This window comes from Holdemania filiformis, from assembly GCF_003459085.1.
In the GTDB taxonomy this organism is placed as follows: Bacteria; Bacillota_I; Bacilli_A; order Erysipelotrichales; family Erysipelotrichaceae; genus Holdemania; species Holdemania filiformis.
On the sequence record NZ_QRUP01000020.1, the window covers coordinates 1 to 57,671 of the forward strand.

44 protein-coding genes (1 of these 44 running past the window's edge) are annotated in these 57,671 nt (G+C 47.3%); 11 read left to right on the forward strand and 33 right to left on the reverse strand.

The annotated features are described in order from the left end of the window. Positions 1-25: 25 nt before the first annotated feature. Together DWY25_RS13735 and DWY25_RS13740 are read right to left on the reverse strand one after the other, a co-directional pair. Positions 26-649, reverse strand: a complete 624-nt coding sequence (locus tag DWY25_RS13735) for a hypothetical protein (RefSeq protein ID WP_117895712.1) — start codon at positions 647-649, stop codon at positions 26-28. Continuing rightward, complete coding sequence (locus DWY25_RS13740; RefSeq protein WP_117895713.1) at positions 646-1,170, reverse strand: hypothetical protein; 525 nt, start codon at positions 1,168-1,170, stop codon at positions 646-648. Before DWY25_RS13740 ends, DWY25_RS13735 begins: the two co-directional genes overlap by 4 nt. Before the next feature lie 220 nt (positions 1,171-1,390). Between DWY25_RS13740 and DWY25_RS13745 the strand changes: the two genes are divergently transcribed. The 3 genes from DWY25_RS13745 (at position 1,391) to DWY25_RS13755 (ending at position 3,697) form a co-directional block, all read left to right on the forward strand. Continuing rightward, a complete protein-coding gene (locus DWY25_RS13745; protein WP_117895714.1) occupies positions 1,391-1,738 on the forward strand; it encodes a hypothetical protein in 348 nt (115 codons plus the stop codon). Next, positions 1,707-2,204, forward strand: a complete 498-nt coding sequence (locus tag DWY25_RS13750; RefSeq protein ID WP_181981833.1) for an acetate and sugar kinases/Hsc70/actin family protein — start codon at positions 1,707-1,709, stop codon at positions 2,202-2,204. Before DWY25_RS13745 ends, DWY25_RS13750 begins: the two co-directional genes overlap by 32 nt. Before the next feature lie 134 nt (positions 2,205-2,338). After that, positions 2,339-3,697: a M14 family zinc carboxypeptidase gene (locus DWY25_RS13755; protein WP_117895716.1), complete on the forward strand. Its 1,359-nt coding sequence runs from the start codon at positions 2,339-2,341 to the stop codon at positions 3,695-3,697. Between the two features lie 56 nt (positions 3,698-3,753). Here the strand turns inward: DWY25_RS13755 and DWY25_RS13760 are convergent, their stop codons facing one another. The 4 genes from DWY25_RS13760 to DWY25_RS13775 all read right to left on the reverse strand — a co-directional run bounded on the left by DWY25_RS13760 (position 3,754) and on the right by DWY25_RS13775 (position 8,221). Beyond that, positions 3,754-4,482, reverse strand: a complete 729-nt coding sequence (locus DWY25_RS13760; protein WP_117895717.1) for an ABC transporter permease — start codon at positions 4,480-4,482, stop codon at positions 3,754-3,756. Continuing rightward, entirely contained in the window at positions 4,479-5,318 is an 840-nt protein-coding gene (locus DWY25_RS13765) for an ABC transporter ATP-binding protein (RefSeq protein ID WP_117895718.1), read from the reverse strand. Before DWY25_RS13765 ends, DWY25_RS13760 begins: the two co-directional genes overlap by 4 nt. A 110-nt stretch (positions 5,319-5,428) precedes the next feature. After that, positions 5,429-6,301: a LytTR family transcriptional regulator DNA-binding domain-containing protein gene (locus tag DWY25_RS13770; protein WP_117895719.1), complete on the reverse strand. Its 873-nt coding sequence runs from the start codon at positions 6,299-6,301 to the stop codon at positions 5,429-5,431. 240 nt (positions 6,302-6,541) lie between these two features. Continuing rightward, positions 6,542-8,221 carry an FMN-binding protein gene (locus DWY25_RS13775; protein WP_117895720.1) on the reverse strand — a complete coding sequence of 560 codons (1,680 nt, stop codon included), beginning with the start codon at positions 8,219-8,221 and terminating at the stop codon, positions 6,542-6,544. 421 nt (positions 8,222-8,642) lie between these two features. On the opposite strand from DWY25_RS13775, the gene DWY25_RS13780 reads away from it, so the two are divergent. Then, a complete protein-coding gene (locus tag DWY25_RS13780; protein ID WP_220412958.1) occupies positions 8,643-10,247 on the forward strand; it encodes a sensor domain-containing diguanylate cyclase in 1,605 nt (534 codons plus the stop codon). Positions 10,248-10,443: 196 nt separating this feature from the next. Here DWY25_RS13780 and DWY25_RS13785 read toward each other — a convergent pair whose 3' ends face one another. Continuing rightward, positions 10,444-12,315: a serine hydrolase domain-containing protein gene (locus tag DWY25_RS13785; RefSeq protein WP_181981834.1), complete on the reverse strand. Its 1,872-nt coding sequence runs from the start codon at positions 12,313-12,315 to the stop codon at positions 10,444-10,446. A 153-nt stretch (positions 12,316-12,468) separates the two neighbouring features. After that, positions 12,469-13,257: a ZIP family metal transporter gene (locus tag DWY25_RS13790; RefSeq protein WP_006059910.1), complete on the reverse strand. Its 789-nt coding sequence runs from the start codon at positions 13,255-13,257 to the stop codon at positions 12,469-12,471. A 196-nt stretch (positions 13,258-13,453) separates the two neighbouring features. Between DWY25_RS13790 and DWY25_RS13795 the strand changes: the two genes are divergently transcribed. The 3 genes from DWY25_RS13795 (at position 13,454) to DWY25_RS17765 (ending at position 16,983) form a co-directional block, all read left to right on the forward strand. After that, the gene (locus DWY25_RS13795; RefSeq protein WP_117895722.1) at positions 13,454-14,461 is read left to right on the forward strand and encodes an acyltransferase family protein; all 1,008 of its coding nucleotides are present in this window, start codon (positions 13,454-13,456) and stop codon (positions 14,459-14,461) included. A gap of 170 nt (positions 14,462-14,631) precedes the next feature. Next, a complete protein-coding gene (locus DWY25_RS13800; protein ID WP_244925987.1) occupies positions 14,632-15,636 on the forward strand; it encodes a phosphodiester glycosidase family protein in 1,005 nt (334 codons plus the stop codon). A 12-nt stretch (positions 15,637-15,648) separates the two neighbouring features. Beyond that, a complete protein-coding gene (locus tag DWY25_RS17765; protein ID WP_181981835.1) occupies positions 15,649-16,983 on the forward strand; it encodes a hypothetical protein in 1,335 nt (444 codons plus the stop codon). 246 nt (positions 16,984-17,229) lie between these two features. On the opposite strand, the gene pduL is transcribed toward DWY25_RS17765, so the two are convergent. Both pduL and DWY25_RS13815 read right to left on the reverse strand, forming a co-directional pair. After that, positions 17,230-17,805: a phosphate propanoyltransferase gene (gene pduL, locus DWY25_RS13810; RefSeq protein WP_039864838.1), complete on the reverse strand. Its 576-nt coding sequence runs from the start codon at positions 17,803-17,805 to the stop codon at positions 17,230-17,232. Between the two features lie 67 nt (positions 17,806-17,872). Then, complete coding sequence (locus DWY25_RS13815; protein WP_117895723.1) at positions 17,873-19,255, reverse strand: NAD(P)/FAD-dependent oxidoreductase; 1,383 nt, start codon at positions 19,253-19,255, stop codon at positions 17,873-17,875. A 112-nt stretch (positions 19,256-19,367) separates the two neighbouring features. On the opposite strand from DWY25_RS13815, the gene DWY25_RS13820 reads away from it, so the two are divergent. Next, the gene (locus DWY25_RS13820) at positions 19,368-20,123 is read left to right on the forward strand and encodes an alpha/beta hydrolase (protein ID WP_117895724.1); all 756 of its coding nucleotides are present in this window, start codon (positions 19,368-19,370) and stop codon (positions 20,121-20,123) included. A gap of 160 nt (positions 20,124-20,283) precedes the next feature. Beyond that, the gene (locus DWY25_RS13825; RefSeq protein WP_181981836.1) at positions 20,284-21,804 is read left to right on the forward strand and encodes an arylsulfotransferase family protein; all 1,521 of its coding nucleotides are present in this window, start codon (positions 20,284-20,286) and stop codon (positions 21,802-21,804) included. A gap of 237 nt (positions 21,805-22,041) precedes the next feature. Here the strand turns inward: DWY25_RS13825 and DWY25_RS13830 are convergent, their stop codons facing one another. From DWY25_RS13830 to DWY25_RS13935, 22 genes are all read right to left on the reverse strand, one after another. After that, complete coding sequence (locus DWY25_RS13830) at positions 22,042-24,099, reverse strand: LamG-like jellyroll fold domain-containing protein (protein WP_117895726.1); 2,058 nt, start codon at positions 24,097-24,099, stop codon at positions 22,042-22,044. Next, the gene (locus tag DWY25_RS13835; RefSeq protein WP_117895727.1) at positions 24,096-25,640 is read right to left on the reverse strand and encodes a polysaccharide biosynthesis protein; all 1,545 of its coding nucleotides are present in this window, start codon (positions 25,638-25,640) and stop codon (positions 24,096-24,098) included. Before DWY25_RS13835 ends, DWY25_RS13830 begins: the two co-directional genes overlap by 4 nt. A 15-nt stretch (positions 25,641-25,655) precedes the next feature. Beyond that, the gene (locus DWY25_RS13840) at positions 25,656-26,615 is read right to left on the reverse strand and encodes a glycosyltransferase family 2 protein (protein ID WP_181981837.1); all 960 of its coding nucleotides are present in this window, start codon (positions 26,613-26,615) and stop codon (positions 25,656-25,658) included. 31 nt (positions 26,616-26,646) lie between these two features. Further along, positions 26,647-29,172 carry a YfhO family protein gene (locus tag DWY25_RS13845; RefSeq protein WP_117895729.1) on the reverse strand — a complete coding sequence of 842 codons (2,526 nt, stop codon included), beginning with the start codon at positions 29,170-29,172 and terminating at the stop codon, positions 26,647-26,649. 4 nt (positions 29,173-29,176) lie between these two features. Then, the gene (locus tag DWY25_RS13850; protein WP_181981838.1) at positions 29,177-30,199 is read right to left on the reverse strand and encodes a glycosyltransferase family 2 protein; all 1,023 of its coding nucleotides are present in this window, start codon (positions 30,197-30,199) and stop codon (positions 29,177-29,179) included. A 32-nt stretch (positions 30,200-30,231) separates the two neighbouring features. Beyond that, a complete protein-coding gene (locus DWY25_RS13855; protein ID WP_117895731.1) occupies positions 30,232-31,209 on the reverse strand; it encodes a glycosyltransferase family 2 protein in 978 nt (325 codons plus the stop codon). Beyond that, positions 31,202-32,656, reverse strand: coding sequence for an oligosaccharide flippase family protein (locus tag DWY25_RS13860; RefSeq protein ID WP_181981839.1), 1,455 nt, complete (start codon positions 32,654-32,656; stop codon positions 31,202-31,204). Before DWY25_RS13860 ends, DWY25_RS13855 begins: the two co-directional genes overlap by 8 nt. A 231-nt stretch (positions 32,657-32,887) precedes the next feature. Continuing rightward, positions 32,888-34,072 carry a UDP-galactopyranose mutase gene (gene glf, locus DWY25_RS13865; RefSeq protein ID WP_117895733.1) on the reverse strand — a complete coding sequence of 395 codons (1,185 nt, stop codon included), beginning with the start codon at positions 34,070-34,072 and terminating at the stop codon, positions 32,888-32,890. A 12-nt stretch (positions 34,073-34,084) separates the two neighbouring features. Continuing rightward, positions 34,085-35,107 carry a dTDP-glucose 4,6-dehydratase gene (gene rfbB, locus DWY25_RS13870; protein ID WP_117895734.1) on the reverse strand — a complete coding sequence of 341 codons (1,023 nt, stop codon included), beginning with the start codon at positions 35,105-35,107 and terminating at the stop codon, positions 34,085-34,087. Next, positions 35,104-36,006, reverse strand: a complete 903-nt coding sequence (locus DWY25_RS13875; protein WP_117895735.1) for an NAD-dependent epimerase/dehydratase family protein — start codon at positions 36,004-36,006, stop codon at positions 35,104-35,106. The genes rfbB and DWY25_RS13875 overlap by 4 nt, the downstream gene beginning before the upstream one ends. A gap of 10 nt (positions 36,007-36,016) precedes the next feature. After that, positions 36,017-36,907 carry a glucose-1-phosphate thymidylyltransferase RfbA gene (gene rfbA, locus DWY25_RS13880; RefSeq protein ID WP_117895736.1) on the reverse strand — a complete coding sequence of 297 codons (891 nt, stop codon included), beginning with the start codon at positions 36,905-36,907 and terminating at the stop codon, positions 36,017-36,019. A 196-nt stretch (positions 36,908-37,103) separates the two neighbouring features. After that, positions 37,104-39,416 carry an LCP family glycopolymer transferase gene (locus tag DWY25_RS13885; protein ID WP_117895737.1) on the reverse strand — a complete coding sequence of 771 codons (2,313 nt, stop codon included), beginning with the start codon at positions 39,414-39,416 and terminating at the stop codon, positions 37,104-37,106. A gap of 11 nt (positions 39,417-39,427) precedes the next feature. Next, on the reverse strand, positions 39,428-40,114 hold the full coding sequence (locus tag DWY25_RS13890) for a hypothetical protein (RefSeq protein ID WP_117895738.1): 687 nt from the start codon (positions 40,112-40,114) through the stop codon (positions 39,428-39,430). A 17-nt stretch (positions 40,115-40,131) separates the two neighbouring features. Further along, a complete protein-coding gene (locus tag DWY25_RS13895; RefSeq protein WP_039864845.1) occupies positions 40,132-41,061 on the reverse strand; it encodes a glycosyltransferase family 2 protein in 930 nt (309 codons plus the stop codon). Positions 41,062-41,166: 105 nt separating this feature from the next. Further along, entirely contained in the window at positions 41,167-42,129 is a 963-nt protein-coding gene (locus DWY25_RS13900; RefSeq protein WP_117895739.1) for a glycosyltransferase, read from the reverse strand. A gap of 137 nt (positions 42,130-42,266) precedes the next feature. Then, positions 42,267-43,847, reverse strand: a complete 1,581-nt coding sequence (locus DWY25_RS13905; RefSeq protein ID WP_117895740.1) for an O-antigen ligase family protein — start codon at positions 43,845-43,847, stop codon at positions 42,267-42,269. Next, positions 43,844-45,457 carry an O-antigen ligase family protein gene (locus DWY25_RS13910; RefSeq protein ID WP_117895741.1) on the reverse strand — a complete coding sequence of 538 codons (1,614 nt, stop codon included), beginning with the start codon at positions 45,455-45,457 and terminating at the stop codon, positions 43,844-43,846. The genes DWY25_RS13905 and DWY25_RS13910 overlap by 4 nt, the downstream gene beginning before the upstream one ends. A gap of 77 nt (positions 45,458-45,534) precedes the next feature. Beyond that, positions 45,535-47,058 (reverse strand): DUF6056 family protein, encoded by a 1,524-nt coding sequence (locus DWY25_RS13915; protein ID WP_117895742.1) that lies wholly within the window; start codon positions 47,056-47,058, stop codon positions 45,535-45,537. A gap of 13 nt (positions 47,059-47,071) precedes the next feature. Beyond that, positions 47,072-48,244, reverse strand: coding sequence for a glycosyltransferase (locus DWY25_RS13920; protein WP_117895743.1), 1,173 nt, complete (start codon positions 48,242-48,244; stop codon positions 47,072-47,074). Next, positions 48,222-49,208 carry a glycosyltransferase family 2 protein gene (locus tag DWY25_RS13925; RefSeq protein WP_117895744.1) on the reverse strand — a complete coding sequence of 329 codons (987 nt, stop codon included), beginning with the start codon at positions 49,206-49,208 and terminating at the stop codon, positions 48,222-48,224. Before DWY25_RS13925 ends, DWY25_RS13920 begins: the two co-directional genes overlap by 23 nt. A 76-nt stretch (positions 49,209-49,284) precedes the next feature. After that, entirely contained in the window at positions 49,285-50,562 is a 1,278-nt protein-coding gene (locus tag DWY25_RS13930) for a hypothetical protein (protein WP_147336694.1), read from the reverse strand. Positions 50,563-50,599: 37 nt separating this feature from the next. Further along, on the reverse strand, positions 50,600-53,182 hold the full coding sequence (locus DWY25_RS13935; RefSeq protein ID WP_117895746.1) for a YfhO family protein: 2,583 nt from the start codon (positions 53,180-53,182) through the stop codon (positions 50,600-50,602). A gap of 88 nt (positions 53,183-53,270) precedes the next feature. Here DWY25_RS13935 and DWY25_RS13940 point away from each other — a divergent pair, with 88 nt between their 5' ends. Next, a complete protein-coding gene (locus DWY25_RS13940; RefSeq protein ID WP_117895747.1) occupies positions 53,271-54,905 on the forward strand; it encodes a glycosyltransferase family protein in 1,635 nt (544 codons plus the stop codon). A 4-nt stretch (positions 54,906-54,909) separates the two neighbouring features. Here DWY25_RS13940 and DWY25_RS13945 read toward each other — a convergent pair whose 3' ends face one another. Further along, positions 54,910-56,700, reverse strand: a complete 1,791-nt coding sequence (locus tag DWY25_RS13945; protein WP_117895748.1) for a hypothetical protein — start codon at positions 56,698-56,700, stop codon at positions 54,910-54,912. Positions 56,701-56,850: 150 nt separating this feature from the next. Here DWY25_RS13945 and DWY25_RS13950 point away from each other — a divergent pair, with 150 nt between their 5' ends. Further along, positions 56,851-57,671 carry the 5' portion of an NAD-dependent epimerase/dehydratase family protein gene (locus DWY25_RS13950; RefSeq protein ID WP_117895749.1) on the forward strand. The gene runs 238 nt beyond the window's last position, so only the first 821 of its 1,059 coding nucleotides appear in the window; the start codon lies at positions 56,851-56,853; the stop codon falls past the right edge of the window.

Consider the following 57,671-nt stretch of genomic DNA (forward strand, 5'->3'; position numbering starts at 1 on the left):
AAGTTACGCATTTTTTTATTTTTTCCTATCCCTTATCTGTCACAGCCTCTTTTAATATATGAGAAATTGCCAATTGATATTTATTAGCAGTTGAATCCGTTGGTTCTTCCGTTACAGCCGGGGTTTCCGTCGGATCTGCATCTGGAGTTTCTGTCACCTCTGGAGTGTTCGTTTCCTTCGGATCCTCACTCACCTCCGGTGTTGGATCAGGAGTAATCGTTGGTGTAGGTTCCACCGTTGGATCCGGCTGTTGGATTTCTTCAGATTCATTACTCTGAGAAGCTGTTGAATGAGCCGTGATGTTAAGAGAATGTTCCCCTGCCTGGACGTCTGTGGATTCATTGAATTCCGTACCGTCCAAAATCATTGAATCAATTTCGTAACCTTCGTTGGCTCTTACGGTCAGGGTGCCCGGTGCGACTGATTTCGGCGCTGTTACTGTCTGACCATTGACAGTAACGCTTACAGCTAAGCTCGCTTCGCTATCATTCGCATCGGTCCCGTTGTTGTGTGATTCAATGCTGATTACAGAATCGACATCAAAGCTTTCCGCCACAACCCGGATCGGCATATCCGTAAAGCAGGACAACGTCATCGCGAAGACGGTCAGCATCTTTAATACTCTGTCAAACCTGTTCTTAATCTTCATTCTCGTTCCTCCTTTCTATCTTTGATCATTTTTCCATTAACGCCGATCTTCTGATTTCCTGCAATCCATTCGATTTCAGTTTCGTCGTTAATGACCGTAATGATAGCGTCTTTGTGGATTCCCGGTTCAAACACTGTCGGCTCTGCTTTCTTCAGGACGATTGCAGTACCCCGTTTTACTTTTAAACCAGCTTCCTCCTTGTCGTATTGGATCTTGGAACGCTTGGGATTCTTATAACCCCAGGTGACTGTATAACTGCCGTCTCCGTTGGAATCCACTTGGTTAACAAACAAGCTGAGATTCTGATTCTTTGTTTTGAATGCGGCCGCAATCACCAGGATGCCGGCAGCAAGGAAAGCAAAGAGGAGCGCAGAGTCCTGATTTCTGCGGGCAGCCTGCGGTGTTTCTTCATCTTCGATTTGTTCAGTTTCCGGCTCCGGTGTCGCTGAATCCGCTAATATTCGTATTGGACTCATCACCAACAACATTGCCATCAAACTAAGAATTAACCCTTTCCGCATACTGTTCACCTCCAAGACACCCTCATTCTATCAAGGGGTGGTTATAAAACGGTTAGATATCCCATTTTCAATGGGGAAAGTTTTTAATTCATTCTAACTTTGAACGGAATTCACGAATGATCTCTTTCCTTATTTATAGAGAGATAAAATGATTGCGGAATCATTCCGATCACGGTATAACTAACTTATTCATACGCCCGCAGAAAGGATGAAGATCTTTATGAAACTATATTTAGGCGCAGATCTGGGAGGGTCCGCTACAAAATTGCTGCTCTGCGATCCTCACGGCAAGCTTCTCGCTGAAACCCAATGTCCATCGATCCGCACATCCGCAGCGCTGACCGCCGCGGTTCATGCCTTTTTAAAAACACAGGGAAGGGATGAGGAAGAAGTGGAAAGCATGGCGATGACCGGCGTCGGGAGTTCTTTTATCGAAGGTCCGGTGATCGGAAAAGAACCATTAAAAATCGACGAAATGCAAGCCGTGGGCCAGGGTGCGCAAGCTTTAGCGGCAGCAGGATATTCTGGCTGTCAGTATGGGCACCGGAACAGCGCTAATCCGGGCTGATCATGCCCGGATCCGACATATCGGCGGCACCGGTGTCGGAGGCGGCACGCTGGCGGGACTGGCGCTGCGGCTAACCGGAATGGAAACCGCGGATTTTATCCAGCTGTCGCTCTCCGGTCATTCCGCGAATGTCGATCTGAAGGTCGGCGATCTGACCCGCGATACGATGCAGACGCTGAATTCCGATCTGACCGCCGCGAATTTCGGAAAGCTGGACGCTCGGGGCAGCGCCGCAGACCAGGCCGCCGGACTCATCAATATGATTCTGGAAACGATCGGCGTTATGGCAATCCTGGCAGTACGTCAGGACACAACCCGAACGATTGTGCTGACCGGCGCGCTGGCTGTCTTGCCGCAGGCCAAACCGCTTTATGATAGGATGAGCCGGATCTATAACGTGAACTTTCTGATCCCCGATCACGCGCCTTACGCTGCATCGCTGGGCGCAGTATTGACAATTCTGTAAATCCACGGATTGAAAATTGTTACAAGCGGGAAAAGATCTTTTTCGCATTTTCAGCATTCTTTTTTCAGAAAGCACCGCCCAAAAGGAACTGCCCATGATAAAATGAATCTACTTGCTGAAAGGAGATACAAAGCATGGACTTTAAAAAATTAATCGACGAAATCCCGGCCTACGACCATTTTTTGACCGTGGATGAAATGGACGCCAGCACTCTGAAGCTGGCCGAAGACTATCCGGATCTGGTCACGGTCACGCAAGAGGGAACCTCCCGCGGCGGTCATCCGATCTACTGCCTGAAGATCGGCGACGGCCCGAAGAACGCCTTTATGTTCGGCTGTCCGCATCCAAACGAACCGATGGGCGCGATGATGCTGGAATATTTCTCACGCCGTTTATGCGAAGATGAAGCACTGCGCCGCGAACTGGGTTATACCTGGTATCTGATCAAAAGCATCGACGTCGACGGCACAAAGCTGAACGAAGGTTGGTTCAAGGGACCGTTTACGATTACCAATTACGCCCGGAATTTCTTCCGTCCGGTCGGCTCGGAACAAGCGGAATGGACGTTCCCGTTCACTTACAAAAATTACAGCTGGACAACGCCGATTCCGGAAACTCAGGTGCTGATGAACATCATCGACCGCGTGAAACCGGAATTCATGTATTCGCTGCACAATGCCGGCTTCGGCGGCGCATATTGGTATGTATCCGGCGATGAGCCAAGTTTATGGGACGGTTTCTACAAAGCGGCGGAAAAGCAGAATGTCCCGCTGAATCTGGGCGAACCGGAAATGGTTTACGTCACGCAATACGCCCCGGCCTGCTACAAAATGACGGGTTCCAAAGATTCTTACGATTACTATGAGCAAAGTATGGAACATCCGGAAGCGATGATGAGCTGCGGCACCAGCTCCGACGATTACGCTTCTCAATACGGCACCTACACGCTGGTCGCCGAGCTACCTTATTTCTTCTCCCGCAAAATTGTTTCGGACACGATCATGCCGTTCACCCGCGCGGAAGCAGCGATCAAGGGCGAACAGGTCAATCATGATCAGATTGAACAGATCGGCAAGATCCTGGATCCGGTTAAGCCGTGGCTGACAGAGGATAATCCGTTCCCGAAGATTGTTTTGCTTTCCGTGGATAAAAACGACGCGTCCACGCAGGCACAGATTGATTATTATAAAAAGACGGAAGCTTACCAGCAGCCGTGCAAGGAATCGGAAGCCTTCGACTGCCTCGATATCACGCGTTTCTACACACTGCTGAGCTGGGGCTTGAGCGTGCGCGCGATCAATTACGCAATTGAGCACACCGATATTGATCCGCAGCTGGCCAAGACCGCGCTGGAACAGGCGCAGAGCGGTTTCGACAAGTTAGCGGCAGAGTTGGAAAACGATATCGATTATTCCGTCGTTCCGATTCGCAGCCTGATTGGCGTGCAGCTGGAAAGCGGTATGCTCGTGGCCGATCTCCTTCGTTCTAAATAAAGAAAAAAAGGAAAATCGTGTTTCGGATTTTCCTTTTTCTATGTTTTTTTCTTGTTTTATCCGTCGATTCCCTTGCGGCGATAGACCTGGTTAAATGCCAGCGCGCCTAAGGCTGCCCAGACAAGCATGACCGTCAGACTCATCAAGCCTTCGCCGCTGATCAGCGGCAACCCTGCGGCCTGACGCATCATCAGATCGATAAACGCCGTAGTCGGCAGAAACTGCGCGATGAGGTGAATCGTTGGATTCATCGTCGAGAAGACCGCCGGCAGCATAATAAAAATCATAAACGGCGCCGACAGCGTGCCGGTTGCCATCTGGTCCTTGCATAACAACCCGATCATCGCCCCCAGAAACAACAGGCTGATCGCCGCCAGGGTGCCGCTGATCAGATAAACCGCAAAAAGTTCCGGCGCTCCTTTTAAAATCAGAAAGTCGGCAATCGCGATGATCGTCATTAAAAAGAGGGCGACCAGCGATTTGCTCAGCAGAAATTCTTCTGCGGACACATCGGAAAGCATCAGTGTGCGCAGCGTGTTCTTTTCTTTTTCCTCCGCGACCATCATGCTCAATAAGCTGATCGGCGTCATCGCCAGATTCATGATCTGACAAAGCGCGATGATATAATTCGTTGATTCGCGGGTCTGAGTCATCGGGATGACATAGCCATACAAGACGGCGAACACAACCGGCAGGATCAACATGACCAGCGTATTCTTATTGATCAGCGTCATTTTCAGATCCTTCTGCAGCAAGGCGGCCATAACATGACTTCTCAGCTTCATCGTAAATCCCTCCCTGTCAGTTGTAAAAAGATCGTTTTAAGATCAGGTTCCTGCGAATGAATCGTCAGCAGCCTGCCTTCGTGTTTTAACGCTTCCCGGATCGCTTCCGGCTCCTTGCGCACCCGCAGGGTCGTGCCGTCCTGGTAGCGCAGCTCCACGCTATCTTCGGCATATTTCAGCCGCAGCGCCTGAGGGGTGCCTTCCTCAACAAGATGTCCCTCATTTAAAAAAGCGACGCGATCGCAGAGTTCCTGGGCTTCTTCCATATTGTGCGTCGTCAGAAAAATCGTCGTTCCCTGGCGGTTCATCTCACGGATCAGAGCATGCACGTCCGCGCTAGTCGCAGGATCGAGATTCGCCGTCGGTTCGTCCAGAAACAACAGCTTTGGCTGGTGCAGAATCGCCCGCGCAAACATCAGCCGCTGCTTCATGCCGCGGGACAGCTTTTCAGCCTTCTTGTTCTGATGGTCGGCCAGTCCCAGCTGCGTCAGCACCTGCTGAACACGGGTCTGGGATGTTTGGGAAATCCGGGCGAACAGTCTGAGATTTTCCCTGACCGTCATTTTTTCATAAAACCCGCTGGTATCGGTCAAAACGCCGATTTGCGAATACAGAGAACCGCGGCCGCACACCACCGGCTGCCCCAATACCGTCAGCTCGCCGGACTGCGGACTCAGCTGGCCTGTCAGCAGCTTGATCGTCGTGGTCTTTCCAGCCCCGGAGGGGCCGAGAAAACCGTAAATCTCCCCTTGCCTGACAACGCAGTTCAATTGGTTCAGCGCCGTCTTCCCCTGAAAGGTCTTCGTCAGGTTGGTGATCCGGATACATTCTTCCATCATGGAATCCTCCTTTCGATGCCGGCTTGATTATATCGGAAACGCCGGTCCGGGACAACCGCGGATGAACCAGCGGAGCAGATCCGCCGTTCAACGGAGCTGCCGGCCGGTTAAAGATTCCACAGCCGTTTCAGCTCATCGACACGGCCCTTGCTTAACGGGATATCAACATCAGGCTGCGTTTTTAATTTCAGCCCATAGGAATTCCGCGTCCAGCGGATCAGCTCCTTGACCTTTTCCATATTGACTAAGTAGGAACGATGACAGCGGAAAAAGCCATAGCGGACTAACCGGTCTTCCAGTTCCTGAATTGTCGAGGACGTGATAAACTCGTTGCCGCGCACAACGATCCGGCATTTGCCCCGGACGCTTTCCGCATAGTCAATTTCCTGGGGATCAAAGACGAGAATTTTATCTTCCAGCTTGACCGGAATTTTATCGCCAGGATGAGGCGGCAGAACCTCCGCCTCGTTGTTCAGTTCCACCAGCTCGTCCGCATCCAGCGTAAAAGCAGCCCCGGGAAGCAGATACAACAGCTTTAGCGACATCGTCGTCGTTATGACGCGCAGCGATGAACGCTGTTCTAACCAGTCCAGAATCAGAGCCCGGCTGGTTTCATCTAAATTTAATAGCGGCTCCTCAATCCACAGAATCTGCGGCTGCCGCAGCATTTCCCGGGCGATCGCCAGCCGGCGGCGCTGGGAAAAATCGAGTTTTCCGACCGGCGTCTGCGCTTGTGCGGATAACCGCATCGTTTCCATCGCCGTTTCGACCGAACAGACCGAACGGAACAGGCGGGCGAAAAAGCGCAGGTATTCCGCCGTTTTCATTTCCTCATAAAAGGCTTCCTGCCTTTGGACGATGCCCAGCGAAACCTCCTGACGCAGACTTTCGCGCAGCCTTCGGCTTCCCTGATCGTCACATTCGATATGAATTAAGCGTTCGCCGCTGTCTAACAGCTGCCGCTTCCAAGTATCCTTCATCGATTCCCCTGCCTTTCTGCTTGTCTTATTTTACATCACATTCTTTACGCCAGAAATGAAATCTTTCTTAAATTCTTCGTCTTCCCTTGTCCGCGGATTTCCTCTTTGGGTTGATTCAGATCAGACACAAAGGTAAGCAGAAGTGAAAAAAGACGAACGTCCATGACAGCGTTCGTCTTTTTAAATTGAGATCTATCGAATTTGAAAGGGTATAAAGTATCCGGCAGAGGATCGCCGTTTTTATTCACCTTTCAATGCAATCGGACGACGATTTTCATAGGCGTTTTTAATCGCCTGGATGAAATCGCCATGTCCGTCTTTCAGAGAAATCGTCGCGCCGGTGCGGACGTCTTCCAGCATCTTCTTTTCATCGTCGGTCAGGGCGCTGAACTTCGCCTTGTCCTCGTCGCTCTTGGCTTCCGCCTGCAATGGCCGGCCGTTGGCGTCGGTGTACTTGGCAAACCAGTCTTCAACTTCAGCGATCGTCTTGCCGACAAACAGCTTCTCAAACACATCGGCTTCGCTCGCCCAGGTGCCGCTGTTCAGCTTGTAGCTGTCGCCGCGTTCGCGCTTGGTCTTCCAGGTATCGAATTCAGCCAGATATTGATCTTCAGTATCGGCCGTCTTGCCTTCAATCTTGCCGTCATGATTTTCATCATTGTTGTATCCGCCCTGCCCCGGGAATCCGGAGAACTGCGGCATATCCGCGCCATCATAGTTCGGCGTCGCAACTTCCATTTCATCCAGCTTCAGTGAAACGATCCGGCCTTCAGCGTCAAACAGAGCGCTGGCCACCAGCGTATTAAAGCTGTAAACCTGAACCTCCTGATCATCCTTGCCCGGTCCGACACGACCGTTGGAAGCAAGGCCGAGTCCTTCCGCCGCTGCTTCCTTGACGTCTAACGGCTGACGCAGCTCATAAGCTTTTTTCAAAGCCGTAATGAAATCGCCGTGCGGATCTTTCAGGGAAATCGTCGCGCCGGTGCGGACGTCTTCCAGCATCTTCTTTTCATCATCGGTCAGGGCGCTGAACTTCGCCTTGTCTTCGTCGCTCTTGGCTTCCGCGTGCAATGGCCGGCCGTTGGCGTCGGTGTACTTGGCAAACCAGTCTTCGACTTCAGCGACCGTCTTGCCGACAAACAGCTGTTCGAAAACATCCATCTCACTCGCCCAGGTGCCGCTGTTCAGCTTGTAGCTGTCGCCACGTTCGCGCTTGGTCTTCCAGGTATCGAATTCAGCTAAGAATTGTTCTTCGCTGTCAGCCGTCTTGCCTTCAACCTTGCCGTCATGATTTTCATCGTTGTTGTATCCGCCTTGTTCCGGGAATCCGGAGAACTGCGGCATATCCGCGCCGTCGTAATTCGGCGTCGCGACTTCCAGTTCGTCGATGTTCAGATCCAGAATTTTACCCTCTTTATCAAACAAAGCGCTCAGCACCACTTCGTTGAAGCTGTAAACGGAGACTTCCTTGTCATCCTTGCCCGGACCTAAGCGGCCGTTGGATACGACGGCCAACCCCTGATAAAGATCGGATGCCGCGACTTCCTTCGGCTTTTCTTCCTTCTCCGCCTTTTCGACATACGGATAGGCTTGCGGATCCAGCGCATTGTTGACCGCGTCCTTGATTCCCTGGCTGGAGAACGTCGCTCCGCTGACATTATCGACGTCAGTGGAGTTGGCTTTCACGATCGCCTGCGGCAGCTGTTCGATCGCCTGCGAACCAATGCCCTGCGTTTCCTGATCGCCGATCGCTTTGACGTCTGTAATCTTCCCGTCCTTGCGTGTGACGGTAACGGTGATCAAACCGCCGAAACCATTGCCCTTGCCTTCCAAGGTTTCAGTTTTGGCTTCCGGAGCACTGCAGGCCGCTGCGGAAATCAACAGCGCGGCCGCGGCCAGAAGCCGAATCCATTTTTTCATAACTTTTTCCTCCCTGTGGTGATTTCAGCATAGCATGACCTGATAAACCAGGACAGTCGTTTGCTTCAGACAGTATGGATTATCATAGAACTATTATGGATAAACACAGTTAAGGAATGGACATCGGATAAGGAATGGAGAACGGGAAGTTTTCCTGACCGCGGCCATTCCGACGTTTATCCGTGCTCCACAATTCTAAACTCAATCTAAATTATGCTAGAAATCGAACGAATGATTCAGCCCTGCACGAATAAATTGGCTTTTTTCCTAACAATGATTTATCATTGAATTATAAGTACCAAGTCTATTATCCATTCATCTTCAGTTTTCATTATTTTTCAAGTTTCCGTTTCCCGCCGTTTTTCAGCGTTATCCCGTAAAAACGGCGGTTTCCGCTTTTTTTCAGTAAGGGGGAGTTCCATTGAAAGCGTCAAGCAGAAAAGTTCCGCACCGCCAGCTCGTTCTCGGCTTATTTTTTCTCATCGTCAATCTGATGGCCGGCAGTCTGATCGCCGTTCAGGAAACGCGGCACATCCAGCAAGTGTTAGCCCAGCGCGGCGAGCAGGCGCAGGAAAAGCTCGGCGGCGTTATGGCGGACTACACGCATTCTTTCCAGCTGTTCGCGCAGCTGCTTCAGCAGACCCTGGACGCGCATCCGGACCCTGACGTCATCTGGGATGATCTGAAAACGCTGGACCGCAAGCTGGCGGCCATAGAAGGCGATACTTTCGACGGCGTTTATATGGTGTATCAGGATCGTTATCTGTACAGCTGGGATACGCCGTATTCGCAATATGAAAGCACCGGTTACCGGCCGCAGGACAGACCCTGGTATCAAGACGCCGTTCAAGGACAGGGCGCGATCGTCTTCACGCCGCCGTATATGAGCTACGCCAATCATTACATTCTTTCCACGATCTCCCAGCTGCAGCCGGATCAGGAAACGGTATTCGCCTACGATATCAAGATGGGCAATATCCAGCAGTTAGTCCGCGAACTGGGCAGTTATGACCAGGAACAGTTGTTGGTCTATGACGCCAACGGCACGATCATCGGCAGCACCGAGGAAGCCTATCTGGGCAGCACCCTGACCGCCGACGCCGCGGCAGCCCAAACCGCGCTGCAGCAGGCTCGGGCCGCCATGGAGGCCTTGGAAGAAGGAACCGAGGCATGGCAGAAGGCGAAAGAACAGGCCGAAGCGGCCGAAGCCTTCGCTCAGTTTCGCAAGCAGAGCGAGCATGGCCTTCAGACCTTACTCGATCAGCCGCGGAAGGCTTCGCTGATCAAGCTGGGTTCGCGGCAGGTCTACGGCTATCTCAGCCCCGGAGAAGATTATCAAATTTTGATTCTGGTGCCGCTGGGGTCTCTGCTCGGCGCCACCGCGCAGGTCTGGCTGCTTCCATTTTTGGTTTTGGAACTGATCTTGGTCTACGGTTTGAGCCGTATACGCAAGGAATGGAACACGCGCGAGCTGCAGCAGGCCTACGTCGAATTGGGTCAGACCCAGAAGCGGCTGGAAATCGCCTTGAAAGCGGCGCAGAAAGCGGCGGCGATCGACGATTTAACCGGCACGATGAATTTTAAATCCTTCCGTCAGAATGTAACGGAACAAATCCAGAACATGCAGGAAACTGACGCCGGCATATTGATCATGCTGGATGGCGATCATTTTAAAACGATCAACGACAATTATGGTCATCAGGTTGGCGACGAAGTGATCAAGTTGGCGGCCCAGATGATCATCGGCCGTATCCGCACCGTGGACTTGGCTTCCCGGCTGCACGGCGATGAATTCGCGATCTTTATCGCCAATACGCAGGACTACACCGTGGCCCAAAAGATCGTCGGCGACATCAATACTTCGTTAGTCAGCGAATCTGCGCGCCGGCACATGCCGAATATCACGTTATCCGCTGGGGCGGTGATCGTACGCCGCGGAAGCAATTATGCGCAGCTGGCTAAAGTTGCCGACGCCGCTCTGTACGAAGCCAAATCGTCGCATGACGGCGGCTTCGCGCACGCTTAGGGTTACCTTTGAAGCTCCACCATGAATTAGCGTTCCTGTCATCCGCTTCCTCCTGAAGCGTTCATCCTATGGAATATAAAAAGACGCTGACCGCAGGATCACTCCCTGCGCATTCGGCGTCTTATCTTTTTTCTCTGCTTATCCGGATCCATCCGGATTCCAGCCTGATTATTTTGGAAATAGGGAAAAGCTCAGGTCAGATCAAAAGCAGATAACCGCTCGTTGCGGACTGAATCTGATCTTCGCTCAAAGTGTCCCCAACGACGTTGAGATCCTCGTCCAGCACCATCAAGCGGCGGCCTTCCGGAACGCTCAAGGTCCCGTCGAAGCGCTGCTCCAGCCGGAACGTCTGCGGCTGCTCAGCGAAGCCCTGGCCTTCGTAGACCGGCAGCGTATCCGTCCGCTGATATCGGTAGGAAGCCACCTCGCACAGTTCTGCCTCACCCTGGGTGAAGAAATAAGGATCGATCAGATCGCGGCTGCCGTTGCACGGCGTGCGCAGGAAACCCCGGCCATGATTCTCATCAGCCGGGATAAAGCTGCCGTCAAAGCCGCCGCTGTACACGTCGCTGCCCTGCCGGCCGCTGAATGACGCGACCATGATGCCCTCAAAGCCCGGCAGTGCCTGCAGGCTGAAGCCCGTCATGATCTCTCCGATGACCAGATCCTCCGGACTCGGGTTGACGACGACATACCGCTGATTCAGACGCTGGTTCCAGACATCGCTTAACGGTTTAAAAGATTTTGCCTTCATCGCGACCGGATAGGTCTGGCCGTTCATCTCACTCATCAGATACTGATCGCCTTGAGCTTCAGCAAAGAAATAATTGACTTTTTCATTCGCGATCCAGCGGCTTCCGTCATAGCGCAGGTAGGTTTCCCATGGATAAGCCTGCGCTTTCAGCGGCGTTTCCTGAAAATGCGCGGTCGCGCCCTGCATCGCAATCTTAACGATCGCGCTGGGCATCAGATAGGTGCCGCAGCAGGTCTCGGAAACCGCCTGCGGAATAGCCTGCGACCGGCGGTAGATCGAAATTCCCTGCTTGTCCAGCAGCCACTGCGCTAAAATATGCAGCGCCGCCTGAGTCACGTCGATCTTGCAGTCATGGGTTTCGCTGATCGCCAGCACCGCATTGTACTTCGGAATAACAAGCAGCTGAGAGGTGAACTGAAAGCTGTTGCCGCCCTTGCGCAGTACCCCTTCGCCCAGATCAAAATCCGGATCGCGGAAATCGACGGTATCCCAGCCCAAGCCGTAGGCTGGACTTTTCTGATCCTGCGGCAAAAAGGAAACGCCCTGTTTCTTCGCCATTTCCCGCTTGCTCGCTTCGCTCAGCACCGGATTTTCCGTTAAGAACAGCTGGCCGAATTTGCACAGGTCGATCATCGACGTCGTCAGACCGCCTGCGCCCTCGACTAACAACAGCTCTGCCGGCTTCTTTTTTTCATGGACTAACGGATTCTCCGGATTGCGGTTTTCAATCGTTCGGGTCGAACCGGCTCCGATCGGATCCGTGATGTTCTCGCGCAGAAACTCGCTGTACCGCTGACCGCTGACGCGCGCGACAACGATTTCCGCCAGGGTGAAGCCGTCGTTGCAGTAAACTGAATATTCGCCCGGCTTCGCTTTCAGATGACTGATCGCCAGGTAGTCGAGCACTTCCTGATAATAATCCCGCTCCGTTAACGCCGTGACGGAAAAGCCTTTCCACTGCGTTCCCGGCAGCCCGCTGGCGTGGTTTAACAAATGCCGTACCGTGATTTTTTTATAATCTTCATCGAGCATTTTAAAATCCGGCACATACTGAACGACCGGCGCATCCAGCTCCACCAAACCACGCTGGACTAAGATCATCACCGCCGCGGTGCAGTAAATTTTCGATACCGAAGCCACGTTATAGGTGCATTGCGGGGTTGCCGCGATTTTTCCCGGCTGATCCTGCCAGCCCAAAGCATCGGCCGCCGCCAGCTCGCCGTTGATTTGCAGGGCATAGGAAACTGAGGTATAATCCTTGGCCAGCGTCATGCTTAAAAAGTCCGAGGTTCTTTTACTCCATTCACAATCCATAACTTTCCACTCCTTATTTTTGTTCATTATACCGCATATTAAAAAGAAAAGACAGGACGGTTCGCGCGGTCAGCCGCGAATGTCCGTCCTGCCTTCAATTTTCAATAAAGAATCGGCCAAGCTTGTTCCATCATGCGTTTTTTCTTTTTTCGCTCAACCAAGCGCAACGTCGAGAATCATCATGATCAGAAAGCCCAGCATGAAGCCGAGCGTACCGATGTGGGTATGTTCACCCAAATGGGCTTCAGGAACCAGTTCCTCGACGACGACAAAGATCATCGCCCCGGCCGCGAATGAAAGCAGCCACGGCATCAGACCCGCGATCTGCGAAGCAGCCAGAACGGTCAGGATCCCAAAGATCGGTTCAACGATCCCCGACAGGCTGCCGTAAAGAAACGCTTTGAATCGGCTGAAGCCTTCCTGCCGCAGCGGCAGTGAAATCGCCGCGCCTTCCGGGAAATTCTGAATTCCGATGCCGATTGCCAGCGCCATCGCCGCCGACATCATCGCCGGATCCTGATGCTGCGCCGCCATCGCGAATGCCAGACCCACGGCCATCCCTTCAGGAATATTGTGCAGCGTCACCGCGGAAACCAACAGTGTCGTCTTTTTCCAGTTTGTGCTGAGTCCCTCAGGCTGTTTCTCTTCCAAATGCAGATGCGGAAGCAGATGGTCCAAACCATACAGGAACACGCCGCCCGCCGCAAAGCCGAGCGCCGCCGGCACCCAACCGACCAAGCCCATCGCCTCTGCCTCGCTGATCGCCGGGATTAACAATGACCACACCGAAGCCGCAACCATCACCCCGGCCGCAAAGCCGAGAAATCCCTTCTGGATATTCCCGCCGATTTGATTTTTAAAAAAGAAGACGACCGCCGCGCCGGCCGAAGTCAAAAGAAACGTAAATCCGGTGCCCAGGGCCGCATAAGCAATTGCATTCATCTTCACTCCTCCTTCGTTATGTTAGATATATTTAACTTTATAAGTTCATTGTAGAGAAAGCCGCAAAGAAAGTCAATTCCAACGCTTTCGAGCTTTCAATTCTTTCATCTTTCTTTCAGAGCGAACAGTTTTATACCCACCTGTTTCTTAAATGTGGTATCCTATTAAAAACAGAGTAGATTAAAGGAGCGATACCATGACCTCTGCCAAAACCCATCAGTACCCTGCCGTCGATGTGATGAAATTTGTCTGCGCGTTTCTCGTCATCGTCGTCCACACTTATCCCTTTTATGAAGTCTGGCCTGATCTGGGCTTTGTCACAAGTAATATATTAGGAAGAATCGTCATTCCGTTTTTCTTTATTTCCGCCGGTTATTTCATGCAGATCGGCCGCTGCCACAAAGATGAGAATTACTTCCGCAGCTACATCAAGCGGTTGATCAAGCTGTATCTGATCTGGAGCGTGATCTATATTCCCTTCGGCATGCACAAGCTGGGCAGCATGATGGAGATCAGCGGAGCGCTGTGGCTGGCAGCCTTGCCGATCGCGCTATTCAACATCGGCACCTACTTTCATCTGTGGTATATGTCGGCTCTGATCTTCGCGATGGTGTTCTGTCATTTGTTTTTAAAGAAATTTTCAATGAAGGCCTTATTGATCTTGGGCGGCGTGTTGTTTTTATTCGGCTTGATCGAAACGTACCACGGACTGATCACCAATGAAATCCTGCTGCAATCGGTCAACACGTACTTCCTGTTAATGTTCACGACCCGCAACGGCCTGTTCTTCGGCGTGCTGTTCGTCGCGCTGGGGATGGCGCTGGCGGATCAGAACCGGGTGGAGGCGATCCGCCATCCGTTTGCCAAGGCGGCCGCGGCGTTTGGGCTGCTGGTCGTCGAAGCGTTTACCGTGCGGCACTTCCACTGGGCGCTGGATTACAACATGTATTTAATGACCGTGCCGTTTACCTTGTACTGGTTCGCGGGGCTGTTGCGGACAAGGCTGGATTGGAAACTGAATTTCAAAGCCCTGCGCGAGTCGAGCACCGTCATCTATTTCTGTCACGCGATGTTTCTGGAGCTGGGCGAAATCTTGTTGGGTTCGCTGTATTTAACCAACGGCGCGGTACGGTTTTGCTTTGTCTTCCCGCTGACGATGATCATGACGGCGATCATCCGCAAGTGGCTGCCGTTTCTGAAATAGACCGATCCTTACAAAAGTGTTCGCCGAATGAAAGATTTTTTCTATGACAATTTCTCGCTTTTATACTATAATGATACACGAACCTGTTAAAAAGCCTGATCTGAGCTGAAATGTAATCTTTCGGCAGATCAATTAATGTAAAGTTCCAAGAGATAGAAAGGTGGGATTGGGTGGCAAAGCGAAAGCGAAACCGCACGCGGAAAATCAAACCCTTTACGATTTTACAGAAAACGTATATGATCGCCGGCGTTCTGATCCTGGCAGGCATGATTACAGTCTACGGCTCGGCGATGATCGTGCTGAAAGGTCCGTCGGTCACCGTCAGCAACCTGCTGACAAGCACAATGATGGAAACCCGGACGTTAAAGAGTATCGCCCGGCTGTTTTTCTCGGAAGAGGAAATGGAAACGATCATGAACCGCAACTCCGTCAGCGATACGGATGAAATCACGGATTCAGAAACCGATTTCGTCATCGACGAAAGCAAGAAAGATAAAATTGAAATTATTGATATCAAAGGTCCGACCTACGAGGGCAAGCTGATGATTGTCTACGATCCTTCGCGAATCCATCTGGCGGTCAATTCCGACCTGGACAACAGCAACGAGGGTTACTTCGTAGAGGAATACGTCAAAGCGAACGACGCGATCGCCGGCATCAACGCCGGGGGCTTCGACGATCCCAACGGTCAGGGAACCGGCGGAATTCCCTACGGCATCGTCATTCAGGACGGCGAGCTGGTCAGCGGCGGTTTAGACGATTACAATTCCGTGATCGGCTTCAACGAGCAGAACAAGCTGATCGTCGGCAACATGACCGGCCGACAGGCACTGGAATACGGACTGCGCGATGCCGTTACATTTAAACCGATCTTCATTGTCAATTACGTTCCGGTTGAAGTCACCGGCACCGGCGGCGGCGTGAATCCGCGCACCGTCATCGGCCAGCGGGAAGACGGCGCTGTGCTGTTGTTAGTCATCGACGGCCGGCAGACGACCAGTCTGGGCGCTTCCTATTCCGACTGCATCGACATCATGACCCAATACGGCGCGATGAACGCGGCGAATCTGGACGGCGGTTCTTCCTCCGTCATGGTCTACGACGGTCAGATTATCAACAACGTGGTTTCCATGAACGGAGACCGCAAGGTACCGACCGCCTTTATCGTGAAATAACAGGAGGGCCTCATGAGCAACAACGACGAACAAAAAAAGCCGGCGGCCGCGCCGAAGAAGAAAAAACCGGCGGGCAGTCCGGCGTCTAAACGTCCGGCAAAGCCAGCCAAGGCCGACAATCCGCCGAAGAAAAAAAAGAAGAAAACGGAAGCCGTCCTGCATCACAGCCCCGAAGGTCATACCGGAGGGAAACAGGAAACTACCGATCTGTGGCATTTATCGGTCGAGCGGATCCGCGAAGCTTCCGAACGGGAGCGCAGAAAGATCAACTCTTCCAATCAGCAATTCCTCTATTTTCTGTTGAAGCTGTTCCTGGTGTTAATGATCTTGGGCAGCGCGATCATGTTTTTGACCTGGAAGGTCTTGGAAAACTATGAAAAAAGTACGCCGAACGGGGCGATGAGCGCTTACGTTCATCTGCTTCAGGCGGACAACTACGATAAGATTTACGAAAACTCCACGGTGATTTTCACTCAATTCAATGAGAAAGAACCTTACGTTGAGTATCTGAAGTCGATTTATGAGGGCGTCGATCTGAAAAAAGCGGTGTTCTCCAAAAAAGCGTATTCCAATGATACGTTCCTCTATTATGATATGATCGTCGACAAGCAGAGAATCTCGACGTTGGAGCTGATCTACAATGAAGAGGCCAAGCAGTGGAACGTGCGGACCGTCATCGACGCGCGCAACTTCTATATCGAAGTCTTCGGCGACGCGCAGGTCTATGTCAACGGCATCCGGCTGAACGAGAATTACATCACGGAGCGCAATGTCAGCTCCGACGCCTATTCCAACTTGTTTGACCTGAACCAGGCGCCGTTAGTCACCCGTTATCATATTGATAATCTCGTCGGCGTTCCGACGGTTACAACCCAGGACGATACGAAGTACAGCATCGTCAAGGATGCGCTGGCCGACCGCTTCTACCTCGGGGATCAGCCAAACGGAGCGATGGAGGAAATCATGCGGACACGAATCCGCGACACCGCGATGACCTATGCGAAATACATTTCCGAGGACACCCGCTTCTCCGATCTGCAGCAGTATTTATACCGCCGCACGGATTACTACAAAGCGATTTCCAGCTTTGTCAATCGTTACTTCTCCACCCATGATTCCTATCGTTTCGATAACATGCATATCAGCGATTTGATCAGCTATGGCGAAGACGTCGGCTTCACCGGCACAATCTCGTTCGATTATGTCGTTACGATCGAAGGCGAGAAGTCGCAGACTTATTCCAACACCTATCAGATGACATTCTTAAACGTCGACGGCAAATGGCTTTGCAGCAATCTGGTGATTGCCAATCAAACTCAGCCGGAGGCGAAAACGGAGACGGAATAAACAAAGCTCGTAACAACAAAAAAAATCACATCCCAACGGAAAACCGGAAACCCCGGTTTTCTTTTTCTGTAACGATGATCGTTAACCTGCTTGTAAACTCAAAAATTGATTCCGCGGAGCATACGGCCTTGCGTTTAGAGATGAAAGACGAAAGCTCAGATTCACGCTTAACAATGAACCCTGCACAAAGCGCAAAAAAAGCGGACCTCGCCGCTTTTTAAGTTGATATCGGGAAACGCTCGTTCCTTATTTAATGATTTCGCCCAGGGCGGAACCGGAAATCGCCGCCGCATTGGCTTCGTCAGTATCAATATGCATCGCCAGCGCGTACTTTTCAGAAACGCGGACAACCGTATCGCCGAACGTCAGGCTGCGGCCGTCGGTATCGATCTTCACGGAAACGATCTGACCGTTGGTGACGCCGTACTTTTCAGCATCAGCCGGGGTCATGTGAATATGCCGCTTCGCTGCGATCACACCCTTGGTGATTTCAATCGAGCCGGCCGGGCCGATAATCGTAATGCCCTGCGTGCCTTCGATGTCACCGGATTCGCGGATCATCGCTTTGACGCCGACGGTGCGTGCTTCAGTCAGCGACAGCTCAACCTGCGTTTCAGGACGGGTTGGTCCCAGAACGGACAGCTTCATTTCGCCGCGTTCGCCTTTGATCGTTACCTTTTCGTTGGAAGCGAACTGGCCTGGCTGGGACAGCTCCTTCTTAACCGTTAATTTGTATCCTGGGCCGAACAAAGCTTCGACGTCGGCATCGGTCAGATGGATGTGCCGTGCGGAAACTTCAACTAATACTTTTTCTTCTGACATAATTTTACTCCCTCTTTCTTTCATGTTCATTATAGTCAATTTATGGGCCTTCGGCAATGGAATTGATTTATTTTTTAGTCAAAATTTCGCCGATGATCAGTCCGTTGGCCGCCGCCTGGGACAATGAGCGGGTAAAGCCTGCGCCGTCGCCCAAAGCGTAAATTCCCGGGCAGTCTTTGATCTCAAAGTCAACGCAGTCCGGACGGGCGGAGTAATACTTGCATTCCACGCCGTACAGCAGCGTATCATAGTTAGCGGTGCCCGGCGCGACTTTATCGAGCGCGTGCAGCGTTTCAATGATGTTGTCGAGCTGGCGCTTCGGCATACACAGGCTCAGATCGCCCGGCACAGCGTTCAGCGTCGGTCTGACCGTCGACTGCTTCAAGCGTTTCTCATCGGTACGCCGGCCGCTTTCCAGATCGCCTAAGCGCTGGACGAGCACGCTGCCGCCGGAAATCTTATTCGCCAGCGACGCGACGTAGCGGGCGTAATCGATCGGATCGTTAAACGGTTCGGTAAACCGGATCGTGCAAAGCAAAGCGAAGTTGGAGTTGTCTGTCTTGCGGTCCAGTTCCTTGTACGCATGACCGTTGACCGTCAGTACCCCGTCGGTATTCTCCGTGACGACCAAGCCGCGCTCATTGAAGCAGAACATCCGCGTCGTATCGCCATACGCCTTCGAGCGATACAGGATCTTCGGTTCGTAAATTTTCTTAGAGAAATGTTCCCATACCATCGCAGGCAATTCAACGCGCACGCCGATATCGACCTGATTGTTCGCGCAGGCCACGCCGTTGCGCTTGCACCAATCCAGGAAAACCCGGCTGCCAGCCCGGCCAACCGCAAAGACCACCTTATCGCCGATAACGCTGTATTGCTTGCCGCGGTGAGTGAAGAAGACCTCATGGGTTTCCTTGTTGACATCCGTGACGGTGCACAGCGTTTCAATCTGAACGCGCTGCTTCAGATCGTCGACTAAGCGCTGCATCGTCTTCAGGTTGGCATCCGTCCCCAGATGCTTCAGCTGCGCCTGCTGCATATGCAGATCGTAGCGCAGACAAAGCTGCTTTAATTCATCATTCGGCACAAACCGTTCCTTCTGCGCCCCGAAGCGCATCAGCACCTGATCCGCCTGTTCAATATAATCCATGACCTTGGCCGGTTCCATGAAATCCGGCAGCCATCCGCCGTATTCCGTTGAAATGATATACTTGCCATCGGAGAATGCGCCCGCTCCGGCGATGCCTTCCATCACTGCGCACGGTTCACATTTCAGGCATTTATCCGCCTTTCCGGAAATGATCGGGCACTGCCGATGCTCTAAATCCAATCCCCGTTCCAGAAGCAGAACCGACGCTTCCGGATCCCGCTCGGCAATACGATAAGCGCACATCAGTCCGCCGATGCCGCCGCCGATGATGACGACATCATACTTGTTGTTACAGTTCAACCCTTATTCCTGCCTTTCTGTTAAAGACCTTTTCCCGTCCTTCATTTTATCACAAAAAAGAAGGATTCCCAATGTTTGTATGATATAATAGGACAAAATTGGAGGAAACAAAATGATTCTTGAAAACCCGCTGAAAGGAACGCGCGCCAAGCGGCCGGTCATCATCTTCCTGCATGGCTTTGGAAGAAAACGGACAGGCGAGCTGGAGGCTTTCCAAAAGGCGTTTGAAAATGATTATGATATTTTAATGCCCGAGCTTTTCGATCCTGAGGATCCCAAGGATTCCAACGGAATTCTATGGGCGAACCGGGCGCTGCATGTCGTGGAGAAGGAACTGCTCAAACAAAGAAAGGTAATTCTCGGCGGATTTTCTATGGGCGGCGTCATTGCCAGCTGGATCGCCACGCTGCTGCCGGTGGAAAAGCTGATCTTAACCGCGCCGGCCTTCGACTTGATCAATCTGAAAAACACCGGGAATATCCTGGCGTCGTTGATCACGCATTTCACGCACCTGGAATCGCCGCAGGAGATCGCCAACTTCAACGGTCTGCCCGCAAATTTCTTTCAGACGCTGATCGACGTTGTCGTTCAGTTCCGGCCTTACGCTTCGCGGATTTCCTGTCCGGTGCTGTTAATCCACGGATCCCAGGACGGCATCGTCTCCCCGCAAAGCTCCCGGATCGCCTTTGCCAAAATGCCCTCGGCTCAGAAGCAGATGTTCATCATTGAGAATGGCCATCATGTCTTATTTGAGGATGAAGGCGTGTGCCCGGAAGTGCTTGCTTTGATCCGGCTGTATCTGGAGGATCAGATCGTCCTCCGCAGCGAGACGCCGATGCCGGAAAGCACGGAAGCTTCATCCTGCTGAGCAGGGAATAAAGCCGGGTTTTCTCAAAGTCTGTCCTTCGGGCTGACTGAGAAAATCCGGCTTCTTTTTATTAATTATTTCAAAATTATTACATTTTTATGACATTCTTCACACAAATTCCATGATTCTCTTTTATAATAATCCCATGAGGTGAATGTGCATGAAATGGAATCGTTCTGACTTGCTTCGTCTTTTACCCTGGGGATTGCTGGGGATTGCTTTGATTTTCTTCGCCGTCCTGGGCTTTTCTTCCGAGGAAGCCGCGGGCTGCGCTGTCAGCATCAGCGCCGACGGCAGTCATCTCGGCGATCTGTTGACGACCAGCGACCTGGAAATTCAGATCAACGGTCTGCCGCTCTCACTGGATCTCTCCCAAACTGCCCCGATTGCCGCGCCACTGTCGTTAAGCCGTGAAACGGCGAACATCCTGACCTGGACGACAAGCGACCGGGATCTTCAGCTCAGCTGGAATGGTCAGAAGCTGACGTCCCCGGCCGCGATCGAAGTGGATCAGCTCAGTCCGCAGACAACCGCCACGCTGACGATCCGTAAAGGAGACTGCCGACGCAACGTCACCGTTCAAACGCTGCCGGACAGCTTTCCGGCAGTGCAGTTCACAGGTCACAGCCTCAGCGAAGGAGATTACTACGGCGATCTGATGAATGACGACGGCGATTCCTACATCTTTAAAATGGATAACGACGGGCAGCTGTTGTACTACTACCGCGGATTTTATAATAAGAGCGGTTCAGTCATGAACTTTCAAAAGCATGAACTTGACGGCGTCACCTATTATTCCTTCTTTGAACCGACGGCGAACGTTTCCGATCATCTGTTATATATGGGCGTGCAATATGGTCATGTCAACATCCTGGATGATCAATATCAGCGGATTAAACAGGTTGAACTCCTGCCTTCAGATGCGCTGCCTACGGGCGGGATGTGTGAAAATCATGAATTCCTGATGCTGGGTGAGAATCATTATCTGATCACCGGTTCTGTGGATCAGAATATATGGATGTCCAGCGAAGGACGGTATGTCCGGATCAAGGCGGCGCTGATTCAGGAAATCCAGGATGACGAGGTCATCTTTGAGTGGTGCAGCTGCGATTATCCGGCCTTGTTAAAACAATCTGTGGAAAACAACGACTATACCAACACGAATGATCTCTATTATGCCGCGGATTACGCGCATATCAACAGTCTGTGCGTCGATCCGAGCGACGGCAATGTGATCGCTTCGTTCCGCAATCTGGACGAGGTTTTAAAGATTGATCGGAAGACCGGCGAGATTCTGTGGACTTTAGGCGGTCTGGGCGATGATTTCGAATTAACTGAGGAACAGCTTTTCTCCCGCCAGCATTATGCCAAGCTGACGGATGCGGGAACACTGCTTCTGTTTGACAACGGCAACGCCAACGAACAGACGCGGATTCTGGAATTCAAGCTGAATGAAAAGAATCGATCCGTGACATCGTTTCAGGAAATGATCGTTGCGGGGAAATATTCGTTTGCGACCGGCTCGGTGATGAAGACCGAAGCGGACACCTATGTGATCGGCTGGGGCACGGGCAGCGTCCATTCCTTAATGAGCGAGATCGATTTTGAGAACCGGGAAGTCATCGCGGAAATGATCCCGGCGTATGGACAATACAGCTACCGGGTTGTGAAGTTCAAGTAGCGGTTTGCGGCGATATCCAAAGTAAAGGACTGGGAGTTTCGTCAGGTTCTTACTCGGTTTAGGGTAGGAATAGAATTTCCATACAAAGAAGCAGGTAAGATAAAGCGTTATATCTTGCCTGCCCTTTTTATTTTTGCCCAAATCCGAGTAAGAACCTTTCGTCAATGCTTCCAGTTTTTTCATATTAAAAAGCCAGGTAAAGAAGTGGACTCCTTCTCTTCCTGACTTTTTGTCCCTTTAATCGATTAAGGCTGGCGGATAGGCTTGAAGTAGCCGCTGTAATTCCTGCTCTGTCACCGGCGTGGCCGAACCATGCCGGACATCCTCATTCGGCAGCGTATATTCCGATTCTTCCAGCCAGCGCAGATCACTGTCTTCGCCCAGCGTTGAGAACTGTGCGACGTGGAAGGTTCCGTACGGGTAATAGTCCTCGTACAGATAATATTGATCTTCGCCATTGACAGGGAAGACGAACGGGCCTTCCATAAACCGCAGCGGAAACAGGAATTCCTGATCGTAAGCTTCGCCGAACAGCTTGGACAGCGCGTCCGTCGACGCGTAATAAATCGTCTGCGCCGCTTTCCGTTCATCCTTATAGAACAACCAGTATTTTCCCTGCGCCTGCAGTACCGTTCCATCGATCACAGTATAGCCCGGTTTAAAGAAATTGCCCGGATAGCTGTAATGTTCGAAATCCCGCGTCGTCACATAATACAGCGCGCTTTCATCCTTCTCCGTCGGATCGGAGAAATAAATGTAATACAGATCCTGTTCCGGGTCATAGCTCATTTCCGGAGCCCAGGCACGGGTTCCGCTCATCTTTAAGAACGGATCCCACAGTGAAACCGGCACCAGCTGATGATCGGTAAACGTCACTAAATCCGAACTGCGCCAGAGATAAATATCCGGATTGTCAAATCCCTCCGTCGCCAGCAGCACAAAATTTCCATCTCGATCCCGGCCGATAAATGGATCGCGGATCCGGCCGTTGCCCAGCTCGGACGTCAGCACGGCTTCCCCCAGATTCAAATCAGTCCAATGCAGCCCGTCACGGCTGTAAGCCAGCTTGCCGCGCTCCTCGCCCAGCTCGCCGTTAAAATAGGAAAGCACATACCCAGTAAACGCATCGAGTACGACAACGTCGCGTTCGATTGTTTCGCTCAACTCTCCCTGCCGGATTGTGACCTGCAGCCGGGCGTTAACCTTTTCCGAAGCCGTGGTTTTAACAATCCGGTTTTCCTGCAGTTCAATCCCGCCCGACAGCACCGTCCATTCGAGCTGTGAGCCATTTTCTGCCGCAACCGGCAGCACGTCGTTTTCATTCATCAGCGGCTGGAAGTCGTTATTCACGGCGATCTGATCACGCTTTAAACGCGTCTTCGGCGAATCGGCCAGCACCGCAAATTTGAAATCCTTGGTAAAGGTCTGCCCTTTATGTTCCACCTTCGCGGTGATCGTCACTTCCTGATCGCCCTGCACCGCCGTCGGTTTTGTCAGCTTGCCTTGATCCGTAATGATCTCCGGCTTATCGCTGGACCAGCTGAAATACAGATCACGCACCGGATTCTCGGCAAACCAGAGATTGCCGGTCAGATCGTCCTGATTGCTGAAATGGAACGTATCCAGCACAGCTTTCGGATAGAAACGGTCAAACTCCGCCTGGACCTCCTCGGCGGTCCAGGCCTGGTTGATAATCTGGAAATCCTGAAACGTGCCTTCCGCCTGCGGATCGTTGTAGATCAAACTTTTGCCAAGGATCAGCTCGTCTGTCCGCAGCTGTTTCACCTGCTTGGCCACATTGCCCGACGCGGTTTCCTCGCCGTTGAGATACAGCGTGACCGTGTTGCCCTCCTGGGTCAGCACGATATGGTTATAGATGCCGGTTTCAACCGTTGCTTCCTTCTCAGAGATAACCCGGTACGCTTTGTTTCCCGACTGAATCGAATAATTCAGTCCGCAGCGCTCGCCGGTGGGATTGCCGGAAGTCGCCAGCTGCATCACATGCCGGTCGTCGCGGCCCATCGAAAGCAAGGTCGTCCACTCAAAGTTCGCTTCCGGTTTAAACCAGAACGAAATCGTAAAGCTCTTGGAACTGCGCAGAATCTGCGAATAAACCCGGTGTTCGGTCTGAGCATCCAGGCGATAGCCCTGCGCGTCGATTCCCGCGGTACTGAACAGCTCCGGATCCTCCGGCGCGTAGATCTCTACCTGATCCTGAATAAACTTGGTATGACAGCCGCTCAGCAATCCCGCTAACAGACAAAAGCCGCACAGCCATTGAATAATTTTCTTCATGCCTGCACCTCTTTGTTCTTGTTCATCTTATGCCGGATTAAACGCCAGCCGCGCTGGATCAGTTTGCGGAAGGAGGCGTAGGAGAACCAGTAAACAATCGTAAAGACAACAAACACGATCAATCCCAGGACAACACACCCCATCAAAAAATGCAAGGTCGAGGACGTCACGAACGCCTGCTGGGTCTGCCAGCCGGCATACGCCGCAGCGCCGATCAGGATCGCTACACCCAACCGGGTAAACACCATCTTGTAATAGCGCAGCGGATTCAGATGGAACACTTTTTTATAGACCAGAACCGGATTATATAAGAAATCAACGGTCCAGTTCGTCAGCATCGTCGCTGCCAGCACGCCTGCGATCCCTAACGGCTGGATCAGCGCAATCGACAGGACGACCTTGGAGATCGCCAGTAAATAAGCATTGTTTTTCGCGTCTTTGAACAAACCGTTGGCGTCGCGGCAGATGATGATCGGCTCGCGCATCGTCATGTAGAAAATATTGATCGCAAACAGGAAGGCAATCAGAATCGTTACCGAATACTCCGGCCGCATCTTCATCCAGATTAAAACGAACCGTCCGATCACAACGAAGATGCACACGCCGATGATCGACGCGATGTACACGGCGAAGTTAAAGAACTCCGTAAAGACGCTGTAGGAATCCGCGCCGGAATCGTTGAACAGGTTGCCGAAGCTGTTGATCGGCGAGGTGATCGCGGAATTGATGATCTTGGATACCGACTCAGTCAGATAGCTGTAAGAGCCATAGACGCTGGTCATCGTGTAGCCCATGAAAAAGGTAATCACCAGGTTGTCCGTATTGTTTGTGGCCAGCGTCGAGAGGCGCTGGATAATCGTATACTTGGCGTTTTTCTGGAACGCGTCGTCATAGGGCAGCTGTTTGTTTTCCTTCAGCCACGGATAGTTTTTCAAAGCGATCCGGCGGGCGATGAAGTTGGCGATGAACACCTGCAAGCCCTCGATCAAGAAGATATAAATATACGGCAGCTTCAGCAGGATGACGCCGACCATCAGCACCATCCGCAAAATGGCGATCGTCTGGATCCAGATGTTGATTTTGTACTCCTTTTGATCGGCGATGATGACAAAATTCGGTCCCATCAGGAAATAAGACAAACCAAAAGGAACACAAAGGATTAAAAACATCGTCACCGTTTCGCCATAGCCCAGCGGTGATTCAGCGAACATCGGGAACAACAGCGCGGTCAGCGCGCCGACAACCAAGACCGCCATGCCGGTAAACCGGAACACCTTGACGGCGCCGTTATAGATCGACAGCACCCGATCCCGGTCGTTCTCGGCCAGCGGCTTAAACAACAGCTGGCGGAAGGCCAGCGAATAGCTCAGCTCAAAGACATTCAGAAAGGTGATGACGTTCATGATCGTCAGCTGCAGACCGTTGAGGTCGCTGCCGTACAGGTCGATGAACATCCGCACCTTGATAAATCCGAAAATCGGAAGAGCGACGCTGGTGATCAGGCTCACCAAAAAATTGTAAAATGAATATTTTGTGCGCATAAGCTCCTCCTCCTCTTAATGAATCACGTGTTTGTAGAGCGGCAGCGTCAGACTGCCGAAGGTTTTCAAAAACAGCTGATCCTTCCAGCCTAAATTGCGGATGTAGGGATTCTTTTTCCAGTTTGGGTAAAACTCCGCCATCACGGCGTCGCTCATCGCTTTCAGCTCGCTGGTCAGCGGCGAGCGCAGAAAGCGGAACATGCCGTACAGACGCAGATGCTCAATATGTAAATATTCCAGCTCGTCATGATACCGTTCGCTGAGGCCCATTTCCGCAAACTGATCGCGGACCTGCTTCATGACCGGAAAGATTTCTTTCAGCCGCTCGCTCTTGGTGACGGACATGATCGAACCTTCCCGCTGGCGGTAATGAATCCGCGCCTCGTGCTGAATTCCGATCGTTTGGGATTGTGCGAAGATCGGCATCGTGACCGGAATATCCTCATACCAGGTACCCAGCGGATAGCGGTAATGCTTCCGGGTGAAAAAATCCGCACGGTAGAGCTTGTTCCAGGCGAACATCGGCGATAGAAACGCCTGCTTTACCGGACTGTCGAAGGCATGCGGATTCAGCCCCGGCATGATCCAGGACGGCTGGCCGTTTTCATAAAAATATTCGATATCGCTGACCACGACGTCTGCGCCCCGCGCCATGACGTCTGCCATTTTCGCGTAATACTCGGGATCAGCCCAGTCGTCGCTGTCAAGGAAGGCAATCCATTCGCCTTCAGCCTTGCCAATCGCGAAATTGCGGGCGTCCGACAACCCGCCGTTGGGTTTATTCAGCTGCGCAAAACGATCCGGAAACCGGCGCACATAGTCCTCAATAATCTGCGGGGAGGAATCGGTCGAACCATCGTTGACCACCAGCACCTGCAAGTTTTTATAGGTCTGGCCGGCTAACGAATCGAGACATTCCGGCAAGTATTTTTCCACGTTGTAAACGGGCACAATCACAGTAATTTTGGGTTCCACAGCGCTCCTCCTGTCTGATGAAATAAGTATATCATAATCGTGACTTCACAGTTCGTTTTTTTCGTTCTGCCCCCGCGCAGGCCAGCGCTGTCAGGATACCGCCGGCGGTGATCACCAGACCCAGCGTCAATCCGCGGGGACGGAAAACAAGCTTGATTTCATGGGTGCCCTCACTCAGCGGCAGTTCGATGAACGTGTTCTGAAACGGCGTGACCGCCGCCGGCTGCCCGTCGATTTCCGCATGCCAGCCTTTATCATAGGGAATCGTTGTCAGCAGCCGCTGCCCCGCTTCCGCCTGAACGTGCATCGTAATCGTCGCGCCGTGGATCTGAATATCCTGCGCCGCCTGCTTCTGCAGCTTCTGTGTCCATTGCGCTAACGCCGAGATGTCCAGGGAATAAACCTCGGCCCGGGTTAAGCGCAGCAGCTGATCGCGCACGACCAGCTGAATCAGGATATCCTGTCCCGGCGGATAGGCGCCCAGATACAGTGCGCCGGCGTTGATTCCGGTATGCTCGTCTTGGGCATAGTTCTGATTGATCCACAGCTGAAACCATGTTTCATCCGTTTCAAAAGGCAGCTGAAGATAGAGCGGATCTTCCTTATTCAAGGATTGGGTGTAGATTGCGACCGAGGTTTCTGCCTCCGGCCGCTTCGCCACAATCAGCGGCGAGCGGCTCAATTCATCGCCATCCCACACAAACAGATCGGGATCATCCAGCCGCGTGATCAGCGGTTCGCCGCCGCACAGCCGGACCAGTTCGTTTTGCGCGGCAATCGAATAGGTCTGGGGCACCGGCGTCTCATCATGATCGTCAATGACAAATCCCAGCGGCAGCGCGTAGGGATTTTCCAGCACCTCGAAGGTTTCAGTCTCCGCAATTTTCCGGTAATGATCGGTCTGGACCTGGACGTGAACCGCGCCTTTTTCCCGCAGCACATAGCGAATGCCCAGAAATGCGTCGAGCGCCAGCGTCGTGCCGTGATAGGTGCTGCCGAACATCCGGTGGCTGACGCCGTAATGTTCCAGGAAATCGCTGACCTTCTTATCGTAGGTCGACGAGTAATGCGAGATGCCTGGGTAGTTATAGCCCAGCCCTTCGTTTTGATTGCGCGCCGACCAATTTTCAATCCGGTAGCCCGGCTCAGACGCAAAGCTTGCCAGGGCGGTCCGCACTTCATTTTGGTAGTCCAGCACCGTCTGGGCCGAGGCATAGCCGTCATAGACGTTATCCCGATCCAGCGAAATGAATGTGGCAGCGCCCGCGAAAGTCAGCTCGGCGGCGACGGTGACGGCCAGCGCTTTCTGAAAGCCCAGACTCAGCAGCGCCGTGATCCCTGCGATGAACCCGCCGGCGATCAGCTTGGCCGGCAGCGTCATCGTTCCGTTCGCGACCAACAGAAGCAAGACTACAAGCGCCCCGCAGGCCAGCGACTTCTTGTCGCGCGTGTCCCACGCGTCCGCCGCCGCGGCGATCAGCCAGAACACGATCACAAAGCTGAACCGAGTTGGGAAACCATAGGGCATCGACAGAAAATGCCAGAGCTTATACAACGGCGTGAAGAACACCGACGCCGCAAAGAAAAGCAGCGTCAGACCATCGACGAGCTTCTTCCGGTTTGATCGCAACCGCTGGAAAAATGAAGAAAAGACGAGGATCAGACACAACAATCCGGCGTAATCAAACGTGATCTCCTGCCCCAGCGTCACAGCCGGCACACCTGGAAACGCATTGTTCAATCCTGCCAGCCGGGCGAAGCTGAAAAGCGGCAGCACCTCCGCGGGCTGGGCAAGCCGGTTGTTGATCACGGATAAGAAGCTGGGCATCAGCAGCCAGCCGTTGCAAGCCAGGCCGATCGCCATACCGAGTATGCCCTTCTTCAAGACTGTCCCAAATGAAACCGCGTGTTGGTCCTCACTGAAATAGCGCGTCAACGCCATCAGACAGGCAAACATCAGGCCCATGATCGCCGTGTAGTAATTGGAAAACACGCTGGCCGCTACCGCCAGCGTAAATCCCTTGGCCGATTTCCCCCGCAGGATCTGTTCGACGCCGCTCAGCACCATCGGCAGCCAGATTAAACCGTCCAGCCACATTAAACATTGAGAATACGCCAGCGCTGCACCGCTCAGTGCGTAACCCAGCGCGAACAAGCCATGAACCCGGCGCGGACCAAAACGATCCTCCAGATAGAACATCATTGTCCCGCAGCTCAGGCTCAGCTTCAGAAGGGTCGCCAGACTGACGGAAAGCAAAATGGCATCGTTAGGCAGCAAGGCCAGAAGCAGCTGCAGCGGACTGGAGCAGTAATAGGAAAAAATCGGGATGAAGCTGCCGCCCATGCCCGCCGCCTGCGCATAAGTCAGGCTGTTCTGCCCGGTGACGACCGTATGCAGATATTTCAAATATTCGACATATTGAATGTTCAGGTCGTTGATCAAAAGCGAACGGCCGCCAAACGGAACGAAGCCCAGCGCCGCGAAAATTCCGCAAAGCAGGACGGCTGCGCCCAGAAACGCGAAAAACGGCCGGCGGGCGGATCTCAGTCGGCGCATTCCGTTACTCCTTAACGAAGGATTTCACCCAGCGGCGGTAAACCGGATGCGAAACCCCCGCCGTCAGAACCAGCTTATCCTTCATCCGCTCGCGGCTGCCGGTGTAGCCGAAGCGCGTCATCCCTTCCAGGATCGCAGCCCGGTGAGGCATCAGCTTTTCAACCAGCCGGTACAGAACTTCAGCATGTTCCAGTTTTTCCGCCGGCGTGCCCTTGATCCGCCGCAGCTGATAAAATGAGAATTTATAGGCTTCAAAAATCCGGTAGTAAAACAATGCCGGAACCGCAGAACAGCGCTCCGCCTGATCCAGAATCGTGGAGAACACCTGGGCGTGCGCGTCGATTACCTGCGGCTTCAGATCGGTCATCGTGTTGCCGGCCCGGTCGATCAGATAATACGCCAGCGCTTTATCGGTGTAGACGACTTTCTCAGCGTTTAACAGACTGATGTAAAACAACAGGTTATCGGTATAGCCGATTTTATGCGGAAACTGAATGTTCGCCGCCAGGGAACGCCGGTACAGCTTGGCGTGCGGCGAGGGATCCACAAACAACAGATTCTCAAATTCCGGTGTGCCCTTTACATACCCCTGGCCTGGCCGCAGCGCCGTAAATTTTGTGTTGTAGGCTGGATCGTACTTCTGTTCGTCGCTGTCGGAATAAATGAAATTCTTCGCGCCGATCACCAGATCCGCCTGGTTGGCATCCGCCAAGCCGACCAGGGTTTCCAGCGCGTCGTCCGCTAAGTAATCGTCCGGATCGCAGACGAGGAAATATTCCGAATCCAGCCGTGCGATCGCCATTTCCAAAACGGAACCATAGCCGCCGTTTTCCTTGCGGATGGCGACGACTTTCTCCGGATACGCCGCCGCGTAGCGGTCGATGATCGGCTGTTCATTTTTCGGCGATCCGTCGTTGACGGCATAGATCACATAGTCGGAATAGGTTTGCCGCAGCAAGGAATCCAGACACTTGGCGACGTATTCCTCAACATTGTAAATCGGCACGATAATCGTAACTTTACTCATGGTCAGTTTCTCCTTTACTTCACGATCCAGCTTTACCGGCGGATCCAATTGCGGGTGCGCAGATAGCCCTTCAGCACTTGCGGACGCATGTAGATCCAGTCGTTTTTCTGGCGGTTGATCGGGTATTTGCATTCCGGATAGTCCGGAAAATTCTTATGAATGAACGCGAAACACGCGTCGATGTATTCGTTGACCAGCTTCCGGTCTTTGACCGTGCGGGTCTTCTTCAGGTTTTCGATGATGTTAACGCAGGCCAGATACTTCAGTTCTTCATAGTATTGGTCGTAGACGCCTTCCTGCCGGTAGTAATTCATCGTTTCCTCAGCCATTGTCAGAATGTGATAAGCCTTCTGATTAAAGGATTGGGTGATATTGCCCGGCCGGTCGGCGAGGTAGTCGTACAGCGGCTCATTGACAAACGCGATCGACCTGGCTTTCAACAGAAGCTTATAGGTTGTCCCCAGATCCTCGTACAGATAACCAAACGGGTAGGTGATGCCGTTGTCCTCAAACAGCGAGCGCCGGTACATCTTGTTCCAGGCGGCGTTAAGGATGCGCGTGATCATTTCCGGATTTTCTTTCAGCGTATAAACGCGATCGCCGGAATAACGGTTGGCAATCACTTCCTTGGTCTGCGTTTTCATAAAATATTGATAAACATCGAATATCACGAGATCCGCGCCGGTTTCATCCAGCTTCGCGGCCGCTTTTTCAAGCGCCTGCGGTTCAAGGAAATCATCGGAATCTACGAACAGGATATACGGTGATGTGGCAAATTTCATGCCATAGTTGCGTGCATCGGACAAGCCGCCGTTAGGTTTTTCCAGCACCTGAATCCGCGGATCACGGTTCTTATAGATGTAGAGCAGTTCATTGGAATGATCGGTCGATCCATCGTCGACGCACAGAATCTCAATCTCCTCAAGCGTCTGATGAATTAAGGAATCCAGACATTTTTCCAGATAATCTTCGACGTTATAAACCGGAACGACAACGCTGACTTTACTCATGGGCGGCTTCTCCTTTGCGATGGTTTAACACTTTGCGGATCAGATTCATGTGGAAATCATCCTTCATCAGCGTCAGCAGACCAAAATACACGATGACGCCGGCGGCGATCTGAATGAGATTGGTCGTAAACCGCGGACCCATCGCTTCCCCGATAAAATGAACGGGAAGCATCATGACGAGCGAAGCGATGACATACTTCGTCACTTCTCTTATGCGAAAGCCCAGATCCAATTGCCCCCGGATCGACAGCCATTGCGTCAACGTCACCATCAACTCGGCGATGACTGAGCCGGTGATCGCACCGAAAGCGCCGAACTTCGGCATCAGTAAGGCATTCAGGCAGAAATTCGTCAGAGCCCCGAGGATCACCGAGCGGGTATATTCCTTCGTCCGGCCGATCGGCAGAAGGTATTGCGTACCGAAGACGTTGCTGAGAGAAATAAACAGGATGATCGGCGTCGTAAAGATGATCAGCGGCGTCACGATCTGATAAGTGTCGTCGAGGAACCAGCCGATAAAATAAGGAATCAGCGAGATGATTCCGGCGATCATCGGAATGGCCAGATACAGCGCCATCCTTAACGTCGTGCGCAAAAATCGCAGCACTTCCTCATCCTGACCCTTGGCATGGATGTTGGCAATCCGCGGCAGCATGACGCTGCCGATCGACGTGATGAAAAACAGGAACATCTTAATGAACCGCTGAGCCTGGTTATAGAAGCTGACGTGACTGACGTCGGCGTATAAGTAGCCTAACATCGAAACATCCAGCATCGTATAAACGCTGGTCGCGATCTGCGGGATGAAAAGCATGAGATTGGGTTTGAAATGCTTGAGCACATCTTTGAAATGGATCGGCGTCCACTTGACATATTGCTTCAGCTGGGTCCACATGATCAGCTGGCCCAGCACGCCGGAGCCGGCGTTGATCACGATGAACAGCGCCAGATCAGAAGGTTTCTTTACGAACGCAAAGATCAGGATAATCCCCAGGATCTTGATGATCATGTTGCGGATCGAAGCCGTTTTGAAATCCTCGACACCATAGAAAAACCAGGTGATATCCAGGGCGACTGACAACAGCGAAATCGTCTGGATCGTCGCGTACAGACGCACGCTGTCCTGCACGGTAAACAAGTAGAGGAAATAAACGAGCGTGGAGGCGCACATGCTTAAAAACTGCATTGTGAAAATCTCAAAGAACGTCTTTGACATCTTGGTCTGGTCATCGCGGACGCGCGCGATCTCCCGGTTGCCGTAGATCGAAACGCCCATGATTCCAAACAGCACGAACCACTGGACATTGCTGCCGGTCCAGTCGCTGATACCCAGCATCGTCGCGCCCAGCGTCCGGGTCACATACGGCACCGTAATCATCGGCGCCAAAACGACTAACAGTTGATATAAAATATTATAGAAATAGTTTTGCAGTATCTTTTTATCCATAAAATCACCTTTATTTAGTATAGCATGAATAGAAGAAAACTGCGAATTGTAAACGCAGTTTCCCTGTTTCTTGCTTTTTTCCGAGCCTTTGGATGGGGATCGATCCTGCATCAGGACAGAACCAATGCTGCCTGAGATCTCGTTCAGCGAATCTGTTTCATCGCCTATCCCCGAGAAGATTCGTGCTCAACGCTTTCGTTCAGCGAATTTCCGTCATCCGTTCTTCCTTTGCTAAGAGTGCGAGGTTTCGTTTAATTTGTTGAACATTTGCAAGGCTTTCGCAACGATCGCGTCCATGTTGTAGTATTGATATTCTGCCAGACGGCCTAAGAGATGAAGATTGTCGATCCCGCGGATCAGCTCGCAATACGCCTGATACTGACGGCGGCATTCTTCTTTGGCGATCGGGTAGTACGGGATGTTCCCGGTTTCCCCATCGTGATGGTAAGTCAGCGGGTATTCGACAGCGATGGTCGTCGCTTCCGGCTGCTGCTCCGCCTGCATCAGGAGTTTGTATTCCGTGATGCGGGTAAACGCGTTCTGCTGGGCCGGGGTCGGATAGTTGACGGTCGCCGCTTCCTGGTAGGTATGCGGATGGCTCTGAATATCAAATTCCAGCGAACGGTACGGCAGCTCGCCTAACGGATAGTCAAGCAGATCATCGATCGCACCGGTGAAGATCACCGGCCCCTGGAAGACTTCGCCTTCAAACAGAATTTGCTTGTTTTCCAAATCGACCTTCAGACATGACTTCGCGTCGGTCTTCAGGCGGACTTCGATCTTTTCATTTTTCAGCATATTTTCAAAGATTTCGGTAAATCCATGCGCCGGCATCATCTGATAGGTATCCTGGAAATAGCGGTCGTCATAGGAGATATGAACGGGCACGCGGCCGGTGACCGCCGGATCGATTTCTTCCGGCGTCTGTCCCCATTGTTTCATCGTGTAGTATTTGAAGACATGTTCGTAGATGTATTCCGCCAGCTCGTTAATTTCCGGATTGGCATTGGCGCGGAGCTGCAGGATCGGCACCTTCTTTTCCATCCCATATTCATTGATCAGCAGTGCTTTTAAACGCTCGGCTTTTTCCTTGGGGAACGAGCGTTCAATCGTTGTCAGATTGAATGGAATCGGTGCAACGACGCCGTTGATGTGGCCGAGTACGCGGTGCTGATAAGGATACCAGTCTGTAAACTGGGAGAGGTAATCGACGACCTCGCGGGAATTGGTATGGAAGATATGCGGGCCGTATTCGTGACGGCGCACGCCGTTTTCATCGATGTAGTCGTACATGTTGCCGCCGACATGGGCGCGTTTTTCCAGGACGAGCACACGCTTGCCCGCGACATGGGCAAAGCGTTCCGCGATGACGCTGCCGGCAAAGCCCGCGCCGATAACAATAACTTCTGGTTTCATTCCGATCTCCTTTTACGGTCTGTCCTTATACATGGTTTTGTAGTAGTTCTGATAGTCGCCTTGCAGGATGTGCTCCCACCAGTCGCGATGCGTCAGATACCAGTCGATGGTCTGCGGAATGCCGGTCTCAAACGTATATTTAGGTTTCCAGCCGAGTTCCGTTTCAATTTTAGTCGGATCCATCGCATAGCGCAGATCGTGACCCGGGCGGTCCTTGACGAAGTGGATCAGTGATTCCGGCTTATTCAAAGCGGCGAGAATCGTCTTCACCACTTCCAGATTGGTCTTTTCATTGTGGCCGCCAATGTTGTAGACCTCACCCTCACGGCCCTTGCGCAGAATCAGATCAATCGCCGTGCAGTGATCGTAGACGTGCAGCCAGTCGCGAACGTTCATCCCATCGCCATACACCGGCAGACTTTCATCGGCCAGCGCACGGCTGATCATCAGAGGAATCAGCTTTTCCGGAAAATGATAAGGTCCATAGTTGTTCGAGCAGCGGGAAATCGTTACCGGCAGCTTAAATGTGCGGTGATAGGCCTGAACTAACAGATCGGCGCCGGCCTTGGCCGCACTGTAAGGGCTGGAGGTATGGATCGGTGTTTCTTCGGTGAAGAACAGATCCGGACGATCTAACGGCAGATCGCCGTAGACTTCGTCGGTCGAGACCTGATGGTAGCGCTGAATGCCGTATTTGCGGCAGGCGTCCATCAAGACCTGAGTGCCGAGAATATTGGTCGTGATGAAGACCTCTGGATCCTCTACAGAACGGTCGACATGAGTTTCCGCGGCAAAGTTAACGACCATGTCGAATTTTTCTTCGGCAAACAAGTGATCGATCAACTCGCGATCGCGGATATCGCCTTTTACAAATTTAAAATTCGGCTTTTCCATGATCGGCTCCAGAGTTTCCAGATTGCCCGCATAGGTCAGAAGGTCTAATACGACGATCTGGTCTTCCGGATAGGTATTGACCATGTAGTGAGCGAAATTACCGCCGATAAACCCGGCTCCGCCTGTGACTAAAAACTTCATTTACGAATTCCCCCTTGTTCTTTTTTTATCCGTTTGATTTCTTTGACAATGCCTTCCTGAATCGTCGTCTGAATTGTGAAGCCGGTCAGACGTTTCAGTTTTTCAATATTGAGGACAATCTGATCGACAACCGGGACTTCGCTGTTGACATGCCGGATCTCGATCGCCTGGCCGGTTTTTTCCTGCACTTCATCCAGGATCTCCGTCAGGCTCGTCGCGGTTTGCGAAGCGACGTTGACGATTTCATTCTGGATTTGATGATCAAGAAGCAGCTGGATCGCCTGGGCAAAGTCTTCGATATAAATGTAATCGCGGCTGCTGTGCGGAGAAGCCCACATTTCAAAGGCTTCGTGGCTCAGCGCTTTTTCGATCAGGATCGGGATAACGCCTTGTTTCTTATCCGTCGTCTGATGCCCGCCGTAAGGGTTAGCGAGACGCAGGATCAGATAAGGCAGACCGGATTGGCGGATCACCTGTTCACAGCGGGTCTTGCTTCGGGCGTAAAGGGTGATCGGATGCAGCGGCGCGTCTTCGCAGATCGGTTCTGCGGCATTGCCGTAGACCGTACCCCCTGATGACATGAAGATAAACAGCCGCGCGCCGCGCTGCTTCAGCTGACATAACAGAAATTCGTATTTTTCTTCAACTCCGCGGAGTGTTTTTTCCTCATCCTCACTGCGGGCGTTGTTGGCGAGCAGTGAAATGGTATCGATGACGACGACGTCTTCAAAATCGACTTGATCGAGATCTTTAGCCGAAAAGGCGTTGATTTCTTTAAAGTTGGAACACAGCGGCGTGTAGGGACTGGGTAACCCGATGATTTCGGTTTCTGCTTTCTGACTCAGCAGAGAAGCGAGATTGTAGCCTAAATAGCCGCAGCCTAATAGTATGATTTTCATTGCGACTCCTTTATTTGTTGTAGCTGGTGACAAAATTTCCGGAAGCGACCGTTCTTAAATGTTCGCCATAGGGGGATTTCCCATAAGAAGCGGCGGAAGCCAGCAGTTGGTCGGTGTCAATCCAGTGATTGTAGAAAGCAATCTCTTCAGGAACCGAGATCTTGATTCCCTGAACTTCCTCGATGGTTTTGACAAAGTCACTGGCCTGGGCGAGCGAACTGATCGTCCCGGTATCCAGCCAGGCAAAGCCGCGGCCAAAAACGACGCAGTCAATTTCGCCTTTTTCCAGATAGACTTTATTCAGATCGGTAATTTCGTATTCGCCGCGGGCTGAAGGCTTCAGGTTCTTGGCGTATTCAACGACGCGGTTGTCGTAGAAATAGAGGCCGACAACGGCATAATTTGATTTTGGGGTTTCCGGTTTTTCTTCCAGAGAAAGGACTTTTCCGGTTTTATCGAATTCAACGACGCCGAATCGTTCTGGATCCGGGACGTATTGTCCAAAGATCGTTGCGCGGCCTTTGTTATTTTTAGCTCTTTCCAGCATCTCGCTGAAGTGGTTGCCATGGAATATATTATCTCCCAAAATCAGGCAGACATCCTCGTCACCGATAAATTCTTCGCCTAGAACGAAAGCTTGCGCCAAACCGTCGGGCGATGGCTGAACTTTATAGGATAGCTGAATTCCAAACTGACTTCCGTCGCCCAGCAGGCGTTCGAAATTCGGCAGATCCTGAGGTGTGGAAATGATCAGGATATCGCGGATTCCTGCCAGCATCAGCGTCGACAGGGGATAATAGATCATCGGTTTATCATAGACGGGCAGCAGTTGTTTGGATGTGACTTTCGTCAGGGGATACAAACGGGTGCCGCTGCCTCCTGCAAGAATAATTCCTTTCATGGATTTCCTCCCAAACTCTTTAATTCCTCATTATTTTATCATAGTTAAGCATTGAATGCCATTCATTCAGTGAATTCTGAAAGTAGTGGTTCTCTCACCAACACTATTTTTGAAAGAGCCAAAGTAGTTCAGCGATTCACTTTCGGTGACGCATAAAGAAAAGAAGACCGAATACATCAGCCTTCTTTTGATTTAATTACCTAAAAAGTTTTGAGAATAGATTGAAGAATCGGTTCGGGAAGATAAAACCTGTAGAGGTTCCGTTTTCTTGCTCAGCATCAGGATTACCATCGCCGTTTCCAGCAGGTGGCTCTGGATTATCTGTCGGTTCTTCACTCGGCTCCGTTGTCGGCTCATCCGTTGGTTCAATCGTTGGCTCAACTGTTGGTTCTATAGTAGGCTGAGTAGTTGGCTCAGCAGTTGGTTCAATCGTTGGTACAATTGTCGGTTCGACCGTTGGTACCACAGTAGGTTCAGCTGTAGGTTTAGTTGTAGGCACTGTCGTAGGCGTTGTTGTTGGAGTTATCGTTGGTGTCGTTGTCGGATTCGCAATACATCCTGCGCCTCCGGTATTCAAATCAGAATCATTTTTAGCATAATATCCACTCTCACAGACACAAGCATTTTTACCCGAATCATAGTAGGAGTTCGCAGGACAATTCTTCGTTGCCCCTTCATGCGTAATAACGCTGACCGTAATTTCCGTCACATTTTCCGTTTTAATACCTGCACGAACGCTTTGAGCGACTACCGTGTTTTCCGGATAAGAATCTACATAGCCCTCTTCACCTTGATGGATCTTAGTGACATTGACTGTAATTCCTCGGGTAGAAGCCCAAGCTTGAACGTCTGACAATAGCTTTCCACTAAAGTTAATCACAGTATCCGGTGCTTCATCGTGAATAATCGGTTCTGAATAAGTTTCATTCGATAACGTCGGTGCAGTGAAGACCCAGTTGGCACTAAATGAAATGGCTTTCGGCGCGTCGATTTTAGAATCCAAGTTGATATTTCTCAAAATCGCATTGCGGTTATCCGTAATTGATCCCTGATATACACGATAAATATACAGATTCAGCTGCATGCTTTCATTCCATTTTGAAGATCCATAACCAGTTACGCGGGATCCCACCATGTTAATGACATTAGCATTTTTAACATAGCTGCGGTTCATTTTCTTAATTGAATAATTAAACAAACTGATCAATTGATCAACGCTGAAGTTCGTTGAAACATTTTCTCCGGCAGCATCCAGAACATTTAACGCTTTGTTAACGTCTGTCAATTTCAGAGCTTCCGTTAAAATTGCTTCAATAACCTGCTGCTGATTGGCCTGACGCTGGAAATCACCATTGGCATACAAATGACGTTCACGCGCATAGGCCAGCGCCTGTTCACCGTTTAACCGGTTGGTTCCTGCTGGAACCCAGACCGTCATCTTACCGCGGGCATCGGATTTCTGACCTACAAATTCATAAGGGTTCGTAATGATGATCCCGCCCAAAGCGTCAACCATTTTAACGATGCCGGTAAAGTTGCTTTCAAAATAGAAATCAATATCCACATCCATTAAATCTTCAACTGTATCAATTGTGCACTGACGGCTGCGGACACGAGCATGCGTGATCTTATCTTCTGATTTTCCTGCATAACAGGCAATCGGCACATAGCTGTCACGAGCAATCGAAGTCAAAGTTACCTGCATGCTGATCGGATTGAAAGAAGCCAGCATTAAGGCATCCGATCGTTGTTCATCGGTACCGATAATCAGAACCGTAAAAGGTTCGGTCGTAATATCTTTATCAGAACCTGATTCTGTAGTTACCGTAATATTCTTATCAAACGTCAAAATTGATTTCGTATTCTCTAAATATTCGCTGTAACCATCATTGACCTCAAACATCGCGACATAGTTGCTTGGCAGCGCCGCCGCGTCAATTTCTCCGCCGAACAGACCCATCAACATACTGTTGTAATCGTCATATTCATGATAAGTGACATTGATCTTTTTCGCTTCTAATTCTTTCTTAGGAAGAATATAGCCGACTTGTTCTTCCGTATTCGATAAGATACCGAAGGTCTTGCCTTCAAGATCGTTAATATCGTTAATTGCGAAATTTCCGTTTTCGCTGTAAACAACAAAGGAAACTTCAACTTTCTCACTGGTCGTCCCGGTGTTAATAATCTTATCAATATTTTTGTTTACCCGGGTCGTAACATAGGTTAACGCACCGCCGGATAAAAATGCAATCACCAAGACGCCGATCGTCACATAGAGAACACTCTTTTTCATCGCATAGGCGTTGTAAGCAATTAAGCCGTTCAATACCAGCAGAATTACCAGAATCACAACGTTAATGAGGACGAAGATCGACTTGCTGAAGTTGCTGTAGCGCGTAATGTTAAGGATGCCTAAGACCATCAAAATATCAGTCAGAATCGCGATGGCAGCCAGAACAAAGTTCATGTTGGAAAGTTTACGTTTACTCATTTTATTCTGTTTCGTCATAGCTAACCTCCTTAATCATAATGGTCAAAGAACTGTGCAATTTCATAACGTCCGTTATTGTTAATAACGGTAAAATAACCAGTCTTCTGAAAACTATCAACATCTATTTTTGGGCTTGGTTTATAATTCCAAGTTGTTTCGATGTAAAATGAAGCGAATTCTTCACCGGAATACAGCTCAAAATTTCCAGCAACAGCAGAAGAAGTAATTGTTATATCAGAAACTTCTAACAAGTTTTCACGCCCATACTGACTGATGTATAAATCCAGATCCTTATAAAATTCCCAGCGTGATTGTTCCTGAAAGCTGGTAAACATTGGCCCATATATATATTGCAGACCCCCGACTTCATAATTACCATCTTTGTTTGTCCAGGTAAAATAATCAGCAATAAAATTGCGAACAACCGCTTCACTGATCGCCAGCTGATCGTCCCCTTTTAAGGCCTCTGTCAATTTCTTGAACTCATCCTGCTGAAACTGTGTTGGATTATTTCCGATGACGTATTGGTCATTCTTCATCGACGAAGTATTCGTCTTTTCAACGACCTCGCCGCTACCCGCGGATTTCTTTAACGAAATCCGAACGATATTGAAGCCCATAACCGCAACGACGACTAAGGAAGCCGCCAACATCATATAAATAATCTGTTTATTTTTCTTTGCGCGTTTTGCTTTTGCTTTATCCTGCTTACTCACTAACATTCCTCCTTTTATTACTCGTATTTTTTACGGACGATATATTTCGGACGTTTTTTGGTCTCCATGTATGTTTTCGACAGGTATTCGCCGATAATGCCTAAGCTTAACAGCTGAATTCCTCCCAAAAACAGAATGATGACGACCATCGATGGATAACCCGCAACCGGATCGCCTACGATCAAGGCCTTCCCAAAAACAAAGATCATATAAAGGAAAGCGATGATAGAAACGAAGATTCCGGAAATCGTCGCCATTCGCAGCGGAGCAACAGTAAAGGCAACAATGCCTTCAATCGCGTAAGCGAATAACTTCCAGAACGACCAGCTCGTTTCCCCAGCAACACGCTCCACATTCTCATACTCCAAATAAACCGTTTTATAACCAACCCAGGCAAAGATGCCTTTGGAGAACCGGTGATATTCCTGAAGTGAAAGAACGCTGTCGACAACCTCGCGGGTCATCAACCGGAAATCCCGCGCACCGTCAACAATTTCGACTTCAGTAAACTTATTGATCAGTTTATAAAACTGCCGTGCAAAGAAGGAACGAATTTTCGGTTCCCCTTTTCGCGTAACCCGGCGGGTACCTACAATGTCCACATGCTGCTGATTCATGGCTTCAAACATCTTTGGCAAATATTCCGGCGGATCCTGTAAATCAGCATCCATGACCGTGACGTAATTACCCGTCGCATTTTCCAATCCCGCTAACAGGCCGCCCTCTTTGCCAAAATTCCGGCTGAAGTCAATGACCTTGACAATACCCGGATGCGCATCATGGAGCTTCACCAATTCTTCTAAGGTATTATCGCGGGAACCGTCGTTGACAAAAATAATTTCATAATCCATGTTCATGGCATCCACTACTTTTGTTGTTTCGCGGTAAAAGATGTTCACCGTTTCCTGTTCGTTATAACAAGGAACTACGATTGAAAGCTTATCCATATCTAACCTCCGCAAATTCACCATTTAATTATAAAGGAGAAATTCAAGAAGTACAAATACTTTCCTAAATTGTCATGATTCCTTAATATTTTAAATTCAGTGATCTTATTTTTTAAATCTGTGAAATAGTTCGGAATAAAGCATAATATTCCAATTGCTTACGGTTTTGAAATAACGATTTTTCATCCCGCCCAGCGACGTCAGATACGGGTTCTTCTTCCACTGCGGGAAGCTTTGATTCAACCGTTCCCACCCCATTTGAATCGTCGTTTTCCGATCCTGCCGATCCGCAATCTTCGTGCTTCTTAAGAAAGAGTTCCCTAAAAAGAACTTAATATGCAGATATTCCAGTTCATCATGATATTCCTGATCCCATCCCTGGACCTTAAAATAATCCGTAATGATTTCAAAAACATGAATCATATCCTTCACTTCATGATTGTTCGTATGCGTAATTGAATTTCCCAATTGGATATAACTGACAAAAGCTTCGTCCACAAAGGCTAATTTTTTTACATGCGGCGCTAAGCAATAAAGAAAACACGCATCCTCATAGCGATAGCCCGTCGGAAACTGCAAGCCGGTTTCCCGGACAAAATCAGTGCGGTAAATTTTATTCCAAAGCGTGGCAAACAAGTGGATCATCATTTCTTTTCCCGGAGCGTACGGACCTTCCTTTTCCAGCCGCTTCTGTTCGCCATAGACCCAATTAAAATTGGAAACGACGACATCCGCATTTTCTTTCTCTGCCGCCGCGACCATCTTCTCAAACATATCCAGTTCTGTAAAGTCATCACTGTCGAGAAAGCCAAAATACTCTCCCTGCACCTGCGCTAAACCAAAATTGCGAGTCTCCGCAATCCCGCCGTTGGGTTTCTTAAATGGACGAATTTGCGGATACCGCGCGGCATAGTCATCAATAATCTGTTGACTGTTATCTTTTGTTCCATCGTTGATCACGATAATTTCCATATTTTTGAGCGTCTGATTCACTAAGGAATCAAGACACCGGGGCAGATATTTTTCAACGTTATATACCGGTACAATCACACTGAGGATGGGTTTCATTTTCCACCGCCTGCCTTTCTGATCAATCCTTTAATTTTCATTCTGTTTGTTTAACCTATTATACCATCACCGTTGGTTTACAACAATAGACCTGTTAAAATTTTCATTGAAATAAAAGCCATGGTTTCCCATGGCGATCAATTTTTCTGTTCTTTCGGGCGCATTACAAGATCCAATAAAACGCCTACCAGCAAAGCCATAAACGAAGACGTCAGAAACTGATCGATCGTATGTCCGCTGATATAAGAAGACACTAGCCCGCAGCCCAGCGCCATTGCGTAGACTAAAACATCCAGCCGGAGCATCTTTTTCCAACGAAGCAAGACGATAATGGCACCGAAGCAGGTCACCAGCAGCCATGGCAAAACCGTCAGCGCAGCGCCGGCATAGCCCATCGTATAAATCTGCTGGGCAAAATCTCGTTCCAACAAAATCGAGCCGTTATTGAAGGTTGAATACCCCATGCCTAAAAACTTTTCGGAGTTAGAAAGTTCCCCCCATTTGTAGCTCATGAAAATCTTTTCGATCTGCCGGCCGTTCACCCGCTGTTCCAGCGGCAGTTCCAGGACGTCAACCCAGAACTTCGGATCCGCTGTGTAATAGTACCACTCCATATAATACTGAGTCGGCACGCTGGCCATCAGATTTGCGCGGATTCCATAAGCTTCAAACATAAAACGATAATAATCGCTTGTTTTTAATTCCGTCGTATTCTCCAGCGAAGTTCCCAACTCTCTGCGCAGATAATCATCCTGCAATAAGATCGCGGTGTTCGCTGAGTCGATATTCTGATTGACAACCGCTGGTGAAAATGGCAGGATACAGCCGCTGATCGCTGCGGCAGCAGCGCAGAAGAACAAGACTGTTTTTTCCAGCCGGTTTTCCTTCATGATTAAAGTCGTAAAAAGATACAGAACAAGGAATCCGACCGGGATCAGCACCGTGCCAAACGTGGCGACCCGCGTCGAAAGGATGATCATCGACAAACTATGAATTCCGATCAATGCGCCTAATGCAATCCGCTCCTTCTTCGAGGTGCTGCGCTGGAAAAACAGATACAATAACGGCAGCAGCATAAACATTAAAATACCGACCGTATTTCCTTCTTCAAAGAAAAACTTGGAAGCCAGCTGACGAGGATGAATCTTCGTCGGATCCGCATAGATTCCTAAAAACCAGCTCAGAAACGGAGCCGCAGTCATTCCGGCATACGTCGATTCGCCAAACACAAACAAATCGCCGATAAAGATCGGCAGCGCAGTCAGGCACGATAAAGCGACGGTGACCCCCTTTACGATTTTTTCCGTTAATTGAAGATGAACGACTGCATAAATCATTCCATACGGAATGACCAGCGTCAGGAAATAGGTGATTTCCTTTGATAACTGGAAGAAGAAATTCGGCGTCAGATATAAGCTTTTGTAGATCTGAGCCCCCTGCCGGATATGCAGCAGAAAATAAACTGCCAGCGCTAAGCCGTACAAACCGCCAAACAACAACGTTTTCTTTTTATTTTTATCAGCCAGAAAAAATGTCCATAAAACAGCCAGAGGAATGATTAAAAAGCGGATAATCGTCGACGGCCGGGGAATTCCAAACTGATCAAGAAACGGATAGATTAAGTAATCCAGATCAATCAAAGGCTGGATGATAAACAAAAGGAGAACAAAGCCTTTCATCGCCTTATGCGAATGAAAAACCGATTTTATTTTCGTCATTGTTTACCCTCCCTTTCTGAATCATCATGAAGACCAAAAACCCGATCCAACAGAATCGCCGCGATCAGCGCCATAAACATTGTCGTGACAAACTGATCTAACGTATGACCGCTGAGATACGCTGCTCCCAAGCCGCAGCACAGGGATGTAGCCAGAACCATGATCTCCAGGTTCATGCACTTCTTCCATCGCAGCAGAACAAACACAGCGCCGGCAGCCGTCAGAATCAGCCAAGGTCCTGCCAGCAGGAGATCGCCCAGGTAGCCGAGCGTATATTTTTGTTGGATAAAGTCCTGCTCGAGCAAAATGGAGCCATTCATAAATGGTGTATATCCCATACCAAATAATTTCATCTTGGAATCCGCCATTCCCCATTTCACATTCATGAAATAGGTTTGGAACTGTCGGCCCGTTAAGCGTTCTTCCAGCGGCACAGTGAACAATAAATCACTCCAGAAGACTGGATCGGCCTTGTAGCTATACCAATCCATGTAATACATCTTGGGAATGCTGGATATCAGATTATCCTCAATTCCGGACTTCTCAAAGGCCTTTAAACAGAATTCTTCATAGGCTTTCGAGCCTGGCGTCAGGTTTAAACGGCCTTCATAGGCTAAAATTCCTTTTTGCAGCAAATCATCGTCGCCGCGCACCGCGTCGTCGCTTTGAGCATCACGCTTTTGATTTTGAATGGCCGGCGTATAGGGCAGAATCATCAAGCTGACTAACGATACAGCAGCGCAGAAAATCAGCACTATCCCCTTTATTTTCTGATGCCGAAGCAGCAGGCCGTCAAAGAGATAAAGTCCGGCAAAGGCGATCGGGATCAAAAACGCGCCCAGCGACGCTACCCGCGTTGACAAAATCAACATGGACAAGCTCTGGACGATGATCAGCATTGCCCAGGAAATTTTTCCCTTGAGTTCCTTGCTCCGGGAAAAGAAATAATACAATAACGGCAGCAGCATGAACAAGAGAATCCCAATTGTATTTCCTTCGTCAAAGAAAAATTTACACGCTAACCGCCGTGGTTCCACCGTTTCATATATCCCGGTAAACCAGCTGAAGAAACTGGCCGCAGTATTGCCCAGATAGGTCGACTGTCCAAAGACAAACAAGTCGCTGATCAAAATGGGAAATGAGATCGTCGCAGATAAAATCGCCGTGATCTGCTTTAATAATTTTTCATTGACCTGCAGCGTCGTAAAGGCGGCGATCAGTCCAAAGGGAATGATCAACGTTAAACAATAGACCAGCTCGCCGAACAAGGAGAACTGGAAATTGGAAGTCAGTCGCAGCAGTTCCGCGGTATTTCTCGTCACCTGGACATGAATCAGAAAATAAACCGCGAAGACCGCGATATACAATCCGCCTAGGATCGGCGTTTTCCGACGATTTTTTCCCTTGTTGTAAAAACATCCGACGATCAAAGCGGGAATCAGCAAATACCGGACGATCGTCGAAGGACGCGGCAAGCCAAACTGATTCAAATAAGGATAAATCAAATAGTCCAGATCCATCATCGGCTGAAACGCCAGAATTAAAAGTAAAATTCCAATCGCTGTCCCCTGCGTAAACCAGGGACGCAGAAACTCTTTGATTTTTCGCATCAGTCAGCCTCCTTTGTGCAGTTCTGTGACATTGTACCGGTTTTCGTTCCAGTTGTCTAATTTTTTTACGATTGAGGTTATTGTTTCTTATAAAAAACTAATTTTGTCGTTTCCGGCAAACCATAATATTCTTTGAAACTATTCTGATGATAAGTATCGCCTTCCTCAATGTCCGCGGAATGAATGCTTTCTTCCGGCATCCGCGGGATCCAGGCTTCATCATCCTCCGGATGCTCGCGATAATACTGCAGAATGGATTCCCGTTCCGACTGAACTTGCGCAACCTGAGTATAGATTCGCTTCCAAGATAAGCTGCGCTGCAGACACATCCCTGTACAGCAAATCAGAATCACCGCCGCCTCAGCGGAACTGATTTTAATTTTCGAAGCCACCGAAGCCGTTAATAAGATGATAAAGTACACCGTATACAATGAACTCCGCGGACCATAAATCGGCGAAAGCAGCATTGCTAAATTACACGTTCCCGCCATCATTACCATCATCAATTTTTCTAATCGTTCTTCATCCTGATATAAAGTAAATAAGATCCAAAACAAGTTGACGATATAAAGAATATAAAAGATCGAGCAGAAGATCAAGCCCTGAGGCGTTTCCAAATCATAAAAGAAACTGAAAACCTCAAGGTTCATTTTCTCGACGAACGTCGGGGCAAAGCAGGCCACAATCGCGATTGTCAGGATGAATCCTTGAACGAACGCTGCCAGCTTATCTTTTTTATTCATCCAGATCCGGTCTACCCAATGATGAATTAAGGCCAGGAATGTGATCAGGCTCAGAATCAGCATCATATATTTATTCGCAATGAACGTGTAATTCAGGAAATTACCCCAGTTCTGCTGGATCTGACCGAACAAGCCCAGCGCAATCCACGCCTGGTTATCCCGTGCCAGCCGGAACGCCGCGCCCGGCGACATCCGGATCAAGGCAAAGCCAAGCACGCTGACCACGAGTCCCGCGCCCGTTAGCTTCAACGCGTCTTTTCGCTTGAAATATGCGTAAAGCAGCATCAGGAAATTCAGCAAAATACTGGCCGCTGAACAATTTTCCATAGCCAAACCGATATAAAAATTAAGAAGGATCAGCGCGGCATAATGTCCTTTTTTTATTTTTCGTTCCGAAAACAAGATATTTTTCATCATCCAGATGACCAGCAGAATCAAAAATAACGGCACGACGTAGGTTGTTCCCATAATCCAAGTGTAGGTTTCCATCCGCAGCCGGTCCGCCACCGTTAACATCATCGCGGCAATCAAGACCGCTACGGATAACGGATTACGCTTTGGATTCACAATTTGATATAGCAAAACATAGATTCCCGCGAATAAGGCAGGATTCAGGAAATTCCACAGACCTTTTCTCGGCGCTACGATGAAGCCCCAAAGCTCCGCGAAATAACGCCCCGACCAGGAGAAATAGAATTCCCACGCTTTGACGAACGGATTCCCGCTCATCCCATTAACCGCGTAACCCCAATCATCTCCCGCCAGCGGCGTCCTGACGGTCATGTAGTAAAACAGGACAAAGATGAACAAAGCGCCTAACAGCCAGCACCCGGACTTTCCTTTTTTTAATTTTTCCATACATCCGCCTCCGTTATAAAACTTCTGTAAACTTTCGGATGATTTCATCATTCGGATAATGATATCCCTGCAGCTGCCGTTTCATCTCCTGCAGCTGATCCTTCGATTGCAACGCGTTCAGCAAGCCTTCGTTCAAGCCTTTCTGGCTATTCTCAACAATCCATCCAAAATGCGGCGCAGTGATCTGTTCATGAACGCCCGCAACCTCCGTCGACAAGACCGGTGTTCCGGCAATAAACGATTCATTAATCACCGTCGCGAAACCTTCATACAAAGAAGACAGAACAAACAAGTCGCAAGCCCGGATATCGGCATACGGATTTGTTTTAAAGCCCAGGAAATGAACGTGCGTCAGATTCAGATCTTTCTGCATTTTCAACAACATCGCTTCCTGCTCTCCGCCGCCGATTAAATAAAGTTCATGTTCAATCCCCTGATCCAGCACATATTTATGCGCCAGCAGCAATCGGTCCGCCGCCTTTTGCGGATGAAATCGGATTACTGAAATCACATTCAGTTTTGAAGGATCAATCTCTGCTTGATCTTCTGTTTTTGTCTTTCCTTTTTCTACTTTTTCAGTATTCATCAGATTATGAATCGTTATGACATTCTGAATACCGAAGACCTTTTTATAGGCCTCCGTGGCTTCCGCTGAATCCGCAATATTCAGATCAATCTTCTGCAAAGCAGACTTCACCAATCGCATATGATTCGCGGAGTAATTGCAGACACTGTAATCGGTCAATACCCAATTGACTTTCCGCTTACTATTGCCATAAGCGGTAAAGATTGTACAGAATCCCTCTTTCGCCGCCATTTCCACATCATAGACGCCGGACAGCATCTTTTTTCGCTCCTTGAGGATTTTACTGCGGATCAATCCTGTTTTCATGTACAGCAGCAAGCGCAGCTTACTGAAAAGATGCGGAAGGTCTCCCTTTTTCAGCAATTCTTTGAGCGGGCTGTCCACGGCATTAAAAAACGATGTTCCTTCAATCACGCGCACACCCTCCGGGATATCCTGAAGCAGTGTGCCTGTTTTATGTAAGACCAACAAATCGATTTGATATACCTGCTGATCAAGATTTTTCATCAATGTATTTAAAACGCGGGCAACGCCGCCCATTTCCATTTCATCGTTAACAAATAAAATTCTGCGTTTGTCACGCTGATTTTGACCGGTCATAAATGCCGAGCACCGCCTTCCATTGTTTCCTCTTCAACAGCGCAATGATCAGTTTTTTCTTCAATCCCGCTGATTTTACGAATGCATCCTGCTCCCAATCCGGATAACACTGTTTTAATTGCTTCATGTTTTCCGCCAAATACTTTTCCCTGTCTTCCGATTCATCAAAGTCCTTGATCCGCAGCGTCGTTAAATCTAATCCATGAATGATATAGCAATGCTTCATTTCCAGAATAAACTGGTTTTTCAAAGATGTATCATCGCAATGAACCTCTATATATTCAATGACATGCTGAATCGCTTTATAGATATCAAATATTTTAGGATTTGCGCTGTGCGCGATCGAACCTGTCCGCTGATAATAAACATAAAACGCTTCGTTCACTTTCACAATCCGTTCCGCATTAAAGCAGATCATCGGAATCGTTGCCAAATCCTCATACCATTTTCCAACCGGGAATTCAATGTCCTGAAACAGAGAACGGGCAAAAAGCTTATTACAAGCGCTGTTATTCATACGAATCAATTCCGGATGGGTTTTCACATCCCCAACAGCAAACTCTCCGCCGCTGGCAAATTCAACCCGGCCGTCATCATAGAGATACTCCATATCACAAACACCTATTTGAGCTTGCTGCTCGACCATCGCCGCCAACATTTTTTCGATCATCGCCGGGCGAATAAAATCATCGCTGTCGATAAACGCTAAGTATTCTCCCCGCGCTCTTTGGATTCCAATATTCCGGGCGTCGCTTAACCCGCCATTCGTTTTTTGAAGCAAACGAATTCGTTTGTCTTTTTCAGCCCAGTTCTGCATTAATCGATATGACTCATCCGTTGAGCCGTCATCAATTAAAAGAATTTCCAAATTTGAATACGTCTGATCTACAATTGACTGAACACATCGGTCCAGATAGGCTTGTACGTTATAGACTGGAACAATGACACTGACAAGATGTTTCAATTTTCATCACCTTTTATAGTATACCAGAATTTAATTCGGGTTGTGAATTTTTCAGAGAAGAAAACACGCTATAAACTTACTCTTCAGCATTTCGCAATAATGACGGGGTTGAAAAAGCAGCGCACTGAATTGCGAATGAAGCAATAATTAAAATACGATACGTATAAAAATAATGCATAAATGAATGATTCCGCAAAACAAGAATCCAAACTAAGGGGACACATACGAAACAGGACATTATCAGTATTTTCTGAAAGAATAACCGTTGATCGTGAATCAGTAAAGCAACGACTGAAGGAATTTTCATCATTAATGGGATATAGAATAAAAGAGCATAGGGTAAACGCTGCAGCAATTTCAGATTTTTTTCTAATACCATGGAATAGGTTAGTTCCAAATTTTTCACTTCATCGTTAGTACGCAGAATAATCTGTTGGATCGCATCCAGATAAATATTCTCATGAAGAACCAGCGTAGCTACAGTCCACTTCCCCACCCACATCAGGGCATAACCACCGATCCAGGCGCAGGCTATCGCCGCAAAAGTAATCAAAGATTCTAAAATAGTCGTTTTCTTTTTACCGCTGAATAACAAAAGAACCGCCGGAATTCCAAACGTAATCAGAGGATAAGTCAACAGGTCAAAGTAATTGGTCACCACTCCGATAATGAAAAAGAAATAAATCGCATTTTTTCTTCGATCCAGGTTCTCTCGGAAATGAAATAATAGAATCGTCGCAATCAATGTGATATACACAATGAACGAATACTGTAAGCAATAGGCCGTAGCGACAGGCATTAAAAAGACAAAAGCAACTAATAAGGGTACCACTAGCTTCCTGCCGCCCTGTTCCGCCATTGTTTTTACAGCCAGGCCTAACAAAAGGATTTGTAAAAACAGGTTTAAGATGCGAAAGTCGAGATAGGTCATTGAAGACAATGCCAGCTTTAACGGCAGCAGGTATCCATGCCAATAACGAGCATAGGCGTAGACCTCTTTCCCTTCTATCTTTTCTTCAATAAGATCCAGAAAGCTTTGTTGCATCGTTTGTTCCTCGTTGAAATAATGATGCGCTGCCACAGCATTAACAAAGTTACTTTGATCACTCTCATAAATCATCGTATTCATCATCAGAGCATCTGTATATAAATCCAGCATGGTGGCATCATCGTTTTCGATAACCCTGAAATATTCCGACTCCATTTCCTTTTCAAAAACTTCCAGGTTCTCTGTAAGATTTTCTTTTACAGGCTGAACAGGAAGTGAAAAAGCGATAGTGTTCAGAGCCAGACCGCTCACTATCGCTATCAATAAAATCAAAATCAGATTTCTTATCATTTTTAACGTGTTCATGCCTGCCATTATAGAGTTTCTGAGTATTCGAGTCAAATTAAGATTTTCTAAACTTTTTTGAATTCCTCAGCGAAAGCAATATTAGAATTATTAAAGAACCCAGCGAAATTATTGCACCTACTTTTAAATATGGGATTTCATAGCGAAATTCCAGATGATAATTACCGCTTCCTAAGCGTAGACCGATAAATCCTAAATTCACTTTCTCATACGGCACCTTCTCGCCGTTCACATAAACTTTCCAACCTTTGTCATAAGGAATAGATGTAAATATATATCGTTCATCCGTCAAATTGATATCTGCCGATATATAATCCCTATCAAATAATACATTTTCAAATTTTTCCTGTTGTGTCTGTTGATACCATTGGTCGTAGCTTCCATCATTCGGCTCAAAGTAAACATCCATAAAAGCGGCAACACCTGAATTATTTTCACCTTCAACAACAATTTTATCAATTTCCATATTATTCGATAAATTTATATCAACATAATTATATTGACTGTATGGTTGTGAACAAATTAAATTATTATCGGAATATAATGACAGGGTAATCTCTGAAACTCCATAATTAATTATATATAGTGTTCCATTACTGAGAGGAACATCTAACTTAAACTCTCTATGTTTTTCATCAGCCAATTGACCCACATATTCTAAATTAGAATTTAACTCGTAAACATTATTTTCGCTAAACTCGGTAACAAGATAATCCTGCATAACTTGATCTTGTAAAAATACAGGCAAGGTCTTGAAATAATCTTTATTGATTGTTTCTTTATAAGTTTTGCCCAATTCAATAAAATACGGATTTCTATATACGGTATATCCAGATTGCTTATCTCTATAATAAAATTCATAATGCTCAGGAATCTGAGTTTCAAAATCGTATGTTACCCAATATTTCGCTGACATTAAATTATATACTTTGTTTCTCCCCATAGCTTCTGAAACAAACCAATTCGACCTTGACCGATCATAAAATTCATCGGTTTCTACATTGTAAACTGTATTATAGAAAGAAAAGCCTGGATAGTTCTTAGCAAAAGGTTCATTGGGCGTAGTTATTACAAACGCTCCTGGGGCTCCCGGAATTTGATAAGATTCCGATGCATATAGAATTCTATAATACCCATCATCCATCGATTTGATATAATCTATTGCTTCGGTAGAGTGTTCTGGCTGCTCAAAATATTTATAATTGATTCCGTAATTATAAGCTACAAATATTCTGCCAGAAGCAATTGCTTCTAGAGCAAGAACAAATATTAAAATCCATGAGTGTCTTTTTTTTAACTGATAATATATAACATAAATAATTACAAAAACAATTTCTAATAAAGACACTATTCCTACTTCGATTAACTGTTTCCTTGGCCAATAATGATTTAAATACATATTTAATAGAAATCCTAAAATGCAGATTATTGTCAATCCCCCCGAAAACCATAAGCATCTTTTTTTTATTAAATCTTGTTCTAATTCATCATTAATTTCAATTAGCGTCATAGCGTTTAAAATTAAAAACATATAAGTCCATCTTGTATCAATTGATCTTTGCAGCAAATACCACAAGTATTGAAAAATTAAAATTGCACTTAACAGTAAATAACAGCTTAAATAACTATTCCTTTTTACTTTATCTTTTAAGCATAAAAGTAATGGCAAAAGCAGTGGAGTAATAATAAGAGCAAAAAGACTACAGCCGCCGCCCCAACCAATAAAATCGTGAGTATATTCTGGAATATAATAGCTCGCATTGAATCGATCGAAAACCGGACTAAATATAGTACTAACAAAATAAATTAATTCGTTTAAACCAATTGTATCAAAAAGCTTAACCGTATTCTCAGTAAATCGACTACTATTCATTATTAAATATGCACATGGAATTAAAACTATTGCACTTATCCCTATTCCTAATAAAACATTCCCAATAAATTTCACCGCTGCTTTTACAAGATTTATCCAAGACAAATTATTTCTACTAATTTCAATATAACGAATTAAAGCATATAAACATAAAAATGGAACAAACATATATAAAAAATAATAATTGACTATTCCTAATGCTCCGATCCCTAAAACTAAAGGCAATATTTTATTTTCTTTTAAATACACCTCAGTGAATCCTAATATTAAAGGATAAAGAAGAAACGCATCCAAAAACATATTATATGCAAAGTAAAAAAATACCCAGCCAGAAAAAGTTATAATAAAACTGGCAATTAATCGAGATCTTATGTTTTTTGTTAGTTTTCCAGTCCAATAATACGTAGTGAAAAAAAGCAAAATAATTTTGAGCATATTCAGATCCAAAAACAAATATTTGATAAATTCCCGAGGAAATAATAATGTTATATAAAAAAAGGGACTAGTTAAAAAATAGTATACATAGGACATGACATTTCCGCCTACTCCTAGTGACCATTCAAATTGTGATAGTGATCCGGATCTAATTCGTTCCCATCCGCCTAGATAGAATTGATACATTTGTTCAACTGAATCGCCTGGAAATATATAAATTCCTTGATTATAAAAAAAACAATTCAGAAAAATTAGAAAAACGATTATAATAACTATCATAGGTAACCCTATTTTTTTAAATTTTTTCGACATTAGAATCCTCCATCAATTATAAACTCAGAGTAATTATAAACAGAATTGTTGATAAATCAAATACTTTCAAAATACATAGGAGAAAAATATGCACAAAAACTTACATGATTTAAAAGTGTTCAAAATCGTTTTGTTCTCAATAGTTATTTCTTTCTTATTTTGTATTATGTTTATTAGTTCTTCATCAATTCCTAAGGGTGATGATCTAGTTTTTCATTTGAATCGAATTAATTCTCTATCCTACTCCCTACAAAATGGCGATTTCTATCCTTATATTTTTCATAATCAAAACTTCGGATACGGTTATGCTTCACCTATATTTTATTCCATTTTATTCTTATATCCTGCATCTTTTTTGAATTGCTTAGGATTTTCTGTAATTGAATCTTATAAAATAATGATTTTATTATGCACTTTTTTAACATGTTTAACTACAGCATATTTCTTGACAGCCTTTACAAAAAATACCTTCAGCATTTCAGTAGGAATCATCTTCTATATTTTCTCTGGTTACAGAATCACTGATTGTTATACCCGAGGTGCACTGGGAGAAATTTTTGCCTTCATATTTCTACCATTAATTCTTTATGGAATTTTTGATATTTTCTATGATACTCATAAAAAATGGCAGGTTTTAACCATAGGCTATACCGGGTTACTTCTTTCCCATAATATTTCTTTTTTTCTAGGCTGTTGCTTATTTCTTTCATTCTTTTCATTAAATGTAAAAAAGACGGTAACTAATCAACAAATCAGATTTTCAATATATAAAGCAATATCTTTCTCAATTGGTTTGACTGCCTTCTTCTTATTTCCTATGTTAGAACAAATCAATACCCTTACTATCGCCAACAATATTCCTCCCAGCAGTGAAGTTCTTAAACTTCAGGATATTCTCGGCTTGCTTAATGGAACCTATATCTATACGCCTGGCATAATAACAATTCTCATTCCATTTATGCAATTTAGAAAATTAAAGAAATATCCTTTTCTTAAGCACTGTTATATAATTGGAATTTTTTCAATATTACTAACAATGTTTACAGCATTATGGAATATACCCGCTTTAGGCTTCATACAATTTCCGTGGAGATTAATTCTATTATCATGCATCTTAATGATTCCTTCTTTTGTATTTATTTTCGAGCAATTAAAATATTCTCGAAAAATGATATTGCTGATTATGGAACTAATTTTCATAATTTACTACTTTAATGCTCAATCTTCATTACCTCTATTATCTAATATTAGCGATCCCCAGCTTAATATTGATAAACTAGTAACAACATTCGGTGACGATGTCAATTTCTGTTCAAGCGAATTAGCACATGGTGAATACTTGCCTAATAAAGAATATGATTATCGATTTAGTAAACGTAAAATAAATACCAATCCTTCAGCTATGGTTGAAATCCCATTTACGGAAAAATACAATGAAATAATATTTAATTCTCTATCAACAGCTAAACCAACAACTTATATTATCCCTTTAACCTATTACAAGGGATATATTATAGAAATTAATAATACAACATTATATCCATATCCTGATTGTGAAAATGCATTTGTAACTTTTGTTCTTGATGATAATTATGCTGATGAAGAAATAAAAATTTCTTACAAAGGAACAAGAATTCAAAAATTAAGTTCTTTATTATCCATCATGACATCAATCATTTTTGGAGCGTTTTTACTGAATAAAAAATATAAGCAACGTTCTTAGATATTTAATGTAAAAGATTAAATTCATAGAGTCTAGGATTATTAGGATAAAAGCTACGATAACGATCACTAATTTCTTTTCGAACTTCGTTTGGAACTTGTTCTATCCTTTGATAAATATTGATATGCACATCATTGTCTAAATCATATTCTCTGATTATACGATAATACGGACCAGACTCTTCAGAATTCAGCATAAATTCTGCCAATATACTGACACATTTCTGATTTTCTTCTCCAAACTGAAGTTGAATAGGATCCGCAACAACGATATAGTAATACTGAAAAAAATCAGCGGGTATTCCATCACGGTAATCATAAGCATCAGCAACCAATAAATTTGCAACCCCTTCATTCTTCTCTGGAAAAAAGGCATTTCTTAACATATCATCGTTAAACAATACAGAATTAGATAAAACATATACGTATTCATATTCATTAGGCGTCTTATCTAAAAATTCTGCCATATTTCGGATTTGATCAAGATCATTACGGATTCTCAAATCAGGAAAAGGCGCTGATATCAACACATTTAATTTATCTAAGAATACATCAACTTTAGGATTTTTACCAAAAACCACTGTTTTTGAAAAATTTATACAAATTAAGCAGGCAGAAGCCGTAAGAAGTGCAGCACTCTTCTTATCAGATAAACAATCAAGAACCTTCTTTAAACCGAAAATCATCAGAATCATCACAGGGCCATTAATAATGTAATAATGATGAGATCCAAAGCTTTGTACACGATTAAATAAAATGACAGCAACTAATGTTTGGATAACACATAAACAAGTAATTAGACGATGTTCTTTCGATTTAATCCCATAAAAGAACCCGATAATTAGCAAAATGATTAAAAGCCAACCGTAAAATTGAATGAACCAGCCAATAACATAAGCAGCTCCACCAACCTTTGCTACAGAATATGCTTCAGCATAGTTATAAGTTGTGATTGTTTTAAATAAAGGGAAGAATAAAGTTAATAGTATGGTTAATGGAATGATGCCGCAAACAAGCATATTCATAAATTGTACTTTTATTTTTGACTTTGTAAGAGAGTGCGCAGACCCTTCCTTTATTAAATATGCTAAAGTATAAGCAATATAGAAACCTACAATCCAATAAGCAAACCATCGTCTAACTAACAATAGAATTATCATAGATATCCCGATAAAGACATTATTTTTCCAGTCAAATGTATCTAAGCCGCCTGCATAAACTAATAGCAAGATACTAGCAATAATAGGTAAACCTGCACTGCCGATATATCCGAAAACCATGGAATATAAATTACCCGCAAAGGTAGCGATAAAAAATCCCAGGAAAGCTTTTTTCAACATTGATTGTTTATCTCCTAAAACCATCAAGCTAAAAATATACAATATTAAATTAGCAGGAAGCACAAAACTATTAAACATAGCTAAAATAAACCGCGGATAAGAGCTTCCTAATAACTGCGTAGGCAGATATAAGAACCATTCGGGTAAATATGAGTATTCTGAATAGTTCAACGAAAACCAAAGGTTATCCATGGCTTCTTTTACACTTCGATCCATCATCTGATTAAATTCAACTGATTTACGCCAAAAGCCGCCAAAATCCCAATAGGCAATAAACTGTTCTTGTCGCAAATGAAGAAATAACATAACATTAATCATTACGAAATTAAATAAAAGAAACAGCAAAATAGATTTTTTATTAGTTTTTACTGTTTCCCTGATTTTATCATTATGCCATAAAACAACAGCGATCAGTATTAAGAGAATTGGATATACACTGCCCACAAGATATTTCATAATTTCACCTCAATAAATCTTTTCTTATTTTATCCTTTAACCTAATGTTATGCAAGTTTCTAAAATAAGCTTTAGAAAATTAAAGTTTAGTCGAAACAAAAGTAGTTATACTATATAATATATTATAGCTTGTTTTTATGGGAGGATATCATGGACTTAACTACTGATTTTCAAGAATTAGTTTCACAGAATTTAGATTATGAGTTCTTAAGAGATAAAACACTTCTTATAACCGGGGCAACAGGAATGCTTGGGCGATATTTAACAGAATACTTTATTTATTTAAATGCCGTGAAAAATCTAAATTTAAGGATACTGCTTATTGTTCGAAATTTAAAAAAAGTTGAATTATTGTTTGGTGATAAATTAAATAAAAATATTCAATATTTAGTTTCCGAGCTAAACACACCTTTAAGAACAGAAGAAAAAATCAATTATATCATTCACGCTGCATCATTGGCAGATCCTCAATATTACAAAACTAATCCAGTTGATGTTGCACTGCCCAATATCTTGGGCACTTATTACCTTCTTGAGTTAGCTTGCAAGAAAAAAATTGAACATTTTTTATATTTTTCAAGCGCCGAAGTTTATGGTAAAATTTCTAATTCACAGCTTATTACAGAAAATACATTGGGTACAATTGATCCGTTAGATATCCGCAGTTGTTATAGCGAAAGCAAACGGATGGGTGAAACTCTTTGCAAATCATATTATGAACAATATCAGGTCCCTGTTACTTGCCTAAGAATCTTTCATACTTACGGTCCAACATTAGATTATCATCACGATCAACGCGTATTTAGTGAATTTGTTAAATCTGTAATTGAAAATAACCAGATTGTTATGAAATCAACCGGAGAAGCAAAACGAGCTTTTTGTTATGTACTAGACCTGGTTTCTGCTTGTCTTACTTTATTGTCTCACGGACTTCCCGGAGAAGCCTACAATATGGCAAATGATGAATGTTT

What these genes read in the sequence shown, in the direction of transcription:
- DWY25_RS13770 (WP_117895719.1), bottom strand. Translation starts at nt 6,301, where the DNA reads ATGAAGGATACTTGGAAGCGGCAGCTGTTAGACAGCGGCGAACGCTTA.
- DWY25_RS13745 (WP_117895714.1), top strand. Translation starts at nt 1,391, where the DNA reads ATGAAACTATATTTAGGCGCAGATCTGGGAGGGTCCGCTACAAAATTG.
- DWY25_RS13750 (WP_181981833.1), top strand. Translation starts at nt 1,707, where the DNA reads ATGGGCACCGGAACAGCGCTAATCCGGGCTGATCATGCCCGGATCCGA.
- DWY25_RS13945 (WP_117895748.1), bottom strand. Translation starts at nt 56,700, where the DNA reads ATGAAATATCTTGTGGGCAGTGTATATCCAATTCTCTTAATACTGATC.
- rfbB (WP_117895734.1), bottom strand. Translation starts at nt 35,107, where the DNA reads ATGAAGTTTTTAGTCACAGGCGGAGCCGGGTTTATCGGCGGTAATTTC.
- DWY25_RS13835 (WP_117895727.1), bottom strand. Translation starts at nt 25,640, where the DNA reads ATGCGCACAAAATATTCATTTTACAATTTTTTGGTGAGCCTGATCACC.
- DWY25_RS13775 (WP_117895720.1), bottom strand. Translation starts at nt 8,221, where the DNA reads ATGAAAAAATGGATTCGGCTTCTGGCCGCGGCCGCGCTGTTGATTTCC.
- DWY25_RS13900 (WP_117895739.1), bottom strand. Translation starts at nt 42,129, where the DNA reads ATGAAACCCATCCTCAGTGTGATTGTACCGGTATATAACGTTGAAAAA.
- DWY25_RS13905 (WP_117895740.1), bottom strand. Translation starts at nt 43,847, where the DNA reads ATGACGAAAATAAAATCGGTTTTTCATTCGCATAAGGCGATGAAAGGC.
- DWY25_RS13785 (WP_181981834.1), bottom strand. Translation starts at nt 12,315, where the DNA reads ATGGATTGTGAATGGAGTAAAAGAACCTCGGACTTTTTAAGCATGACG.
- DWY25_RS13850 (WP_181981838.1), bottom strand. Translation starts at nt 30,199, where the DNA reads ATGAGTAAAGTTACGATTATCGTGCCGATTTACAATGTTGAGGAATAC.
- DWY25_RS13735 (WP_117895712.1), bottom strand. Translation starts at nt 649, where the DNA reads ATGAAGATTAAGAACAGGTTTGACAGAGTATTAAAGATGCTGACCGTC.
- DWY25_RS13885 (WP_117895737.1), bottom strand. Translation starts at nt 39,416, where the DNA reads ATGACGAAACAGAATAAAATGAGTAAACGTAAACTTTCCAACATGAAC.
- pduL (WP_039864838.1), bottom strand. Translation starts at nt 17,805, where the DNA reads ATGTCAGAAGAAAAAGTATTAGTTGAAGTTTCCGCACGGCACATCCAT.
- glf (WP_117895733.1), bottom strand. Translation starts at nt 34,072, where the DNA reads ATGAAACCAGAAGTTATTGTTATCGGCGCGGGCTTTGCCGGCAGCGTC.
- DWY25_RS13940 (WP_117895747.1), top strand. Translation starts at nt 53,271, where the DNA reads ATGCACAAAAACTTACATGATTTAAAAGTGTTCAAAATCGTTTTGTTC.
- DWY25_RS13860 (WP_181981839.1), bottom strand. Translation starts at nt 32,656, where the DNA reads ATGGATAAAAAGATACTGCAAAACTATTTCTATAATATTTTATATCAA.
- DWY25_RS13920 (WP_117895743.1), bottom strand. Translation starts at nt 48,244, where the DNA reads ATGACCGGTCAAAATCAGCGTGACAAACGCAGAATTTTATTTGTTAAC.
- DWY25_RS13930 (WP_147336694.1), bottom strand. Translation starts at nt 50,562, where the DNA reads ATGAACACGTTAAAAATGATAAGAAATCTGATTTTGATTTTATTGATA.
- DWY25_RS13825 (WP_181981836.1), top strand. Translation starts at nt 20,284, where the DNA reads ATGAAATGGAATCGTTCTGACTTGCTTCGTCTTTTACCCTGGGGATTG.
- rfbA (WP_117895736.1), bottom strand. Translation starts at nt 36,907, where the DNA reads ATGAAAGGAATTATTCTTGCAGGAGGCAGCGGCACCCGTTTGTATCCC.
- DWY25_RS13740 (WP_117895713.1), bottom strand. Translation starts at nt 1,170, where the DNA reads ATGCGGAAAGGGTTAATTCTTAGTTTGATGGCAATGTTGTTGGTGATG.
- DWY25_RS13855 (WP_117895731.1), bottom strand. Translation starts at nt 31,209, where the DNA reads ATGAGTAAAGTCAGCGTTGTCGTTCCGGTTTATAACGTCGAAGATTAT.
- DWY25_RS13790 (WP_006059910.1), bottom strand. Translation starts at nt 13,257, where the DNA reads ATGAATGCAATTGCTTATGCGGCCCTGGGCACCGGATTTACGTTTCTT.
- DWY25_RS13875 (WP_117895735.1), bottom strand. Translation starts at nt 36,006, where the DNA reads ATGAAAATCATACTATTAGGCTGCGGCTATTTAGGCTACAATCTCGCT.
- DWY25_RS17765 (WP_181981835.1), top strand. Translation starts at nt 15,649, where the DNA reads ATGAGCAACAACGACGAACAAAAAAAGCCGGCGGCCGCGCCGAAGAAG.
- DWY25_RS13910 (WP_117895741.1), bottom strand. Translation starts at nt 45,457, where the DNA reads ATGCGAAAAATCAAAGAGTTTCTGCGTCCCTGGTTTACGCAGGGGACA.
- DWY25_RS13935 (WP_117895746.1), bottom strand. Translation starts at nt 53,182, where the DNA reads ATGTCGAAAAAATTTAAAAAAATAGGGTTACCTATGATAGTTATTATA.
- DWY25_RS13845 (WP_117895729.1), bottom strand. Translation starts at nt 29,172, where the DNA reads ATGCGCCGACTGAGATCCGCCCGCCGGCCGTTTTTCGCGTTTCTGGGC.
- DWY25_RS13895 (WP_039864845.1), bottom strand. Translation starts at nt 41,061, where the DNA reads ATGGATAAGCTTTCAATCGTAGTTCCTTGTTATAACGAACAGGAAACG.
- DWY25_RS13760 (WP_117895717.1), bottom strand. Translation starts at nt 4,482, where the DNA reads ATGAAGCTGAGAAGTCATGTTATGGCCGCCTTGCTGCAGAAGGATCTG.
- DWY25_RS13765 (WP_117895718.1), bottom strand. Translation starts at nt 5,318, where the DNA reads ATGGAAGAATGTATCCGGATCACCAACCTGACGAAGACCTTTCAGGGG.
- DWY25_RS13820 (WP_117895724.1), top strand. Translation starts at nt 19,368, where the DNA reads ATGATTCTTGAAAACCCGCTGAAAGGAACGCGCGCCAAGCGGCCGGTC.
- DWY25_RS13915 (WP_117895742.1), bottom strand. Translation starts at nt 47,058, where the DNA reads ATGGAAAAATTAAAAAAAGGAAAGTCCGGGTGCTGGCTGTTAGGCGCT.
- DWY25_RS13795 (WP_117895722.1), top strand. Translation starts at nt 13,454, where the DNA reads ATGACCTCTGCCAAAACCCATCAGTACCCTGCCGTCGATGTGATGAAA.
- DWY25_RS13830 (WP_117895726.1), bottom strand. Translation starts at nt 24,099, where the DNA reads ATGAAGAAAATTATTCAATGGCTGTGCGGCTTTTGTCTGTTAGCGGGA.
- DWY25_RS13755 (WP_117895716.1), top strand. Translation starts at nt 2,339, where the DNA reads ATGGACTTTAAAAAATTAATCGACGAAATCCCGGCCTACGACCATTTT.